The organism is Methyloprofundus sedimenti (assembly GCF_002072955.1).
In the GTDB taxonomy this organism is placed as follows: domain Bacteria; phylum Pseudomonadota; class Gammaproteobacteria; order Methylococcales; family Methylomonadaceae; genus Methyloprofundus; species Methyloprofundus sedimenti.
The window spans coordinates 1-57671 of the sequence record NZ_LPUF01000005.1 but is presented as its reverse complement, the minus strand read 5'-3'; the positions used below and the strand labels follow the sequence as shown (position 1 = coordinate 57671).

57 protein-coding genes and 5 tRNA genes (1 of these 62 running past the window's edge) are annotated in these 57671 nt (G+C 41.6%); 16 read left to right on the top strand and 46 right to left on the bottom strand.

All coding sequences use genetic code 11. The features are described from left to right. The 29 genes from rplB to AU255_RS18835 all read right to left on the bottom strand — a co-directional run. On the bottom strand, positions 1 to 645 hold the 5' portion of the coding sequence (gene rplB / locus AU255_RS18975; RefSeq protein WP_080524454.1) for a 50S ribosomal protein L2. 183 nt of this gene lie to the left of the window's left edge; only the first 645 of its 828 coding nucleotides appear in the window; its start codon is at positions 643 to 645; the stop codon falls past the left edge of the window. 33 nt (positions 646 to 678) lie between these two features. Further along, the gene (gene rplW / locus AU255_RS18970; RefSeq protein WP_080524453.1) at positions 679 to 975 is read right to left on the bottom strand and encodes a 50S ribosomal protein L23; all 297 of its coding nucleotides are present in this window, start codon (positions 973 to 975) and stop codon (positions 679 to 681) included. Next, the gene (gene rplD, locus AU255_RS18965; RefSeq protein ID WP_080524452.1) at positions 972 to 1592 is read right to left on the bottom strand and encodes a 50S ribosomal protein L4; all 621 of its coding nucleotides are present in this window, start codon (positions 1590 to 1592) and stop codon (positions 972 to 974) included. Before rplD ends, rplW begins: the two co-directional genes overlap by 4 nt. A 3-nt stretch (positions 1593 to 1595) precedes the next feature. Further along, positions 1596 to 2246 carry a 50S ribosomal protein L3 gene (gene rplC, locus AU255_RS18960; RefSeq protein ID WP_080524451.1) on the bottom strand — a complete coding sequence of 217 codons (651 nt, stop codon included), beginning with the start codon at positions 2244 to 2246 and terminating at the stop codon, positions 1596 to 1598. A gap of 25 nt (positions 2247 to 2271) precedes the next feature. Next, positions 2272 to 2583 (bottom strand): 30S ribosomal protein S10, encoded by a 312-nt coding sequence (rpsJ, locus tag AU255_RS18955; protein WP_080524450.1) that lies wholly within the window; start codon positions 2581 to 2583, stop codon positions 2272 to 2274. A 5-nt stretch (positions 2584 to 2588) separates the two neighbouring features. Continuing rightward, positions 2589 to 3812, bottom strand: a complete 1224-nt coding sequence (tuf, locus tag AU255_RS18950; protein ID WP_080524449.1) for an elongation factor Tu — start codon at positions 3810 to 3812, stop codon at positions 2589 to 2591. 28 nt (positions 3813 to 3840) lie between these two features. After that, positions 3841 to 5934 carry an elongation factor G gene (gene fusA / locus AU255_RS18945; RefSeq protein ID WP_080524448.1) on the bottom strand — a complete coding sequence of 698 codons (2094 nt, stop codon included), beginning with the start codon at positions 5932 to 5934 and terminating at the stop codon, positions 3841 to 3843. A gap of 17 nt (positions 5935 to 5951) precedes the next feature. Next, positions 5952 to 6422 carry a 30S ribosomal protein S7 gene (gene rpsG / locus AU255_RS18940; RefSeq protein ID WP_080524447.1) on the bottom strand — a complete coding sequence of 157 codons (471 nt, stop codon included), beginning with the start codon at positions 6420 to 6422 and terminating at the stop codon, positions 5952 to 5954. A 30-nt stretch (positions 6423 to 6452) separates the two neighbouring features. Beyond that, positions 6453 to 6827, bottom strand: a complete 375-nt coding sequence (gene rpsL / locus AU255_RS18935; RefSeq protein ID WP_080524446.1) for a 30S ribosomal protein S12 — start codon at positions 6825 to 6827, stop codon at positions 6453 to 6455. 127 nt (positions 6828 to 6954) lie between these two features. Further along, on the bottom strand, positions 6955 to 11169 hold the full coding sequence (rpoC, locus tag AU255_RS18930; RefSeq protein ID WP_080524445.1) for a DNA-directed RNA polymerase subunit beta': 4215 nt from the start codon (positions 11167 to 11169) through the stop codon (positions 6955 to 6957). A 75-nt stretch (positions 11170 to 11244) separates the two neighbouring features. Then, positions 11245 to 15315 (bottom strand): DNA-directed RNA polymerase subunit beta, encoded by a 4071-nt coding sequence (rpoB, locus tag AU255_RS18925; RefSeq protein WP_080524444.1) that lies wholly within the window; start codon positions 15313 to 15315, stop codon positions 11245 to 11247. 130 nt (positions 15316 to 15445) lie between these two features. Beyond that, the gene (gene rplL, locus AU255_RS18920; protein WP_080524443.1) at positions 15446 to 15817 is read right to left on the bottom strand and encodes a 50S ribosomal protein L7/L12; all 372 of its coding nucleotides are present in this window, start codon (positions 15815 to 15817) and stop codon (positions 15446 to 15448) included. 43 nt (positions 15818 to 15860) lie between these two features. After that, positions 15861 to 16394: a 50S ribosomal protein L10 gene (rplJ, locus tag AU255_RS18915; protein ID WP_080524442.1), complete on the bottom strand. Its 534-nt coding sequence runs from the start codon at positions 16392 to 16394 to the stop codon at positions 15861 to 15863. A 317-nt stretch (positions 16395 to 16711) separates the two neighbouring features. Further along, positions 16712 to 17407, bottom strand: a complete 696-nt coding sequence (rplA, locus tag AU255_RS18910; RefSeq protein WP_080524441.1) for a 50S ribosomal protein L1 — start codon at positions 17405 to 17407, stop codon at positions 16712 to 16714. Next, positions 17407 to 17838, bottom strand: a complete 432-nt coding sequence (gene rplK, locus AU255_RS18905; protein ID WP_080524440.1) for a 50S ribosomal protein L11 — start codon at positions 17836 to 17838, stop codon at positions 17407 to 17409. The genes rplA and rplK overlap by 1 nt, the downstream gene beginning before the upstream one ends. 102 nt (positions 17839 to 17940) lie before the next feature. Beyond that, positions 17941 to 18474, bottom strand: a complete 534-nt coding sequence (gene nusG, locus AU255_RS18900; RefSeq protein WP_080524439.1) for a transcription termination/antitermination protein NusG — start codon at positions 18472 to 18474, stop codon at positions 17941 to 17943. A 12-nt stretch (positions 18475 to 18486) separates the two neighbouring features. Continuing rightward, positions 18487 to 18855 carry a preprotein translocase subunit SecE gene (secE, locus tag AU255_RS18895; protein WP_080524438.1) on the bottom strand — a complete coding sequence of 123 codons (369 nt, stop codon included), beginning with the start codon at positions 18853 to 18855 and terminating at the stop codon, positions 18487 to 18489. 52 nt (positions 18856 to 18907) lie between these two features. Continuing rightward, positions 18908 to 18983 (bottom strand) — tRNA-Trp (locus tag AU255_RS18890). A gap of 49 nt (positions 18984 to 19032) precedes the next feature. Further along, entirely contained in the window at positions 19033 to 20256 is a 1224-nt protein-coding gene (gene tuf / locus AU255_RS18885) for an elongation factor Tu (protein ID WP_080524437.1), read from the bottom strand. Between the two features lie 43 nt (positions 20257 to 20299). Continuing rightward, positions 20300 to 20374, bottom strand: a tRNA-Thr gene (locus AU255_RS18880). A 9-nt stretch (positions 20375 to 20383) separates the two neighbouring features. Then, positions 20384 to 20457, bottom strand: a tRNA-Gly gene (locus AU255_RS18875). 16 nt (positions 20458 to 20473) lie between these two features. Beyond that, positions 20474 to 20558, bottom strand: a tRNA-Tyr gene (locus tag AU255_RS18870). A 58-nt stretch (positions 20559 to 20616) separates the two neighbouring features. Further along, positions 20617 to 21186 carry an aminoacyl-tRNA hydrolase gene (pth, locus tag AU255_RS18865; protein ID WP_080524436.1) on the bottom strand — a complete coding sequence of 190 codons (570 nt, stop codon included), beginning with the start codon at positions 21184 to 21186 and terminating at the stop codon, positions 20617 to 20619. Next, entirely contained in the window at positions 21186 to 21824 is a 639-nt protein-coding gene (locus tag AU255_RS18860; protein WP_080524435.1) for a 50S ribosomal protein L25/general stress protein Ctc, read from the bottom strand. Before AU255_RS18860 ends, pth begins: the two co-directional genes overlap by 1 nt. Positions 21825 to 21860: 36 nt before the next feature. Next, the gene (locus tag AU255_RS18855) at positions 21861 to 22817 is read right to left on the bottom strand and encodes a ribose-phosphate diphosphokinase (RefSeq protein ID WP_080524434.1); all 957 of its coding nucleotides are present in this window, start codon (positions 22815 to 22817) and stop codon (positions 21861 to 21863) included. A gap of 46 nt (positions 22818 to 22863) precedes the next feature. Next, a tRNA-Gln gene (locus AU255_RS18850) sits at positions 22864 to 22938 on the bottom strand. A 2-nt stretch (positions 22939 to 22940) separates the two neighbouring features. Then, positions 22941 to 23819 (bottom strand): 4-(cytidine 5'-diphospho)-2-C-methyl-D-erythritol kinase, encoded by an 879-nt coding sequence (gene ispE / locus AU255_RS18845; protein WP_080524433.1) that lies wholly within the window; start codon positions 23817 to 23819, stop codon positions 22941 to 22943. Then, positions 23816 to 24376, bottom strand: a complete 561-nt coding sequence (gene lolB, locus AU255_RS18840) for a lipoprotein insertase outer membrane protein LolB (protein ID WP_080524432.1) — start codon at positions 24374 to 24376, stop codon at positions 23816 to 23818. Before lolB ends, ispE begins: the two co-directional genes overlap by 4 nt. Next, positions 24376 to 26103 carry a tetratricopeptide repeat protein gene (locus AU255_RS18835; protein ID WP_080524431.1) on the bottom strand — a complete coding sequence of 576 codons (1728 nt, stop codon included), beginning with the start codon at positions 26101 to 26103 and terminating at the stop codon, positions 24376 to 24378. Before AU255_RS18835 ends, lolB begins: the two co-directional genes overlap by 1 nt. Before the next feature lie 471 nt (positions 26104 to 26574). On the opposite strand from AU255_RS18835, the gene hemA reads away from it, so the two are divergent. The 4 genes from hemA (at position 26575) to AU255_RS18815 (ending at position 30295) form a co-directional block, all read left to right on the top strand. Continuing rightward, positions 26575 to 27822 (top strand): glutamyl-tRNA reductase, encoded by a 1248-nt coding sequence (gene hemA, locus AU255_RS18830; RefSeq protein ID WP_080524430.1) that lies wholly within the window; start codon positions 26575 to 26577, stop codon positions 27820 to 27822. Positions 27823 to 27830: 8 nt separating this feature from the next. Continuing rightward, complete coding sequence (gene prfA / locus AU255_RS18825; RefSeq protein WP_080524429.1) at positions 27831 to 28919, top strand: peptide chain release factor 1; 1089 nt, start codon at positions 27831 to 27833, stop codon at positions 28917 to 28919. Between the two features lie 100 nt (positions 28920 to 29019). After that, entirely contained in the window at positions 29020 to 29868 is an 849-nt protein-coding gene (prmC, locus tag AU255_RS18820; protein WP_080524428.1) for a peptide chain release factor N(5)-glutamine methyltransferase, read from the top strand. A 7-nt stretch (positions 29869 to 29875) separates the two neighbouring features. Further along, positions 29876 to 30295 carry a Mov34/MPN/PAD-1 family protein gene (locus tag AU255_RS18815; RefSeq protein ID WP_080524427.1) on the top strand — a complete coding sequence of 140 codons (420 nt, stop codon included), beginning with the start codon at positions 29876 to 29878 and terminating at the stop codon, positions 30293 to 30295. 212 nt (positions 30296 to 30507) lie between these two features. Here the strand turns inward: AU255_RS18815 and groL are convergent, their stop codons facing one another. Together groL and groES are read right to left on the bottom strand one after the other, a co-directional pair. Then, the gene (groL, locus tag AU255_RS18810) at positions 30508 to 32157 is read right to left on the bottom strand and encodes a chaperonin GroEL (RefSeq protein ID WP_080524426.1); all 1650 of its coding nucleotides are present in this window, start codon (positions 32155 to 32157) and stop codon (positions 30508 to 30510) included. A 58-nt stretch (positions 32158 to 32215) separates the two neighbouring features. Continuing rightward, entirely contained in the window at positions 32216 to 32503 is a 288-nt protein-coding gene (gene groES, locus AU255_RS18805; protein ID WP_080524425.1) for a co-chaperone GroES, read from the bottom strand. Between the two features lie 143 nt (positions 32504 to 32646). On the opposite strand from groES, the gene AU255_RS18800 reads away from it, so the two are divergent. Beyond that, on the top strand, positions 32647 to 33396 hold the full coding sequence (locus AU255_RS18800) for a HesA/MoeB/ThiF family protein (RefSeq protein WP_080524424.1): 750 nt from the start codon (positions 32647 to 32649) through the stop codon (positions 33394 to 33396). Between the two features lie 60 nt (positions 33397 to 33456). On the opposite strand, the gene AU255_RS18795 is transcribed toward AU255_RS18800, so the two are convergent. Continuing rightward, complete coding sequence (locus tag AU255_RS18795) at positions 33457 to 33666, bottom strand: hypothetical protein (RefSeq protein WP_080524423.1); 210 nt, start codon at positions 33664 to 33666, stop codon at positions 33457 to 33459. Positions 33667 to 33931: 265 nt separating this feature from the next. Here AU255_RS18795 and pqqA point away from each other — a divergent pair, with 265 nt between their 5' ends. From pqqA to AU255_RS18750, 9 genes are all read left to right on the top strand, one after another. Further along, positions 33932 to 34006 carry a pyrroloquinoline quinone precursor peptide PqqA gene (gene pqqA / locus AU255_RS18790; RefSeq protein WP_080524503.1) on the top strand — a complete coding sequence of 25 codons (75 nt, stop codon included), beginning with the start codon at positions 33932 to 33934 and terminating at the stop codon, positions 34004 to 34006. Positions 34007 to 34115: 109 nt separating this feature from the next. Next, entirely contained in the window at positions 34116 to 35024 is a 909-nt protein-coding gene (gene pqqB, locus AU255_RS18785; protein ID WP_080524422.1) for a pyrroloquinoline quinone biosynthesis protein PqqB, read from the top strand. A gap of 2 nt (positions 35025 to 35026) precedes the next feature. Then, positions 35027 to 35752 (top strand): pyrroloquinoline-quinone synthase PqqC, encoded by a 726-nt coding sequence (pqqC, locus tag AU255_RS18780; protein WP_080524421.1) that lies wholly within the window; start codon positions 35027 to 35029, stop codon positions 35750 to 35752. Between the two features lie 111 nt (positions 35753 to 35863). Beyond that, positions 35864 to 36136, top strand: a complete 273-nt coding sequence (gene pqqD / locus AU255_RS18775) for a pyrroloquinoline quinone biosynthesis peptide chaperone PqqD (protein ID WP_080524420.1) — start codon at positions 35864 to 35866, stop codon at positions 36134 to 36136. Further along, positions 36114 to 37238 (top strand): pyrroloquinoline quinone biosynthesis protein PqqE, encoded by a 1125-nt coding sequence (gene pqqE / locus AU255_RS18770; RefSeq protein ID WP_080524419.1) that lies wholly within the window; start codon positions 36114 to 36116, stop codon positions 37236 to 37238. Before pqqD ends, pqqE begins: the two co-directional genes overlap by 23 nt. Positions 37239 to 37243: 5 nt before the next feature. Continuing rightward, entirely contained in the window at positions 37244 to 37672 is a 429-nt protein-coding gene (locus AU255_RS18765; RefSeq protein WP_080524418.1) for an HI0074 family nucleotidyltransferase substrate-binding subunit, read from the top strand. Then, positions 37669 to 38016, top strand: a complete 348-nt coding sequence (locus tag AU255_RS18760) for a nucleotidyltransferase domain-containing protein (RefSeq protein WP_198942702.1) — start codon at positions 37669 to 37671, stop codon at positions 38014 to 38016. Before AU255_RS18765 ends, AU255_RS18760 begins: the two co-directional genes overlap by 4 nt. A 45-nt stretch (positions 38017 to 38061) precedes the next feature. After that, the gene (locus AU255_RS18755) at positions 38062 to 39396 is read left to right on the top strand and encodes a deoxyguanosinetriphosphate triphosphohydrolase (RefSeq protein WP_080524417.1); all 1335 of its coding nucleotides are present in this window, start codon (positions 38062 to 38064) and stop codon (positions 39394 to 39396) included. 264 nt (positions 39397 to 39660) lie between these two features. Continuing rightward, positions 39661 to 40050: a TraR/DksA family transcriptional regulator gene (locus AU255_RS18750; protein WP_080524416.1), complete on the top strand. Its 390-nt coding sequence runs from the start codon at positions 39661 to 39663 to the stop codon at positions 40048 to 40050. 258 nt (positions 40051 to 40308) lie between these two features. Here AU255_RS18750 and opgC read toward each other — a convergent pair whose 3' ends face one another. The 13 genes from opgC to AU255_RS18680 all read right to left on the bottom strand — a co-directional run bounded on the left by opgC (position 40309) and on the right by AU255_RS18680 (position 54082). Next, on the bottom strand, positions 40309 to 41520 hold the full coding sequence (gene opgC / locus AU255_RS18745) for an OpgC domain-containing protein (protein WP_080524415.1): 1212 nt from the start codon (positions 41518 to 41520) through the stop codon (positions 40309 to 40311). A 14-nt stretch (positions 41521 to 41534) separates the two neighbouring features. Next, positions 41535 to 44018, bottom strand: a complete 2484-nt coding sequence (locus AU255_RS18740; protein WP_233144753.1) for a glycosyltransferase — start codon at positions 44016 to 44018, stop codon at positions 41535 to 41537. A gap of 299 nt (positions 44019 to 44317) precedes the next feature. Next, positions 44318 to 44845: a copper resistance protein NlpE gene (locus AU255_RS18735; protein WP_080524414.1), complete on the bottom strand. Its 528-nt coding sequence runs from the start codon at positions 44843 to 44845 to the stop codon at positions 44318 to 44320. 85 nt (positions 44846 to 44930) lie between these two features. After that, complete coding sequence (locus tag AU255_RS18730; protein ID WP_080524413.1) at positions 44931 to 45233, bottom strand: hypothetical protein; 303 nt, start codon at positions 45231 to 45233, stop codon at positions 44931 to 44933. 154 nt (positions 45234 to 45387) lie between these two features. Continuing rightward, positions 45388 to 45966, bottom strand: a complete 579-nt coding sequence (locus tag AU255_RS18725; RefSeq protein WP_080524412.1) for a UbiX family flavin prenyltransferase — start codon at positions 45964 to 45966, stop codon at positions 45388 to 45390. A 156-nt stretch (positions 45967 to 46122) separates the two neighbouring features. Next, a complete protein-coding gene (gene pip / locus AU255_RS18720; protein ID WP_080524411.1) occupies positions 46123 to 47067 on the bottom strand; it encodes a prolyl aminopeptidase in 945 nt (314 codons plus the stop codon). Between the two features lie 103 nt (positions 47068 to 47170). After that, positions 47171 to 47707 carry a cob(I)yrinic acid a,c-diamide adenosyltransferase gene (gene cobO, locus AU255_RS18715; protein ID WP_080524410.1) on the bottom strand — a complete coding sequence of 179 codons (537 nt, stop codon included), beginning with the start codon at positions 47705 to 47707 and terminating at the stop codon, positions 47171 to 47173. Then, entirely contained in the window at positions 47704 to 48984 is a 1281-nt protein-coding gene (locus AU255_RS18710) for a cobyrinate a,c-diamide synthase (RefSeq protein WP_080524409.1), read from the bottom strand. Before AU255_RS18710 ends, cobO begins: the two co-directional genes overlap by 4 nt. Before the next feature lie 45 nt (positions 48985 to 49029). Beyond that, positions 49030 to 49257: a hypothetical protein gene (locus AU255_RS18705; protein WP_080524408.1), complete on the bottom strand. Its 228-nt coding sequence runs from the start codon at positions 49255 to 49257 to the stop codon at positions 49030 to 49032. Between the two features lie 181 nt (positions 49258 to 49438). Next, entirely contained in the window at positions 49439 to 51487 is a 2049-nt protein-coding gene (locus tag AU255_RS18700) for a CHASE2 domain-containing protein (RefSeq protein WP_158083169.1), read from the bottom strand. 10 nt (positions 51488 to 51497) lie between these two features. Then, a complete protein-coding gene (locus AU255_RS18695) occupies positions 51498 to 52091 on the bottom strand; it encodes an OmpA family protein (protein ID WP_080524406.1) in 594 nt (197 codons plus the stop codon). A 35-nt stretch (positions 52092 to 52126) separates the two neighbouring features. Continuing rightward, the gene (locus AU255_RS18690; protein WP_080524405.1) at positions 52127 to 52594 is read right to left on the bottom strand and encodes a FecR family protein; all 468 of its coding nucleotides are present in this window, start codon (positions 52592 to 52594) and stop codon (positions 52127 to 52129) included. A gap of 516 nt (positions 52595 to 53110) precedes the next feature. Further along, positions 53111 to 54082, bottom strand: a complete 972-nt coding sequence (locus AU255_RS18680; RefSeq protein ID WP_080524403.1) for an IS1595 family transposase — start codon at positions 54080 to 54082, stop codon at positions 53111 to 53113. Positions 54083 to 54357: 275 nt separating this feature from the next. Here AU255_RS18680 and AU255_RS18675 point away from each other — a divergent pair, with 275 nt between their 5' ends. Further along, positions 54358 to 54933 (top strand): hypothetical protein, encoded by a 576-nt coding sequence (locus tag AU255_RS18675; protein WP_080524402.1) that lies wholly within the window; start codon positions 54358 to 54360, stop codon positions 54931 to 54933. Between the two features lie 99 nt (positions 54934 to 55032). After that, a complete protein-coding gene (locus tag AU255_RS18670; protein WP_158083168.1) occupies positions 55033 to 56340 on the top strand; it encodes an OmpP1/FadL family transporter in 1308 nt (435 codons plus the stop codon). A gap of 158 nt (positions 56341 to 56498) precedes the next feature. On the opposite strand, the gene ltrA is transcribed toward AU255_RS18670, so the two are convergent. Next, positions 56499 to 57671: group II intron reverse transcriptase/maturase (ltrA, locus tag AU255_RS18665; RefSeq protein WP_233144752.1), on the bottom strand; the 1173-nt coding region annotated here is incomplete at its 5' end.

Genomic DNA, 57671 nt, shown 5'->3' with positions numbered 1-57671 from the left:
TCCGCGCCATCTTGTTGCCCCAGCTTTACCAAGTGACCTTAGGTTATGCTCCGAATTTGAAACTTCACCAATAACTGCCTTACAATCGGCCAATACTTTACGCATTTCGCCCGAACGCAAACGTAAAGTAACATGCCCGCCTTCTTTAGCAATTAGCTGCGCAGATGTTCCAGCGCTACGTGCCATTTGTGCGCCTTTTCCAGGCTTAAGTTCAACACAATGAATCACAGAACCTAAAGGAATATTACGCAGAGGCATACAATTACCTGGCTTAACAGGCGCATTCTCTGAAGAAATTATTTCTTGCCCAGCTGTCACACCTTTAGGCGCAATAACATATTTACGCTCGCCGTCTTTATATAAGACGAGAGCAATATTAGCCGTTCTATTCGGATCATACTCCAGACGCTCTACAACAGCGGGAATATCCATCTTATTACGTTTAAAATCTATAATACGGTAGCTTTGCTTATGCCCGCCACCGATATGACGAGTAGTAATGCGTCCATTGTTATTACGCCCACCACTCTTACTTTTTTTGCTTAGTAAAGCCGCATGTGGTTTACCTTTATGTAAATCATCATGCTTTATTCTTACGACAAACCTAGAACCTGGCGATGTCGGTTTTGATTTTACAATAGCCATTTACCCTACCGTTTTATATTCTTTTACTTTCAGTTATGCTGCTGAGAAATCAATATCATGCCCTGGCTTAAGCTTAACATATGCTTTTTTCCAGTCCGATCTCTTGCCCATAAAGCGACCAAATCTCTTGGTTTTACCTTTAACATTTAATAGTTGTACTTTCTCAACCTCAACATTAAACATCAATTCCACAGACTTTTTCACTTGTAATTTTGTCGCCTGATTTGCTACTTTAAACACAAATCTATTGTCTTTCTCTGCTGCAACAGTGCTCTTTTCAGATACGACCGGTGCTTTTATAATATTTGAAAGATTAAACTCTACACTCATGATAACTGCGCCTCAATTACTTTCAACGCTGCAGGTGTAGCAATAACACTATCCGCAGCAATTAACATAACAGGATCAAGTTCGTTTGCAGTTGTGATTTCTAGGTTTGCAACATTCCTTGAAGATAAGTAGATATTCTCAGTTAACTCATCCGCAATAATTAAAACCCGACTCTTGCTTAAGTCTTTCAATTTTGCAACTAACTCTTTTGTTTTTGGAGTCGAAGGCATAATATCAGAACTAACTACCAAACGATTCTGGCGTAGCAATTCAGATAAAATTGAACGAATTCCTGCGCGATACATCTTTTTATTTAGCTTCTGATCAAAAGATCTTGGCTGCGCTGCGAAAGTCGTACCACCGCCTCTCCAAAGTGGACTTCGTATTGTACCAGATCTTGCACGACCCGCACCTTTTTGTTTCCAAGGCTTAGCTCCACCACCACTAACGGCAGCCCTATTTTTTTGTGCTTTTGTTCCGGAACGCTGACCAGCCATGGCCTTTGTAGCTAACTGATGAATCAGAGCTTCATTAAATTCACGTCCAAAAACATCTGCACTAACCTCTACTTCACCCGCAGAGTCTGCACTATTCAGTGCTGGTATTTTGACACTCATGTCCTATCCTTTATTTTTTTTCTTTACTGCTGGCGTTAATATTACATCACCGCCTTTAGCACCAGGAATCGCACCTTTAACCAATATAAGATTTCTTTCAGTATCAATGGAATGAATAGTCAGGTTTTGTGTAGTAACTGTTGCAGCACCCATATGACCAGACATTTTCTTTCCCTTGAATACTCTGCCTGGTGTTTGACACATACCAATAGAACCATTTGATCTATGAGATAACGAGTTACCGTGAGTTGCATCCTGCATACCAAAATTATGACGTTTTACACCACCTTGAAAACCTTTACCGATACTAGTCCCTTGCACATCAATAACTTGACCATCGACAAAAAGACCAACTGTGAGCTCAGATCCTACTTCAAGATCCTCGCCCTCACCTTCTTTTAGTCTGAATTCCCATAAACCACGACCTGCCGTCATATTTGCTGCTGCATAATGACCAGCCATCGCCTTATCAACTTTTGACGATTTTTTTTCACCTGCTGCAACTTGCACTGCACGGTAACCATCTGCTTCCAGCCCTTTAAGCTGGGAAACTCTATTTGAATCTATTTGTACAACTGAAACAGGTATTGACACACCATCTTCCGTAAAGACACGCGTCATACCACATTTACGACCAATTAGACCTAATGACATAAGTAAACCCTCAAACTTCTCAAGCTTAAATAAGCTTTATTTTAACGTCGACACCAGCCGCTAAATCTAACTTCATTAGCGTATCAACTGTCTTATCGGTCGGCTCGATAATATCGAGCAGACGCTTGTATGTTCTCAATTCATATTGATCACGTGCATCTTTGTTTACATGCGGTGAAGTTAGAATTGTAAAACGTTCATGTTTTGTTGGTAGCGGAATCGGTCCTTTTACTTGAGCACCAGTTCTTTTTGCTGTTTCAACAATTTCACCCGCTGACTGATCAATAAGTTTATGATCAAATGCTTTCAGGCTTATTCTAATTGTTTGACTTGACATATTTATTACTCAATGATTTTTGCAACAACACCCGCACCCACTGTACGACCACCTTCACGGATCGCAAAACGTAACCCTTCTTCCATCGCAATTGGTGCGATCAAGGTTACTTCTACTGATACGTTATCTCCAGGCATTACCATTTCTGTTCCTTCTGGCAATTCAACAGCGCCGGTTACATCGGTTGTTCTGAAGTAGAACTGTGGACGATATCCATTAAAAAATGGCGTATGACGACCACCTTCATCTTTCGACAATACGTATATTTCTGCCGAGAATCTTGTGTGTGGCTTAATTGAGCCTACATGTGCCAGTACCTGGCCACGCTCAACATCTTCACGCTTTGTTCCTCTTAACAGGATACCCACGTTATCGCCCGCTTCCCCACGATCTAGAAGCTTACGAAACATTTCAACACCTGTACAGGTCGTTTTTACTGTTGGCTTGATGCCTACGATTTCGATCTCTTCCCCAACCTTAACAATACCCCGCTCTACACGTCCCGTTACCACTGTTCCGCGACCTGAGATTGAAAATACATCTTCAATAGGCATTAAGAATGACCCTTCAGTTGCTCTTACGGGCTCTGGAATATAGGTATCCAGCGCTTCAACTAATTTAATGACGGAAGGCATGCCTACTTCGCTTGTATCACCTTCTAATGCTTTTAATGCTGATCCAACTATAATGGGTGTATCATCACCAGGAAATTCATATAAGTCTAATAACTCACGAAGCTCCATTTCAACTAATTCGATCATTTCGTTATATTCTTCTGTTCCTAATCCACCGCAGTCATCAGCAAGGATGTCAGCTTTGTTCAGAAATACAACGATATATGGCACACCTACTTGTCTTGATAGCAGGATATGCTCTCTTGTTTGCGGCATAGGGCCATCAGTTGCACCACACACCAGAATAGCACCATCCATTTGCGCAGCACCAGTAATCATGTTTTTTACATAATCCGCGTGACCTGGACAGTCTACATGCGCATAGTGACGCGTTTTTGATTCATATTCTACGTGTGATGTTGCAATTGTAATACCACGTTCACGCTCTTCTGGCGCATTGTCAATTTGATCAAACGCCTTGACTATACCACCACCCTGTAATTCCGCCATAACTTTCGTTAATGCAGCTGTTAGCGTCGTTTTTCCGTGATCAACGTGACCGATTGTGCCTACGTTTACATGTGGTTTATTACGTTCAAATTTTTCTTTAGCCATTAGCCCATACCTTTGTTAAATTCAATTCTTATGAAGTTTTTTGAATAATTGCAGCTGCTATTTTCGCAGGTGTCTCATTATATTTTTCAAATTGCATACTGTAAGTAGCACGCCCTTGAGTTGCTGAACGCAGGTCAGTTGCATAACCAAACATTTCAGCTAACGGCACTTCGCAGTTAATTGTCTTACCTGTTGACGTATCTTCCATCCCTAGAACTATACCTCTACGCCTATTTACATCTCCTACCACATCCCCCATATATTCCTCGGGAGTCACGATCTCTACTTTCATTACTGGTTCTAGCAATACAGGCTTAGCCTGCTTTGTACCATCTCGAAAGGCCATAGATCCCGCAATGGAAAAAGCCATTTCATTTGAGTCTACTTCATGGTAAGAACCATCGAGCAAGGTCACCTTTACGTCTACGACTGGATAACCCGCCAAGACACCGTTTTTCATTTGCTCTTGTATTCCTTTATCAATAGCAGGTATAAATTCCTTTGGAACCGTGCCACCCGTTACTGCATTGATAAAAGAATAGCCAGAACCTATTTCCACTGGTTCTAGCCTAATAATTACATGGCCATACTGTCCCTTACCACCAGACTGCCGAATAAACTTCCCTTCCTGCTCAGTCACCTGCTTAATTGCTTCACGATAAGAAACCTGTGGCGAACCAACATTCAGATCGACGGCAAACTCTCTACGCATACGATCCACTAAAATCTCAAGATGTAATTCTCCCATCCCGGAGATTATAACCTGCCCTGACTCCTCATCCGTTACCACCCGAAAAGAAGGATCTTCTTTCATTAATCGAGCCAAAGCCTCAGACATCTTGTCTTGATCAGCTTTTGTTCTAGCCTCAACAGCTACAGAAATAACCGGCTCCGGAAAATCCATTTTTTCCAGAATTATCTGCGCATTTTCTGCGCATAAAGTTTCGCCTGTCGTTACATCTTTGAAGCCTACGGCAGCGGCTATATCGCCAGCCCTAACCTCAGAGACATCCTCCCTGCTATTCGCGTGCATCTGCAACAACCGGCCAACTCGCTCGCGTTTACCTTTAAGGACATTATAGACAACGCTACCTGATGCCAGCACACCGGAATATACCCTGAAAAAAGTTAAGGAACCTACGAAAGGGTCTGTTGCAATTTTAAAAGCCAAAGCCGCAAAAGGCTCTTCATCCGACGCATGCCTTTCCGCAAGACTACCATCCTTCAACTCTCCCGAGATGGCTTTAACATCAAGCGGGGAAGGTAGAAAATCCAGTACTCCATCAAGTACAGTTTGAACACCTTTATTTTTAAAGGCTGATCCGCAGTATACCGGTGAAATCTCACTGGCAATTGTTCTTATTCTAATACCTAGCTTAACCTCGTCTATGGATAAATCACCTTCTTCAAGGTACTTCTCCATCAACTCATCATTAGCCTCGGCCGCAGCTTCGATTAATTTTTCGCGCCACTCTTCAGCCGCACCTATCAAAGCAACAGGAATAGCTTCCTCGCGAAACGTCATCCCCATATTGGCATCTTCCCAATATATGGCTTTCATTTTCAGCAAATCAACAATGCCAGTAAATTCATCCTCTGAACCCACCGGAATCTGCATAAGTACTGGATTGCCTGATAGGCGAGTAGCAATTTGCTTTATAACTCTAAAATAATCAGCCCCTGAACGATCCATCTTATTGACGAAAACTATTCTAGGAACCTTGTATTTATTAGCTTGACGCCAAACCGTTTCTGACTGTGGCTCTACGCCACCAACAGCACAAAATACCGCACAAGCTCCATCAAGAACCCTCAGTGAGCGCTCAACTTCAATTGTAAAATCTACGTGTCCTGGCGTATCAATAATATTGATACGATGCTTATCGTACTGATTTTCCATGCCAGACCAGAAACAGGTCGTTGCTGCTGAGGTGATGGTAATACCCCTTTCCTGTTCTTGCTCCATCCAGTCCATAACAGCTGAGCCATCATGAACCTCTCCCATTTTATGAGAAACGCCTGTATAGTATAAAATTCGCTCTGTCGTTGTGGTTTTACCCGCATCGATATGAGCCATAATCCCTATATTCCGATATTTTTCAATCGGTGTTACACGCGGCACCCCAAAAACCTACTATACTACCAGCGATAATGCGAGAATGCTTTATTTGCTTCTGCCATTCTATGTGTATCTTCGCGCTTTTTAGCTGCAGAACCACGTCCCTCAACTGCATCCATCATTTCGCCAGCTAATTTTAAAGGCATTGTTTTTTCGTTTCTTTTACGCGATGCCTCAATCATCCAGCGCATAGCCAATGCCACACGACGACTCGGCCTAACTTCAATAGGTACCTGGTAAGTTGCACCACCGACTCGTCTTGATTTTACTTCAACGCGAGGCTGTATATTCTCTAGTGCTTTAGTAAAAACCTCTAATGGCTCTGCATGACCTTTAGCTTCAACAGCTTCAAATGCACCATAGACGATTTTTTCTGCTACTGACTTCTTCCCGTCAACCATAACCATATTCATAAATTTGGTTAAAGTAACGCTACTATATCTTGGGTCTGGTAAAACTGTTCGTTTTATCGCCGCTCTTCTTCTTGACATTTATATCACCAACACTAGTTCTTTGAATTTTTAGCCCTTAGGCTTTTTTGTGCCATATTTAGAACGGCCACATTTACGACTCGCCACACCTGAAGTATCTAAACTTCCGCGGACTACGTGATAACGAACACCAGGTAAATCTTTTACCCTACCTCCACGAATTAGAACAACAGAATGCTCTTGCAGATTATGCCCTTCACCACCAATATAACTACTAACTTCTGAACCGCTAGTTAGTCTTACCCGCGCTACTTTACGTAGTGCTGAGTTTGGTTTTTTTGGCGTTGTTGTATAAACACGCGTACAAACACCACGTCTTTGAGGGCAAGCCTCAAGCGCTGGCACATTACTTTTTTCAATTTTTCTTGTGCGCGGCTTACGAACCAACTGGTTAATAGTAGCCATAAGTTAAATTACTCCGTCTTGCATATTTTGCTTAGTGCATCAATATAATACACTTAATTATTTCACAATAACTCTAATGAGCAGGATATTCTATTATCCTGCCCACCTAAAGTCAATATGTTTCTTTTCATTCAGCATTTAAAGCTTGCTTTAGTGCTTCCTCAGCATCAATTGCATCTAGGGATTTTACTTCCTCAGGGGTATTTATTGATTCTGACTTTGCCTCTTTACGCTTTCTTCTTGCCTCATGAAAAGCCAAACCTGTTCCTGCAGGAATTAATCGCCCTACAATTACATTTTCTTTTAACCCATATAACTGATCTTTCAAGCCACGAACAGCTGCATCAGTTAACACTCTTGTGGTTTCCTGAAAGGATGCAGCTGATACAAAAGACTCAGTTGCCAGTGAGGCTTTGGTTATACCTAATAATACAGGATCATAGCTAGCAGGAATCTTTCCTTCTGCTTCAAGTTTGTCATTAATTTCCTTAACAACTACTTTTTCAACCTGCTCGCCTTTAGTATAAGGACTATCTCCTGAAGCAGTGATTTCAACTTTACGTAACATTTGGCGAATAATTGCTTCAATATGTTTATCATTGATTTTCACACCTTGCAAACGATAAACATCCTGTATTTCTTTAACTAGGTATGTTGTTAATTCCGTCACTCCGCGTAGACGTAAAATATCGTGTGGTGTTAATTCGCCTTCGGCAATGGTTTCTCCTTTTTCAACGAACTCACCTTCAAATACCGTAATATGTCGCCATTTAGGTATCAGTGTCTCATATTGCTCACCCTCGGAATCGGTAATAATAACTCGCTGTTTACCTTTAGTTTCTTTACCGAAAGCAATTGCACCAGTCGCCTCAGCCAGAATCGCTGGGTCTTTGGTTTTTCTTGCTTCAAATAAATCAGCAACTCGCGGCAAACCTCCGGTAATATCCCGTGTTTTACTTGATTCCTGAGGAATTCTCCCTAAAACATCACCAACATGGATTTCAGCGCCATTTTTTACAGCAACAATTGATCCAGATGGTAGTACATACTGTGCAGCCAATTCAGTATTTGGCAACATAACATCTTCGCCATCTTCATTGACCAACTTAACCAAAGGGCGTAAATCCTTTCCGGCACTAACACGTTGCTTAGGATCTAATACGGTAATTGAACTCACGCCAGTTACCTCATCAGACACTTCCTGAACCGACAAACCTGGCTCAAAATCAACTAATTCAACGAAACCAGCAACTTCTGTTACTACAGGGTGTACATGTGGATCCCACGTTACAACAATATCGCCCGAATTTACTGATCCACCATCTTTACAGGTTAATTCAGCGCCATATGGAATCTTGTATTTCTCTTTTTCACGGCCATACTCATCCATCACACCAACTTCACCTGATCTTGATACAGCTACCAAATTACCGGCACGATTTTCAACCGTTTTTAAGTTATGTAGTTTTATAAGTCCTTTAGATTTAACCTGAACATTACTAATGGCAACTTGACGTGAAGCAGCTCCACCGATATGGAAAGTACGCATAGTCAACTGCGTTCCCGGCTCACCGATTGATTGCGCAGCTATAACACCAACTGCTTCGCCACTATTGACCATATGCCCACGACCCAGATCACGACCATAACATTTTGCACAAACTCCATGGCGATTATCACAAGTAATAATAGATCGCACATAAACATCATCAACACTATTTTGCTCTAGTACAGAGACATAATGCTCATCCAGCATCGTGCCATCAGCGACCAGAACTTCGCCAGTTGCCGCATTCAACACATCACCAATAACTACTCGTCCTAGAACTCGTTCGGCTAATGCCTCAACTACGTCACCTCCCTCAATAATGGGAGCCATCATCATTCCGTTGGTTGTACCACAATCTACGCCATTGATAACCAAATCCTGAGCTACATCAACTAACCGTCGTGTCAAATAACCTGAGTTAGCGGTTTTAAGAGCGGTATCGGCCAAACCTTTACGTGCACCATGCGTAGAAATAAAGTACTGCAACACATCCAGTCCTTCACGGAAGTTTGCAGTTATCGGAGTTTCGATAATAGAACCGTCCGGTTTTGCCATCAAACCACGCATACCAGCTAGCTGCCTAATCTGTGCAGCAGACCCCCGCGCGCCAGATTCAGCCATCATAAATATAGAGTTAAATGATTTTTGCTTCAAAACACTACCGTCATCATCTATGACAATATCCGTACCCAAAGCATCCATCATTACTTTGGCTACCTTTTCATTGGCATGCGACCAGATATCTACAACCTTATTGTATCGCTCACCATCAGTTACCAAGCCAGAAGAATATTGCTGCTGAATTTCAATAACTTCTCTCTCTGCTTCTGCCAATATACTTACTTTTTCTTCTGGAATTTCCATATCATTGATACCAAAAGAAATTCCTGAGCGTGTAGCATATTTAAAACCCAGATACATAATCTGATCAGCAAGAATTACAGTATCCTTATTTCCTAGGTAACGGTAACTAAAATCAAGTAAACGTGAAATGTTCTTTTTAGTCATATCACAGTTTACAATTTCAAATGGCATACCTTCAGGTACAATTTCCCATATTAAAACGCGTCCAACTGTTGTTTCGAAACGAGTTGTTTTATACTCAACTTCACCGGCTTTAGCACCTAATTTTTCGGTAATTCTTACTTGTATTTTTGATTGTAATTCAACAACTTTTGCATCTAATGCTCTTTTAACTTCATTAATATCAAAAAATGCTGAACCATCACCTTTCGCCTTAAGTTTTTCACGACTGATATAGTAAAGCCCCAACACCACATCCTGAGATGGGTTAATAATTGGCTCTCCATTCGCAGGAGATAAAATATTATTGGTTGCCATCATCAAAGTTCTTGATTCAAGCTGCGCTTCGATTGACAGTGGAATATGCACCGCCATCTGGTCACCATCAAAATCGGCATTAAATGCACTACAAACTAATGGGTGAAGATTAATTGCCTTACCTTCGATCAAGATTGGCTCAAAAGCCTGAATACCTAATCTATGCAATGTAGGTGCGCGGTTTAACAGAATAGGATGTTCATGAATAACCTCTTCCAGAATATCCCATACTTCGGCACCTTCGCTTTCCACCATTTTTTTGGCAGCTTTAATTGTTGTCGCTAAACCACGTAATTGTAATTTACTAAAAATAAATGGCTTAAATAATTCCAGGGCCATTTTTTTAGGCAATCCACATTGATGCAATTTCAGAGTAGGCCCCACTACAATAACTGATCGACCAGAATAATCGACTCGCTTACCTAATAGGTTTTGTCTGAAACGACCTTGCTTACCTTTAATCATATCGGCAAGGGACTTTAAAGGGCGTCTATTTGTTCCAGTTATAGCCCTTCCACGACGACCGTTATCTAATAATGCATCAACCGATTCTTGCAACATTCTTTTTTCATTACGAATAATGATGTCAGGTGCACTTAAGTCCAATAAACGATGCAAACGGTTATTCCTGTTAATAACTCGTCTATATAAATCATTAAGATCAGAAGTCGCAAAACGTCCGCCATCTAATGGTACTAGAGGGCGTAATTCCGGGGGTAATACGGGTAAAACATTCATGACCATCCATTCTGGACGGTTAGATGAACCTAAAAGTGATTCAAGAACCTTTAAGCGCTTAGAGAATTTTTTAATCTTGGTTTCTGAGTTTGTACTATTAATCTCTTCTCTTAATTGATCAACCTCGGCCTTAATATCAATTGTTTTTAGTAGCTCATGGATAGCCTCTGCACCCATTTTGGCCACGAAATCATCACCATACTCTTCAAACGCATCTAAATATTCATCGTCAGTTAATAGCTTTTTTCTTTCCAAAGGCGTCATACCTTCATCCAGCACTACAAATGATTCAAAATATAAAACACGCTCAATTTCGCGCAGTGTCATATCTAACAATAGCGCGATCCGTGAGGGCAACGATTTTAAAAACCAGATATGCGCAACCGGGCTTGCAAGCTCTATATGCCCCATTCGCTCGCGACGCACTTTAGATAAAGTGACTTCAACACCACACTTTTCACAAATCACACCACGGTGTTTTAAACGCTTGTATTTGCCACATAAGCATTCGTAATCACTTACCGGACCAAAAATTTTCGCACAAAAAAGACCATCCCGTTCTGGTTTAAATGTTCGATAATTTATAGTTTCCGGCTTCTTAACCTCACCATAAGACCATGATCTAATCTGATTTGGTGACGCCAAACCTATGCTAATTTCATCAAAATCAGCTGTTCTATTTTGGCGTTTCAAGAAATTTAATAAATCTTTCAAGAGCTTATCCCCTTTGTGTGTTATCTGGCTGAACCAGAACTCATTAGCTAATAACTATTTTCAATAGTGCTCTACTTATTGCACTTCGATATTAATAGCTAGTGAGCGAATTTCTTTAAGCAATACATTAAATGACTCAGGCATACCTGGCTCCATTTGATGATTTCCATCAACGATATTTTTGTACATACGAGTACGACCTGTTACATCATCAGATTTAACAGTTAACATTTCCTGTAGGGTGTAAGCAGCACCATAAGCTTCCAGTGCCCAGACCTCCATTTCTCCAAAACGCTGCCCACCAAACTGCGCTTTCCCACCTAATGGTTGCTGAGTTACCAGACTATATGGACCTGTTGAACGCGCATGCATTTTGTCATCTACCAAGTGATTCAATTTCAGCATATGCATATAACCAACAGTTATCTCGCGCTCAAACGCCTCGCCTGTCAAGCCATCATATAACGTAGTCTGTCCACTCGACGGTAGATCTGCCAAAGCGAGCATATGGCGAATTTCATCTTCACTTGCGCCGTCGAACACAGGCGATGCCATAGGTACACCAGACACTAAATTACCTGCCATTTCAATAATTTCTGCATCAGAAAATGAGCCCAGATCTTCACTTTGACCGCTGCTATTATAAATATTATCCAGATAGCTTCTTATTTCTGTCACGGCCGCTTTCGCCTCGAGCATCTTTCCTATTTTTGCGCCTAGCCCTTTTGCAGCCCAGCCCAGATGAGTTTCAAGCACCTGCCCTACATTCATACGTGATGGTACACCCAATGGGTTTAGAACAATATCAATAGGTGTTCCATCAGCTAGATATGGCATATCTTCAATAGGGTTAATTCGAGAAATAACACCTTTATTACCATGTCGGCCAGCCATTTTATCACCAGGTTGTATGCGTTTTTTAACGGCTAAATAAACTTTAACCATTTTTAATACGCCAGGGGCTAAATCATCACCCATAGTGATTTTCTTGCGCTTTATTTCAAATTTTTCATCAAATTCTTTACGCAACTTTACAATATGGGCATCTAAGCCTTCTAATTGCACATTAAGCTCTTCGCTTACCATTTTGATATTAGACCACTCTGAATGCTTAACACCCTCTAAGTAAGCCTGAGTAATCACAGTTGAGGATTTTAAGCTATTAGGACCAGAAAGTGCCTTTTCACCAATAATCACACTAGCGATACGCTGATAAATGTCTTTTTCTACAATCGCTAGCTGATCATTTAAATCTTTTCTATAGCTTTTAATTGCTGATGCTTCATTCGCCAGAGCACGCTTATCCTTTTCTACGCCGTCACGGGTAAAAATTTGTACATCAATAACTGTTGCTCGGATACTACCGGGTACTCTTAGTGAAGTATCTTTAACATCAGCTGCTTTTTCTCCAAAAATAGCTCTAAGTAATTTTTCTTCAGGCGTAAGTTGCGACTCACCTTTTGGTGTAACCTTACCAACAAGAATATCACCGCCCTTAACTTCTGCTCCTACATAGACAATACCTGATTCATCTAGTTTAGAAAGTGCTTCTTCACTTACATTTGGAATATCAGCTGTAATTTCTTCTGGGCTATGCTTGGTATCACGAGCAATACAGGTTTTTTCTTCTATATGAATTGAAGTAAACCGGTCTTCTTTAACTACGCGCTCAGAAACTAAAATAGAATCTTCAAAGTTGTATCCATTCCACGGCATAAAGGCGATTAACATATTCTGACCTAATGCTAACTCTCCCATGTCCGTTGAAGGTCCATCTGCCATAATATCACCAGCAGCAACCAGGTCTCCTGGCTTGACTAATGGCTTTTGATTAATACAGGTATTTTGATTTGAACGTACATATTTAATTAGATTATAAATATCTACCCCCGTTTCAGCGACCTCAGTTTCAGTGTCATTGACACGCACCACGATCCTACTGGCATCGACACTAGCAACAACTCCGCCTCGCTTTGCAACTACTGTTACACCTGAATCCTTGGCAACAGTGCGTTCCATACCTGTTCCCACGAGCGGTTTCTCAGCTTTAAGAACCGGTACGGCCTGACGCTGCATGTTAGAACCCATTAAGGCTCTGTTCGCATCATCATGCTCCAAGAAAGGAACAATTGAAGCCGCTACCGAAACTATCTGCTTGGCAGATACATCCATATAATCTACGTCTTTAGATGAAACTAAAGTGAATTCATCTTTATAACGACAAGATACCAGGCCTTCTACTAGTTTTCTATTTTCATCGACAGGTACACTTGCCTGTGCAATAACAAAGTTACCTTCACCTATTGCTGACAGATAATCAACCTGATCAGTAACGATGCCATTTTCAACTTTACGATAAGGTGTTTCCAGAAATCCATATTCATTGGTACGTGCATATACAGCCAACGAGTTAATCAAACCAATATTTGGACCTTCCGGTGTTTCAATAGGACAAACTCGACCGTAGTGAGTCGTATGTACATCTCGAACCTCAAAACCAGCACGCTCTCTAGCCAGTCCACCCGGGCCTAGTGCCGAAACACGCCGTTTATGCGTTACCTGGGATAATGGATTATTCTGATCCATAAATTGCGATAACTGACTAGAGCCAAAAAACTCTTTTACTGCTGCAGAGACAGGTTTCGCATTGATAATTTCCTGCGGCATCAAACCTTCAGAATCAGCAAGCGTCAAACGCTCTCTAACAGCACGCTCTACTCTGACTAAACCAACTCTGAACTGGTTTTCAATCATTTCACCTACTGATCTGACACGCCGATTACCTAAATGGTCGATATCATCGACGATACCGTTACCATTTCTTATGTTGATTAATTCTTTTAGTACATTAATGATATCTTCTTTACTTAATGTGCCATCTCCTTCAGAATCGGGTATACCAAGGCGACGATTAAACTTCATGCGCCCGACCGCAGATAAATCATACCGGTCTTCAGTAAAAAAAAGATTATTAAACAGGTTTTCTGCCGAATCTTTAGTAGGCGGCTCACCAGGGCGCATCATACGATATATTTCTATCAATGCCTCTAAACGATTTGTTGTATTATCTACACGCATCGCCGAAGATATGTAGGGACCACGATCCAGGTCATTTACATATAAGGTATTAATTTCACTGGCACCTTCAGCAATTAACTTCTCTAATAAGTCCTCAGTAACTTCATCATTAACACTGGCGATTAACTCTCCTGTGTCCTCATTAATAATATTGTGCGCTAAAATATTTCCATATAAATAACTTCTAGGAACCTCTAGCTCCTTAATTTTTTCTTTTTGCATCTGCTTAATATGTTTAGCAGTTACACGCCTTCCTTCTTCTACTAATACTTTGCCACCGGATTTAATATTGAAAGTAGCAATCTCACCTTTTAATCTTTCAGGAATTAAATCGAGTAAGATTTTGTCAGCACTAATAAAAATTTTATTTGTTTCGAAGAAGATGTTGATCATCTCTTCATTCTCATAACCCAAAGCACGCAATAGAATAGTTGCTGGTATTTTGCGACGACGATCTATTCTGACAAAAACACAGTCTTTATGGTCAAATTCAAAGTCCAGCCATGAACCACGATACGGAATAACCCGTGCATTCAATAACAATTTTCCAGATGAATGGGTTTTTCCTTTATCATGATCAAAAAACACTCCGGGACTACGGTGCAATTGAGACACAATAACTCGCTCAGTACCATTAATAACAAATGTTCCATTCTCTGTCATTAAGGGTAATTCACCCATATAGACTTCTTGCTCTCTTATATCTTTGACAACTTTGGTACTGCCTGGCGCATCTTTATCATAAATAACCAGACGCGCGATTACGCGCAATGGTGCAGCGTAAGTAGCGCCACGCTGCTGACATTCACGCACATCAAAAACAGGCTCGCCTAATCTGTATTTGACGTATTCCAAAACAGCATAGCCAGAATGACTATGAATCGGGAACACACTTGAAAATGCCGCATGTAAACCAGCATCTTTTCTTTTTGCTGGCTTTATACCAGTTTGTAAAAAACCAGCATAAGATTTGATTTGCGTTTCCAGCAAATAAGGGACGTCTAGAACTTCATTTGCTTTTCCAAAATTATTTCTGAGGCGTTTTTTTTCAGTAAAAGTGTAGGCCATATTACGTCCTTATCCTTTGTCAAGAGTAGGTTTCTGAATTCGGGGCATTAAAACAGTAAAAGGCCGGTGACCACTTAAGTGATCACCAGCCCATATTATAGGCATTGCTGCCCATGATATTTTGTCAAAATTATTTAATTTCGACAGTAGCACCAGCTTCTTCTAAAGTAGCTTTAACTGCTTCAGCGTCTGCTTTACTTACACCTTCTTTCAATGTAACTGGACAGCCTTCTACTGCTGCTTTAGCTTCTTTCAAGCCTAATCCAGTAATACCGCGTACTGCTTTAATTGCTGCAACTTTATTGGCACCAAAAGATGCCATTACAACATCAAATTCAGTTTGTTCTTCTGCTGCACCGGCATCACCACCAGCAGCAGGAGCTGCTGCTACTGCTGCTGCTGACACACCAAATTTTTCTTCCATCGCCGAAATTAAATCAACGATTTCCATAACAGTCATGTTTGATACTGCTTCCAAGATCTCTTCTTGCGAGATTGCCATTGTTTGTTCCTCTAAATAATTGGTTTTAAACTGCTTGTAAAGCTTACTCTGCTACTGCTTCTGCTGCGCTTTCTGTAATTTCTGCACCACCTTCACGCTGCTCTTTTAAAGCAACCAAAGTACGTGCAAGTTTTCCTACAGGAGCTAACATCAACGCCATAATCATGCTTATTCCTTGATCACGCGTTGGTAAGCTTGCTAATCGTGCTAATTCTGAGCCATCGTATGCTTGCCCATCGATAGACACGATTTTAGCAATAAGCTTTTTATTGGTTTTAGCAAAATCATTGATTAAACGACCTGCAGAACCCGGATCTTCCATTGAAAAAGCAAGAATCAATGGTCCAACCATCTTCTCTTGCATACATTCAAATTGAGTGCCAGCGACTGCTCGTTTAGCTAATGTATTTTTTACTACGCGCAAATAAACGCCTGTTTCTCTTGCAACTGTACGTAACTTAGTTAATTCAGCTACTGTTAGTCCGCGATACTCAGCTGCAACAGCAGAATGCGCTTTGGCTGCGTATGGAGCAACTTCATCTACGACAGCTTTTTTGCCATCTAATGCTAAGGCCACAACTTTCTCCGTTATTACTGATTTTCATCAGGTTTACACACCGCATCTCGTTTAGATGCGCCCAACGGGTCATTCACCAGTTCCCCAGTTTCAGCTCCCATCTACGTAGGCAGGTTAAATTTAAGCTAAGCACCTACGGTCTTTGATGGCTACCAATAAAACTGGCAACCAAAAATTCTTTATAATTTGTAACGAGTACTACGACTAAAGAATCTGTCGTAAACTATTTCTCAAGACTTTTTCAACAGAGTAACAAATAGAAAAATCACCATTCGCAACTTTATCGAGCCATAAATGGCTCTTGCAAAGCCTGCTTGTTAGAGTGACAAGCTAGATTGATCCAAAGTAACACCAGGTCCCATCGTGGTAGATAGACTGATTTTCTTTAAATAAACACCTTTAGCTGCACTCGGTTTTGCTTTTACTAAATCAGCAATCAATGCTTGCAGATTTTCTTGAATATCTTCTGCTGTAAATGCAATTTTACCAATTGAACAATGTACAATACCTGCTTTATCTGTACGATAACGTGCTTGACCAGCCTTTGCATTTCTTACTGCCGTAGCAACATCTGGTGTTACAGTGCCGACTTTAGGGTTAGGCATTAAACCTCTAGGGCCTAATACTTGACCTAATTGACCAACTACACGCATTGCATCAGGGGAAGCAATGACAACATCAAAATCCATTTGACCTTTTTTAACTTGATCGGCGAGATCATCCATACCAACGATATCAGCACCTGCTTCTATTGCAGCATCAGCATTTGGACCCTGAGTAAAAACAGCAACTCTCACTGTTTTACCAGATCCCTTAGGCAATAAAGTCGCGCCCCTAACATTTTGATCTGATTTTCTTGCATCTATTCCCAAGTTAACACTTACATCAACTGACTCTGAAAACTTGGATGTTGCTAATTCTTTTAATACTGCTACTGCTTCTATAAATGGATACTGGCGCTCAGAATCAATTTTTTCTTTAGCAATTTTTGCTCTTTTAGATAATTTAGCCATTACAAACCTTCCACGTCAAGACCCATGCTACGCGCACTGCCGGCAATAATTCTCACAGCAGAGTCCATATCTGTTGCATTCAAATCTTCCATTTTAGTTTTTGCAATTTCTTCTAATTGCTCTCGCGTCACCTTACCAACTTTCACTGTATTTGGGGTTTTGCTTCCACTTGTTATACCAACCGCTTTTTTTAATAAAATTGATGCAGGCGGAGTTTTTGTAATAAATGTAAAACTTCTATCACTGTAAACAGAAATTACTACTGGCGTAGGTAAACCTTTTTCTATATCTGCAGTTTTTGCATTAAATGCCTTACAAAACTCCATAATATTAACACCATGCTGACCTAATGCAGGGCCAACAGGCGGACTTGGATTTGCTTCACCTGCTTTTACTTGCAGCTTGATATATGCTGTGACTTCTTTAGCCATTTTATACTCCTGACCGGGTAATAACGCTTTTCAGCTCCCCATAGATAAAAAATCCCCATCGACTGATGAGGACCGTTATAAAAATCTTTTTTGTTGTGCTATTTAAATTTTCTCTACTTCATTAAACGCAAGCTCTACTGAAGTTGACCTTCCAAAAATTAACACTGAAATTCGCAATTTATTTTTTTCGTAATTAATTTCTTCGATTTCACCATTAAAATCTTTAAATGGCCCATCATTAACACGCACTACTTCACCAACCTCAAATAAAACCTTTGGCCTAGGCTTATTAACACCCTCTTCAACTCTATTTAGAATTCTATCTGCTTCTTTGTCAGAAATAGGTGCCGGACGATCTGAAGTGCCACCAATAAAACCTAAAACTCTTGGCTCATCCTTCACTAGATGCCATGTTTCATCAGTTAATTCCATTTGCACTAAGACATAGCCAGGAAAGAATTTTCTTTCGCTCTTTCTTTGTTGCCCCATTCGCATCTCTACCACTTCCTCTGTTGGTACAAGAATTTTTCCAAAGTATTTGCCTAAACCCTCTCTTTCAATTTTTTCTTCCAGAGATTGCTTTACTTTCTTTTCATAATTTGAATATGCATGAACAACATACCAACGAATTGCCATCCTTAAACCTCTTTAAGCTGTTAGGGATGTAATCGCCCAGAACAAGAAAGTATCTAGAAGCCAAATAATAAATCCGACGATTATAACCATAGCAAATACCATTAGCGTAGTTTGCATAGTTTCATTGCGTGTAGGCCAGACTACCTTCCTTACTTCCTGTCTTGCTTCCTGCGCAAAAGACCACGAGTGATGACCAGCTTGCGTAGTCATCATAATCGTTAACGCAACAACAACGATTGCAACCATACCCAGCACCCTATACAATTGAGAGTAATCTGAGAACATGTAAAAAGCAACCACACCTGCACTAATCAGCACAAGAGACAAAATATATTTTAGTACATCGAAATTATATGTAACTTCCTTTGCCTGACTATTCATTTGATGAATTTATTTGAGAACTTCTTGAAATTAAATAATATTTAATGCGAGTTGGCAGGCCAGGAGGGACTCGAACCCCCAACCTGCGGTTTTGGAGACCGCTGCTCTACCAATTGAGCCACTGACCTACACGCATAAACCTTCTAACAACGAATAATTGTACTTTACTTAAAGCTATTATTCAATGATTTTTGCAACAACACCCGCACCCACTGTACGACCACCTTCACGGATCGCAAAACGTAACCCTTCTTCCATCGCAATTGGCGCGATCAAGGTCACTTCTACTGATACGTTATCTCCAGGCATTACCATTTCTGTTCCTGCTGGCAATTCAACAGCGCCGGTTACATCGGTTGTTCTGAAGTAGAACTGTGGACGATATCCATTAAAAAATGGCGTATGACGACCACCTTCATCTTTCGACAGTACGTATATTTCTGCCGAGAATCTTGTGTGTGGCTTAATTGAACCTACATGCGCCAGTACCTGCCCACGCTCAACATCTTCGCGTTTTGTTCCTCTTAACAGGATACCCACGTTATCGCCCGCTTCCCCACGATCTAGAAGCTTACGAAACATTTCAACACCTGTACAGGTCGTTTTTACTGTTGGCTTGATGCCTACGATTTCGATCTCTTCCCCAACCTTAACAATACCACGCTCTACACGTCCCGTTACCACTGTTCCGCGACCTGAGATTGAAAATACATCTTCAATCGGTAATAAGAATGATCCTTCAGTTGCTCTTACTGGCTCTGGAATATAAGTATCCAGCGCTTCAACTAATTTAATGACGGAAGGCATGCCTACTTCGCTTGTATCACCTTCTAATGCTTTTAATGCTGATCCAACTATAATGGGTGTATCATCACCAGGAAATTCATATAAGTCTAATAACTCACGAAGCTCCATTTCAACTAATTCGATCATTTCGTTATATTCTTCTGTTCCTAATCCACCGCAGTCATCAGCAAGGATGTCAGCTTTGTTCAGAAATACAACGATATATGGCACACCTACTTGTCTTGATAGCAGGATATGCTCTCTTGTTTGCGGCATAGGGCCATCAGTTGCACCACACACCAGAATAGCACCATCCATTTGCGCAGCACCAGTAATCATGTTTTTTACATAATCCGCGTGACCCGGACAGTCTACGTGAGCGTAGTGGCGAGTCTCAGACTCATACTCTACGTGTGATGTTGCAATTGTAATACCACGTTCACGCTCTTCTGGCGCATTATCAATTTGATCAAACGCCTTGACTATACCACCACCCTGCAGTTCCGCCATAACTTTCGTTAATGCAGCTGTTAGCGTCGTTTTTCCGTGATCAACGTGACCGATTGTGCCTACGTTTACATGTGGTTTATTACGTTCAAATTTTTCTTTAGCCATCTTTCAAAGACCTTAATTAAATGTTTGCAACAATCAGTATAAATGGAGCCCATAACTGGACTTGAACCGGTGACCTCTTCCTTACCAAGGAAGTGCTCTACCGCTGAGCTATATGGGCTTAATTTTTTGGAGCGGGTGATGGGAATCGAACCCACGTGATCAGCTTGGAAGGCTGGAGTTCTACCATTGAACTACACCCGCATAATTCATTTCTGAATGGTGGAGGGGGGAGGATTCGAACCTCCGAAGGCAGAGCCGTCAGATTTACAGTCTGATCCCTTTGGCCGCTCGGGAACCCCTCCGTTCAGAACAGGCATTATGATTGGTTTTTTTTATTATGTCAATTTTTTTAATAATTTTTTATGTAGAATGCAGTTTCTGCATAACCAAGCCAAAATCACCATTCTGTATCAAAGGCAAATAATTAAAAAAATCACTATATATTTCTTTGATATACTGTAGATCATTTTTGGAAAAATCCGATAAAACATAGTCGACTACTTGCATCCCTGGCTTTGGCCGACCAATTCCAACGCGCAACCTTTTGAAGTCCCTCACACCTACAGCAGCAATAATATCTCGAAGCCCATTATGACCTCCATGCCCGCCACCGAATTTCAACTTCAGCACCCCAACCTCAAAATCCAGCTCATCATGAATAACTAGAATTTCTTCCGGTTTAATTTTGTAATATTTCATTACTGAAGAAACCGACTGACCACTACGATTCATAAATGTAACTGGCTTTAATAAGTACAGCTTACCCAGCCCCATATTTATTTCCGCAAGATCACCAAAAAACCGCACCTGCCGAGAAAAGGCAGCCCCCTTCTCTTTTACTAGTTCATCCAAAAACAAAAACCCGGCATTATGCCGGGTTTTGGTGTATTTTTGACCCGGATTACCGAGACCTACAAGAAGCTTAACCATTAGTCAGCGACAGACTCATCCTCTCCATCACTCGCCTCTTCATCCTCATCACCTCCAGGCCCTCTCGTCTTCATAATCTGGGCAACTGGCAAGTTATGATCTTCGCCATGCGATAGCGCTATCACTTCAACACCATCAGGCACTACAATATCCGATAAATGCACAGAATCACCTATTTCAACATCCGTCAAATCCACTTCTATATATTCAGGCAAATTACCAGGCAGACACAAAACCTCCAATTCAACCATTGAATGCGTCACAACTCCGCCCGCCTTAACACCCTTCGAGACCTCCTCGTTAATAAAGTGCAATGGAACATGAACCTTAATTTTCTCGCCCATAGAAATGCGCATGAAATCCATATGAATCACAGTATCTTTTGCAGGATGTCTTTGCATATCTTTTAAGATTGCATTTTGCACCTTACCACCAACATTCAATTGCAACACATGCGAATAAACTGCTTCATTCGCCAGTCTTTTCATAACTTCATTATGGCTTAATTCTATTAACTCAGGTTCTGACGAACCACCATAGATTACAGCCGGCACATTACCTTTACGACGAATCGCTTTAGCATTACCCGTACCTGCATTCTCTCTACTTACAGCAACAAATTCAAAAACGCTAGACATCTAAATCTCCACAACCAACACAATAACTTAAAATCATCAATCAACATATAGCGAGCTAACTGACTCACCCATAGCAATCCTTCTAATTGTTTCGGCTAACATATCCGCAACACTTAACTGCCGTATTTTTCCTAAATTTGCCGCCTCCACACCTAACGGAATAGTATCTGTTACTATCAACTCATCCAGAACCGAGTTCCGCAAATTTTCAATTGCACGACCCGACAACACAGGGTGAGTACAATAAGCAACCACCTTAACGGCACCCTGCTTTTTTAATGCAACTGCCGCGCTACATAGCGTACCAGCTGTATCAACTAAATCGTCTATCATGACGCAAGTCTTGCCACTTACATCACCTATTATATGCATCACCTCTGCCACATTGGCCATTGGTCGACGCTTGTCTATAATTGCTAAATCCGCATCATCCAGCCGCTTCGCCAAAGCTCTAGCCCTGACAACACCACCAACATCCGGAGAAACAACTATTAAATTCTGATAATCCTGACGCCATACATCACCCAGCAACAATGGAGACGCGTACACATTATCCACAGGTATATCAAAAAAACCCTGTATCTGATCAGCATGCAAATCAACGGTTAGCACCCTATCCGCCCCTGCAACACCCACCATCTTAGCCACCAACTTGGCACTAATTGCCACTCGCGCCGAACGCGATCGTCTATCTTGCCTTGAATATCCATAGTAAGGCATTACCGCTGTTATTCTTGATGCAGACGCTCTTTTCAAAGCATCGATCATCACTAATAACTCCATCAAATTTTCATTTGTTGGCTGACATGTTGGCTGAATAACAAAAACATCCTTATCCCTGACATTTTCTTCAATCTCTACGGTCACTTCACCATCACTGAAGCGCCCCACCGAAGCCATTCCAAGGCGCATGCTCAATCGACGAACTATGCCTTCCGACAGCTCTCTATTGGCATTGCCAGAAAAAACCATCATTGAAGTATCACTACTCATTTAGAGCACCCTCTATAGTACCGATCTGATTTCATGGAAGAATAAATGGCTGGGCTGCCAGGATTCGAACCTGGGTATGCGGAGATCAAAACCCCGTGCCTTACCGCTTGGCGACAGCCCAATTTAGATATTAAAGAGTTCACACATCTGCTTATGCAGTGGTGAAATAGCCAATCCTTGTGCAATATACACTTCATTACTTGAAGCTAACTTAGTATACACATCCCGTGCAGACTGCTGATCACCAAACTGAACAAAAACGCATGCTCCCGTCCCCGTCAATCTAGCTTGTCCATATTCACCAAGCTTATCCAAAGCTTGCTCTACTTCAATGTAGCGTTCCTTAACAACAGTTGAACAATCATTTTGATTCTCCCCTGAGTTAAAGTCGGCTATTTTGATTGATTTACTGTCTCGTGTCAAATCATTTGCAGAAAATATTTTTCCAGTATCTACATGGCATTGAGGTTTAAGCACTACAAACCAGGCATTCGGCAAGTCAATCGTGGTTAGTTTTTCACCTACACCTTCAGCCCAAGTGCTTGTTCCTTTGATAAAAACTGGCACATCAGCACCCAATGCCAACCCTAACTCCATTAAGCGCTGCTCAGAAATTCCCAAATGCCACAACCGGTTTAAAACCACCAAAACAGTTGCAGCATCAGAACTTCCACCGCCTAGCCCACCACCCATTGGAAGGTTTTTTTCTATGTCTATACAAACGCCACCCTGATATCCGGCTTCTTGCTTCAACAACAGAGCAGCCCGCACCGTCAAGTCATCTTCCTCCCTTACCCCGGGGATAGCATTTTTTAATCGAACACAACCATCCTCTGCCTTACAGAAGGTTAAATTATCTGTTAGATCAATTATTTGAAATACTGTTTGCAATAGATGATAGCCATCTTCTCGCCGCCCTATTATCCTCAACATTAAATTTAATTTTGCTGGTGCTGGCCAGCGTATTCCCCAGCCTAACTCGGAATCTTTTTGCTCAGTCATTGTATTTCCCACTGATCAACTATCAGCTTTAATTTTATATTTTCTTTTGTCACTTTAATTCTGCGCGGCAAAACACCAACTGAGGTAGTCATATATTCATCGTAAGCAATACGCCACCCCAATTGTTGAAAGCCATTTCCCAACTGCTCCACCGGCACACCCTGCAAATATGCACCCAACACCCAACACCGCAAAGCCGTTATTGGCACAATAAAACCTATTTGCCGAGCAATAAATGCATCTATATCCTGTGAAACTTGCTTATCTCCATGTGCATCATACAATACAATCTCATGCTCTCTTAGCTCTATTAATATGGCCCCCAAACCCAAGGCACCCGATAACTTCAATACATCTCTTTGCTTATTATGCTGCCATTGAATATTAGCCGTCAGAACTTCATTACTCTTAATCAACAATCGACCCTGCATATTCCACTGCCGAATGTCTAGCCTCTGCTGCTGGCTCATTTGCTGACCTTGCTCTGCATCAAAGGTTTTTATCGAGCCACAACCCGCTAAAGCCAACAAAATCATGCATAATACACTTGCGCGCATTAATTACCGCTCAATAAGCGCGCCTCAAGTTCTATTAATAATGCATTATCAGGATTTTTTGCTATAGCCTTGCTTAGTAGTGCTTTCGCCTCTCTGTTGTGTTGCAAAGCCCACAAGACTTCAACTAAATGCGCAGCTATTTCAGCCTGAGGCTCCAGATTATATGCACGTTGAAGGTATTCTCTAGCCTCATCAAACCGCCCCAGTTTAAACAATAACCAGCCATAACTATCCATAATAATAGGCTCATGAGGCTTAATTGCTATCGCTTTATCCAGATAGGTTTGCGCTTCTTCATAACGAGTAGTTTTATCCACCAGGGTATACCCTAAAGCGTTTAAAATATCAGCATCATTAGGATGCTTTTGCAGAATATATTTGAGATCATCTTCTAATATTTGTAGCTCGCCTAACTTCTCAGCAATTAATGCTCGCGCATAAAGTATCTTTTTATTATCCGGCTCAGTTAGTAGTGCATCAGTCAACACATCAAAACCTTGCTGATATAAATGTTGCTGGGTATATATTTCCGCTTCGACCAAGACTAAGTCCATCGTTTTTTCTGGAAACTCTTTTTTTAAACTTATCAATCTTGCGCCAGCTTCCTGAAAGCGATTATCATCCATTAAAATCAAAATTGAACTAATTCTTGCTTCATATTTATACGGCCCGATACCAATTGAGTCAAACCATACCAAAGCCTCATCATTGCGTTTAGCCTTGCCATCCATGCTGCCTAGATAAAATGAAGCCTTATCTTTATAGTCTTTTTCATTGACCAGATCCTGCAAAATATTACGTGCAGATTCTTCCTGCTCAGTTTGCAGGTAAACTAATGCGAGCTTAAACCGTAACTCATTATTTTCAGGGTATTTATCAATCAAATCCTGCAAAATAGTTTCTGCTTCAGAAAATCGTCCTTGCTGTATCAATAACTGCGCTATTTGCTCTTGCATTTGCACATTTTCTTCAAGCTTATTTATCTGCTGTAAAACATCTGTCGCTTCAGCAAACTTTCCTTGCGTAATATAGAGTTGAGCTTGCAACAATAAAGCTTTCTGCCATTGTGGCTCAAGCTCCAAAGCTTGAGAGATATTAATTTGCGCAGATCTTATTTTATGAGACTGCACATCCATCAACGCCAGAATAAAATACAGCTTGGCATTGTCTTGATATTTACCGCTTAACTCAGAAAATACCTGATATGCTAAAGTCATGCTCTGCTGATCAGATAAATTCTTAATCATAGAAATAGCATGGTCATCAAAATTACTTGCGTCATTAAGCAGAATAAATTCAATATTATTAAATGCTTCTTGCTGATCTCCCGATTTTAATGCTGCAACAGCCACCAGATACCGAGCCTCCAGACTATTCGGATCTTCTTCTAGCCATAAATCCACAGCTTGCTTTAATTTCACATCATCCTGTAAATACAATGCAATTTTTGCCGCCCGCTGAATAACATTTATATCCTTAACGCGTTCAGATGCCCGTAAATAACCATCCAATGCCAGATCATATTGCCCACGTTGCCCTGCAATTTCAGCAGTCATTAATAAAAACAAAACATCAGGAGATATTTCTGTCTTTCTTTCCTGCTGCTCCACACTAACTAGCTTTGGCTCATTTTCCTTTGCAGGCGGGTTACTTAAACTTTGGGAATTTTTCGTTACACACGCTGACAATATAAAAAAACTTAGCAGCATCATTACTTTTAAAACCATCGATGAAATTTCCTTAAAATTTAACCTAAATCCATTGTAAAAAAATATTGGCTTAGGCTTGAGTTGCTATCGGCACCAGAATATTTGCGCAGACCCAGGTAATACAACTTTGAACTGGCCTTGTATGCACAAAGTAAATTATACGCATTAAATATAAATATTGATACGGCCTCCTTTTCGCGCCTACATGACTACCGTCAATGAAAAAATCAGCCCCATATTAATATATAGCCTACACACAAGCACCGCATGTTAATAACTGCCACATTACCCGCATATATTCATGCAAACTCAGTTTCAAACAACAATAAACAGAACAATTTCGACTTTCCCGGGGCTTAGATTTTTTTTACAAACAGCACCGAAACACATTGATTTTTTATTCCATTTGGCTTACCAGCAAAAATTCCTTAGAATAAACGATTTCCAATGATATAAGCACCTTCGCTAACCTTAAACTATCCAGCATAAATGACACTCCTTGCTCTAGGCATCAATTATACTACTGCGCCCGTTTCAATCAGGGAGCGCCTAGCATTTCCGACAGAGATATTGTACGATGCGGTCACAGACCTATGCCAGCAACAACACATATCCGAAGCAGCCATTCTATCAACTTGCAATCGCACTGAAATATACTGCGCCACTCAGGATAATAATATTGAGGCCGTGATCGACTGGATTTCTCGTAACCGCCAACTAAAGCAGACTGAATTCCAGCCATTTCTCTATGCACATACTGATAACGCATTAATCCGGCATATTTTTCGTGTCGCCAGTGGACTGGAATCCATGATCCTTGGAGAACCGCAGATTTTAGGGCAAATGAAAACCGCCTATCAGACGGCAAATCAAGCGGGCACATTAGGCAAAAACCTCGGAAAACTTTTCCAGCACACTTTTTCCACTGCAAAAAAAGTACGCACTGACACAGCTATCGGCTCCAGCTCTGTCTCCGTTGCCTTCGCTGCAGTCCAGCTTAGTAAACAAATTTTTGATAATTTAAGCGAACAAACCGCTGTGCTGATCGGTGCAGGTGAAACAATAGAGCTTACCGCCCGCCACCTGCACCAGAATGGTATTGGTCGAATTATTATTGCCAACCGCACCTATGATAAAGCCCATAACCTTGCCAGCCAGTTTAATGGCTATGCAATAGCGCTTTCTGAGCTCCCTCTCCATATTGCAGAAGCAGATATTATCGTCTCATCAACAGCCAGCCAACTACCTATCCTAGGCAAAGGTCTGGTCGAGAGTGCGATAAAAAAGCGTAAACATAAGCCCATTTTTATGGTTGATCTGGCTGTACCGCGCGATATTGAGCCAGAAGTTGAAACGCTTAATGATGTCTTTTTGTATACTGTTGATGACTTGCAAAATATAATTAATGACAATTTAAACTCCCGCCGTCAGGCTGCTGAACAAGCAGAAGAAATTATCGATACTAATGTCGAGCATTTTCTGGCATGGATGAAAGCCCAAAAAGTACAGTCAACTATAGTTGATTATCGTCAACAAGCGTCTCAACTACAACAAGAAAGCCTGCATAAAGCACTAGCTTCGCTGCAAAACGGAGGCCCTCCCGAACAGATTATGCGTCAACTTGCTCATACGCTAACTAACAAGCTAATCCACACACCCTGCACCCAGCTTAGAAAAGCAAGCGAAAATGAACGTCACGACCTCATTGCAGCGGCCCGTGAAATTTTCAAACTATAAAACATGAAATGAAAGCCTCAATAAAAACAAAATTAGAAAACCTGAGCGAACGTTTTGATGAAATTGCCGCTCTGCTGTCACAACCAGAAGTACAAAGTGACCAAAATAAGTTTCGCACCCTAAGCCAGGAATATGCACAAATCACACCTTTAGTTGACTGTTATAAAAAATTCATCGACACAGAAGAGAACATCAGTAGTGCTCGGGAAATGCTCAATGAAGAAGATATTGAAATCCGTGACATGGCAAAAGAAGAAATAACCGAAGCAAAGAAGCAACAGGAGCAACTTGAACACGAATTACAAGTTCTATTATTACCTCAGGACCCTAACGATAATCGTAATATTTACCTGGAAATCCGCGCCGGCACAGGAGGCGATGAAGCAGCGCTTTTCTCTGGAGATTTAACTCGTATGTATATGCGCTATGCAGAAAATAAGGGATGGAATATAGAAACAACCAGTGAAACTCGTGGCGAACACGGAGGTTATAAAGAAATCATCCTGCGTATCGCCGGTCAAGATGTTTATTCACAGCTTAAATTTGAAGCAGGTACGCACCGAGTACAAAGAGTACCGGAAACTGAATCTCAAGGTCGAGTACACACCTCTGCCTGTACCGTTGCTGTTATGCCAGAAGCTCTGGAAATTGATAATATTGACATTAACCCAAGTGACTTACGTATTGATACCTTCCGTTCCTCAGGCGCAGGTGGACAGCATGTCAATAAAACTGACTCGGCCATTCGTTTGACTCACCTTCCTACAGGCACCGTAGTCGAGTGCCAGGATCAACGCTCACAGCACAAAAATAAGGCCCGCGCGATGGCCGTCTTACAATCACGCCTGCTATCGGCTGAACAGGAAAAACAACATGCTGAAAACTCACAAAACAGAAAACTACAAGTCGGTAGCGGTGACCGCTCCGAGCGCATTCGCACTTATAACTACCCGCAGGGACGCATAACCGACCACCGAATCAACCTGACCTTATACAAACTTGATGAAATTATGCAAGGCAGTCTAGAGCATGTCATTCAACCACTGATCAATGAGCACCAGGCAGAATTACTAACCCAGTTAGGTGAAGAAGGCTAACGGGAGCCGACTAAAGCTGCGAATACTTAATTATTCCTTCACCGCTTAAGTCCGCGCGCCTAACTAAAAGAGTCAACTGCAATAGGAAGAAATCCGTAAAATGGAAGACATTCAATCAATACTTACAAGTTCAGCACTGTCCTTGCAAAACATTTCAGACTCAGCTGACTTAGATGTAGAAGTTCTACTTTGCCATGTATTAGAAAAAAATCGCAGTTATTTACGCACCTGGCCTGAAAAGCAACTAAGCAGGACGCAGTTAGAGCAGTTTAAGCAGTTACTTAAACAACGCCAGCAAGGTCAGCCCATTGCCTACATCATTGGTAAACGGGAATTTTGGTCGCGATATTTTTATGTAGATTCTAATGTCCTAATTCCCCGCCCTGATACCGAAACATTGATCGAACTCTGCCTGCAGCTTATTCAGCATAAACCTAACGCCAAACTGATTGATTTAGGTACAGGCTCAGGGGCTATCGCCATTACTCTGGCGGCAGAATATCCAAAACTTAAAGTAACAGCAGTAGATAATAGCACGGCAGCTCTGAAAATTGCCCAGCACAATGCCCTGCTCAACCACACCTCAGGCATTCGTTTTCTGCAAAGCAACTGGTTTGATCAAATCGCAGATGAATCGTTTGATTTTATTGTCAGCAACCCCCCGTATATAGCACCAGATGATCCACATTTAAATTTGGGAGACGTTTGCCATGAGCCAAAATGTGCTCTAATAGCTGAACAACATGGCCTGCAAGATATTATGCTTATCAGTAAACAAAGCCAGCGCTATCTAAATAATAACGGATATCTGATACTTGAACATGGCTACGATCAAAAACAGAGCGTACATAATATATTACAAAAACATCAATACCAGAACATTCAATGCCTGCATGATTTATCAAATCAACCGCGCATAAGCTACGCGCAATGGCAAACATTAAAGTAACAATATCATGTCAAAAAAAGCCCAAGAAATTGCAATTCCGAGAAAGATTGTACAAAACCTGTTACACCATGCCCAGCAAACATCTAAGCAGGAAGTCTGCGGACTGATCAGTAGTCAAAATAATACGCCTTACCGCGTTTACCCTATTAAAAATACGGCAGACCAGCCGGAACGTTTTTTTAACCTTGACGCACAGCAACAAATTCAAGCAATGGCACAAATGCGTGATAATCATGAGCAGCTATTTGCTATCTATCATTCTCACCCTACAGCCCCGGCCATACCATCTGACACTGATATAGAACTAAGTACTTATCCCGAGGCACTGACCATTATCATCTCACTAAAGACCAAGGGCGTCCTGGAATTACGTGCTTATCAAATGCATGGAACACAGCCTGTTGAGATACCGTTACGTTTAACATAACCCTTCGCAGTCGGCGTAAGGCATAAACCGAGTATCTCGTTGTACAGAAAAGCGCGTAAAATCACGCGGCTATTGACAGCCCATAAATTTAACTCTTATTCCTATCTGACAGAATGTAATGCCACAACTTAATTCAAGACATTAAAAAGCCCCTCTACCTTTCGATAGAGGGGCTTTTTAATAAAGCAAAAGGGACAAATAAGCGTGTAAGCTTACATCATACCGCCCATTCCACCCATGCCGCCCATGCCCCCCATATCAGGCATTGCATGACCTTTATCATCAGATGGCTCATCAGCAACCATCACTTCTGTAGTAATCATTAAGCCCGCAACAGAAGCTGCATTTTGTAATGCAGTACGTGTTACTTTGGCCGGATCCAGGATACCCATTTCTAACATATCGCCGTAGACACCCGTCGCAGCGTTGTAACCAAAATTACCTGTACCGTTAGCTACTTCGTTGTATACAACAGACGCTTCATCGCCTGCATTAGTTACAATTTGACGTAACGGCATAGACATAGCACGACGTAAAATATCAACACCGACTTTTTGATCATGATTAATACCTTCAAGGCCATCAAGTGCTGATATAGCACGTACAAGTGCAGTACCACCACCCGCAACAACACCCTCTTCTACTGCAGCGCGAGTTGAATGCAAAGCATCTTCTACGCGTGCTTTTTTCTCTTTCATTTCAACTTCAGTGGCTGCACCAACTTTGATAACCGCAACACCACCTGCTAATTTAGCAAGACGTTCTTGTAATTTTTCTTTGTCGTAATCAGAAGTCGCTTCGTCAGCTTGAGCACGAATTTGTGCAACACGGCCTTTAATGTTTTCTTCAGAACCTGCGCCATCAACAATTACAGTATTGTCTTTAGTGATCTGAATTTTCTTGGCAGTTCCTAATTGATCCATTTCAACTTTCTCTAAAGATAATCCAATTTCTTCAGAAATGACGGTTGCATTGGTTAATATCGCAATATCTTCTAACATCGCTTTACGACGATCACCAAAACCTGGTGCTTTAACTGCCGCAACTTTAACGATACCACGCAGGTTATTAACAACTAATGTTGCCAATGCTTCGCCATCAACATCTTCAGCTACGATAACTAAAGGGCGACCCGCTTTCGCAACGCCTTCTAATGTAGGTAGCAAGTCGCGGATATTAGAGATTTTTTTATCGTACAACAAGATGAATGGATCATCTAGTTCGATACTCATGCTTTCCTGGTTATTGATAAAGTAAGGAGATAAGTAGCCACGATCAAATTGCATACCTTCAACAACATCTAATTCGTTGTTCAAGCCAGTACCTTCTTCAACCGTAATAACGCCTTCTTTGCCTACTTTTTCCATCGCTTCAGCAATGATCTGCCCTACAGACTCATCAGAGTTTGCAGAAATTGTACCTACCTGAGCAATCGCCTTGTTATCAATACAAGGTGTTGCTGAAGCAATAATAGCTTCAACAGCTTTAGTAACTGCCAAATCAATACCGCGCTTTAAATCCATTGGATTCATGCCTGCAGCCACTGATTTTAAACCTTCATTTACAATCGCCTGCGCTAATACAGTCGCAGTTGTTGTTCCGTCACCCGCTACATCAGAAGTCTGTGAAGCAACTTCTTTAACCATTTGCGCACCCATGTTTTCGAATTTATTTTCTAATTCGATTTCTTTCGCGACAGATACACCGTCTTTAGTGATTGTTGGTGCGCCAAAGCTTTTATCTAAAACTGCATTACGACCTTTAGGACCTAAGGTTGCTTTTACTGCGTTTGCTAAAATGTTAACACCATTGGCCATTAACGAACGTGCGTCATCACCGAATTTTACTTCTTTTGCTGCCATGTCTTTATTACCTAATTATTTGTTAAATGTTAGTATGAATTTTATAGATTATTCAGGCTTAACCTAAAACACCCATAATATCGTCTTCACGCATAACGATCAGTTCTTCACCATCGATTTTAACTTCGCTACCCGAGTACTTACCGAATAGCACTCTATCACCGACTTTAACGTGCAACTCATGCACTTGACCGTTATCTAATACTTTACCAGTACCGACGGCTAATACTTCACCTTCGCTAGGTTTTTCAGCTGCTGATCCAGGTAAAACAATTCCACCTGCTGTTGTTGTTTCTTCTGCAACACGTTTAACAATCACACGGTCGTGTAAAGGACGTATATTCATAACATCTCCTGAAAATAATAAAAAATATCAAAATAAAAAAATTATTAGCACTCACTAAGTTCGAGTGCTAATAATAAACAGCTTTTGCAGTCTGTCAAGTTTGTGGCATCATCTGCAGTCTACTCATTTAAGATCACAGCAATATGAACGACCAACAACTGTTACGCTATAGCCGCCAAATCATGCTTCCTCAAATAGATATAGAGGGACAAGAAAAATTACTTAATGCTCAGGTACTGATCATTGGAGCAGGCGGTCTCGGCTCTCCTGCATCACTTTACCTTGCTGCAGCAGGCGTTGGCACACTCACCATCTATGATGATGATCAAGTAGATTTATCCAATTTACAAAGACAGATCACTCATTACACATCGGATATTGGGACGGATAAAGTCATTTCAACCCGGCAAACATTAAATAAAATTAATCCCGATACGAAGGTTATTGCTGTTAAGCAACGTTTACTAGGAATTCAATTAGCAAAGGAAGTATCTAAAGCAGACGTAGTGCTGGATTGCTCTGATAATTTCAGCACTCGGTTCGCAATTAATCGTGCGTGTGTAAAACATAAAACGCCACTTGTCTCAGGTGCAGCGATTCGTTTCGAAGGACAGGTAAGCGTTTTCGCAGCAGGCGATGACAGCCCTTGCTATAATTGTTTATATGCAGAAAGTGGTGAAGAGTTACAGAATTGTGCGACAAATGGCGTTATTTCTCCGATAACAGGGATTATCGGCAGTATACAAGCGATGGAGGCTATGAAATTAATAATGAATATTGGTGAATCTCTAAAGGGCAGATTGTTGTTACTGGATGGTTTATCGATGCAATGGAATGAAATGAAGTTGCGTAAAAATAATCAATGCCCCACATGCAAAGATCAATCTAACTAGAGCATTTTTATTTTTAGTTATTTGCAAGGCAGGCACTTTGCCTCCCTTGCATGTATACGTTTACTTTTTAGCTATTAAGCCTTTTATTTTATGAATTAGCGTTTCAGCCAAATCAAGAACTTTGGACTCACTATCACCGTGAGGTTCAATATCGCCAAATGGTTCGCCGCTTTTCATGGTATACATGTAAATAAAATAACCTAATGGAGCAAATGCAAAGATTGCAATAACCCACATAAAGAAAACCAGCTCAAAGATTTCTCCGACCATAACTACTCCCCTTATCTCTTTTTATTATTTTAATCAAGTCCTTAATATAACGCTCTATTTATCTATACACAAGTATTAATCAGCTAAATCATCAAAGCACTTAACGATAACCCCACAAAGTTTACAGGCTATAATCTTATATCTATGCTCTTGATAACTGTTTTAATTAAGTTGCGTAAAAAAACAGATCATCGTATACTTCGACCTAGCTTTCTTGATCAAGCTAGCATAAAAAAGAATTAAATATAACTTCGGAGGATATTTTATGAAATGGGAAACACCAGCTTATACAGACCTACGTTTTGGTTTTGAAGTAACAATGTACATCTATAACCGTTAATACTTAAGGTTTATGATCAAAAAAGGGGGCTTATTAAGCCTCCTTTTTTTTGCCTGATTTTTTATCCCGTATCATTCACTCCTTCAATAATCAGATACCTTAGACTAATATGAAAATTAAAGTTCTCGGTTCAGGTGCAGGCGGCGGCTTTCCTCAATGGAACTGTAGTTGCCCAAATTGTAAAGCCGTAAGAGCTGGTACCATCAAAGCCAGCACACGCAACCAATCTTCTATTGCCGTTTCATCAGATGGTGAACACTGGGTATTGTTTAATGCCTCACCCGATGTACGTGCGCAATTAGAAAATTTTCCAGAAATTCATCCCAAAAACAAAGTACGCGGTACGGGTATAGAAGCGATTGTCATCATTGACTCTCAAATCGATCATGCAACGGGGCTGCTCATACTGCGCGAAGGCGATCCGCTGAATATTTATTGTACTGAGATGGTGAAGCAAGATCTCACCACCGGCTTTCCAATTTTTAATATCCTGGATCACTTTTGTGGTGTTAATGATCACTCTATTCCGTTAAATGGGGATGCCTTTACCATACCTAATATTGACGACCTGGAGTTCACCGCCTTAGCACTTAAAAGTAAAGCACCTCCTTATTCACCGCACAGAGAAGACCCTCATGAAGGTGACAATATCGGCATGGTTATTCGCCAACAATCAACGGGTAAAACAACTTTTTATGCACCCGGTTTAGGCGCGATAGAATCCCATGTAGAAAAAGCAATGTCTGAAGCTGATTGCGTAATGGTAGACGGCACATTTTGGACGGACGATGAACTCGCATCTGTTGGCCGCCCATTATTAGCAAGGAAAATTGGTCATTTACCTCAATCAGGTAAAGATGGCATGATCGAATTTTTGGATACCTTAGAAAAGCCACGTAAAATTCTAATCCATATTAATAATACTAATCCGATTCTAAATGAAGAATCTGAAGAACGCGCTATACTGAACCAACACGGTATAGAGGTATCATTCGACAATATGAATATCGAGCTATAATTATGACAGAGCAAACACCCTGGACACGTGAAGAATTTGAAGCCAAATTACGTGACATGGAAAAGTTTTATCACATTCACCATCCTATGCACACCTTGATGAATGAAGGCAAACTAACAAAAAAACAATTACAAGGCTGGGTTGCGAATCGGTTTTATTATCAAATCATGATTCCAATTAAAGATGCCAATATCCTGGCTAACTGCCCTGATCGCGAAACACGCGCTCTGTGGACCCAGCGTATTTTGGATCACGACGGTCACCCTGGCGACCCCGGTGGCATAGAAGCATGGATACAGTTAGGAATTGCGGTCGGCATGACCCGAGAAGAAGTCACCTCATTAAAGCATGTATTACCGGGTGTTAAATTTGCAGTTGAAGCCTATGTTAATTTTGCACGCAATTCAGAATGGCATGAAGCGGCTAGTTCATCTTTAACTGAATTATTTGCGCCAAAGATTCATCAGCAACGCCTCAGTAATTGGCCTGAACTTTATCCATGGGTTGAGGAAAAAGGCTATATTTACTTCCGCAAGCGTTTAAGCGAAGCGCGTCGTGATGTCGAGCATGGTTTAGAAATTACCCTGGATTACTATAAAACCCGTGCCCAACAAGAACGCATGCTGGAGATTTTGAAATTCAAATTAAATGTTCTATGGTGCATGGCTGATGCCATGTACATGGCCTATATCAATGATATGCCTCCATATTATAATGTTGAAGATTAATTAAATTATAGGGTGGGCTTGTAGTCCTTAAGACACGCTAATATTTTCATTAGCCAACTAAAGTCCGTCCTGCTTTTAAACAAGCTTAAAATAACATCAAAGCAAAATAACATGAGCCTTAACCCAGAACAAACTATCCAATTCTCCCCTATGCACCGCCTACAGTGGGAAGAAGCGCAGCAAAAAGATGTTATACTCTATCCTGAAGGCATGGTGGAATTAAACCAAAGTTCCGCAGAAATATTAAAACTCTGCGATGGCACACGTAACCTAGATCAACTCGTTGCCGACTTGGAAGAAAAATTTGCCACCACGGGCTTAAGAAACGATATTTCAGGCTTTTTAGAGGTAGCACTAAGCAATGGCTGGATCCAACAAAACTAACATCACCCCTCCCCGCTGGTTATTAGCAGAACTTACTTATAAATGTCCACTGCAATGCCCGTACTGCTCCAATCCGCTTGATTACGCAAAATATAGCGATGAAATCAGCACCGAAGACTGGAAACGCGTGCTGTCCGAAGCTCGCAAAATGGGCGCAGTACAGCTCGGTTTTTCTGGCGGAGAGCCTTTAACACGCCAGGATTTACCTGAATTAGTCCAACATGCACGTGACCTCGGCTATTACTCGAACCTAATCACTTCTGGTTACGGTCTAACTGAAGCAAAAATCATCCAGCTAAAAGAAGCTGGCCTGGATCATATCCAGGTCAGCATTCAAGCCAGCACCCAAGACTTAAACGACCATATCGCGGGTACCGAATCTTTTCACAGCAAACAAGAAGTCGCGCGTTTAGTAAAAAAACACGGCTACCCAATGGTCTTATGCGTCGTTATTCATCGTGAAAACATTCACCAAATGGCGGATATTCTTGCCATGGCTGAAAAACTCGGCGCAGACTATGTTGAATTAGCCAATACCCAATATTATGGCTGGGCACATGCCAACCGCGACCTATTAATGCCCACCCAAGAACAATACCAAGCCGCAGAGGCAATCGCCCAGGCCTTTAAAGAAAAAGTCGCCGGCAAAATGAAAATTTATTATGTGATCCCTGATTTTCATGAAGACCGCCCTAAAGCCTGCATGAATGGCTGGGGTACGACATTTTTAACCATTGCACCCGACGGCGTTGCCCTACCCTGTCATTCCGCACGAGAATTACCCGGTTTAGATTGCCCCAATGTCAACGACTACAGTATTGCTGAAATCTGGTATGAATCTAAAGCGTTTAACTTTTTCCGTGGTACAGAATGGATGCAAGAGCCGTGCAAAAGCTGCGATGAAAAAGATAAAGACTTCGGCGGTTGTCGCTGCCAAGCCTATTTACTCACCGGCGATATGTATAAAACCGATCCTGTGTGTAGCAAATCACCTGATAAGCATATTGTCGATGAGGCCATTGAATCAGCGAGGCAATCGGCTTTAGCCTGCGATGAAAAACCGTTGATTTTCCGTAATAGCAAGAACTCGAAAGCTTATTAAATCGTATGAGCCTGGATTTTTCACCTCTAGCCAACGCAATTAATCAGCTAGAAAAAAGCTTAGACTATGCGACCTCGCCATTAGCCATAAATGATCCAGGCTTATTTGAACAGTTACGTAATTCGGTCATTCAATGCTTTAAGTTTACTTATGAACTCAGCCATAAAATGCTAAAACGCTTTCTGGAAGAAACGGCCGCAAGTACCGAGGACATTAACACCCGTTCTTTTCAAGAACTGATTCGTACTGGCAACGAAAAAGGCTTACTACGCTCTGATTGGCTCGTATGGCGTACTTATCGCCAAGCGAGAAATAATAGCAGTCATACTTATGATGCAGATAAAGCCGAACAAGTATATCAAATAGCCCCAGATTTTTTGCTCGAAGCCAAACACCTCTACCAGCAACTTATAGCAAGAAGCAATAAAGAATGACCGATAGCATGGCTTTAGCAAAACTTGATGTGAAGCCAGAGGAATGGAAAGCAATAAGCCAGATTCTTAAAACTTATGCCCCCCTATATGAAGTATGGGCATTTGGCTCTCGCGTTAGAGGGAAAGCCAAACAATTTTCCGATCTGGATTTAGTTATTATCACCCATCAAGCACTTTCCTTAAGTGAATATGCCATTCTAAAGGAAGCCTTTGATGAATCAGACTTACCCTTTAAAGTAGATATAGTAGTAGATTGGGCGGCGACGTCAGTTGCCTCTCGAGAAATCATTAAAGCTAACAAAATGATCGTACAATCCGCGCAAAACAAAATAGGCAAGAACTGAGGAACTCATTCTTTATTTTAATTTTTTACTATAAAAAGAAATACTATGATTGAAGAATTATTGTCTAAGAAAAGATTTTATAACTTTGAGAAAATAGATAAAGATAATAATGAAGCTGATTACAGAAGTAGTTTTCAAAAAGATTATGATAGATTGATTTTCTCCAATTCTTTTAGACGCTTGTCAAGAAAAACGCAAGTCCATCCTTTATCAGCAAATGATCATGTCCATAATAGACTGACTCATAGTTTAGAAGTTGCCAGTGTCGGGAGATCTTTAGGGCTTCAGTGTGGAAAAATGCTAAAAGCACTATATCCTACTGAAGAAATTGAGCCTTATGATGTTGCCTATATTATTCAGACGGCATGTTTAGCACATGATATTGGCAACCCACCTTTTGGTCATGCAGGAGAGGAAGTCATTAAAGAGTGGTTTAACACACATGCTGATACTGAATTTTTAAAGTCATTAAAAGCTGAAGAAATAAGTGATTTTCAACATTTTGATGGTAATGCACAGAGCTTTAGAATTGTGAGTAAAATTGAAAATAATATATCTCTTGGCGGTATGCGACTTACGTTTGCAACACTAGGTGCATTGGTAAAGTATCCTTATTCTTCAAATAAGTGCGAGGAAAACGGTAAATCAAAATTCAATTATTTTCACAGCGAAAAAAAGTTTTTTGATATTTTGTTTACGGAGCTTGAACTAAAGAAGGAGGATGGTTCTTATAAGAGGCATATTTTTTCTTATCTCATGGAAGCATCTGATGACATTTGTTACGGATTACTGGATTTACAAGATGCTATTGAGCTTGAAATTATAACTATTGAGGATGTCAAAGCTATTTTTAGTCTTCTTTGTGATTGCACCGAAGTAGAGGAAATTTACAGCAATGATGCGCTTTCTGATATTAAAAAAGTGTCCAAGCTGGTCGCAAAAGCAATTGATAGTTTAGCTGTACATACAATGGAAGTATTTAAGGAAAACTACGAAGCATTGATGAGTGATAAGCAGCCAAAAGATTTAATCTCTTTATTCTCAGATGCAGCTCTTAAAAAAGGGATAGAGGATGCAAAAAGATTAGGGCACGAGAAAATATTTAATGAACATAGAAAGATTGAACTTGAGTTGGGGGCCTATAATATTATAGAGACCATACTCGACAATCTGATCAAAGCTACATTTGAGCTGTATCAAAAAGATGAAAATTCACTTTCGTTCAGAAACAAGAGAGCATTAGCTTTAATGGGGAGTGATAAGCCAGAAAAATCTACCGATTTATTTCCTATGTACCAAAGAGTAATTGATTACCTTGTAGGCATGACAGATAACCATGCAAAGTATGTTGCAAGCCAATTAAATGGCATGGGAATTTAATACCTTTTTTAGCTGAGCATTGACCCTAAATCACACAATGGGACGTTAAAATACGCTATGCTATTTCTTCGCCCCACAAGTTCGCGCCAAGGAACAAAGGCTCTCAAAAATAACGCCAACTATCTAAATAAACTAAAACAGGTTGAGTAATGTGAATTTTACGAGCACTATAATCGGCCACTTTAGTATAAAAATAAGTAGCCCCCATAACGCTCTCTTTTGATCCAGATTAATCCGTTTTCCATAAAAACAAAAAGAATATCTATGTTATCAAAAAAACAAACCACGGAACTAAAAGCACAATTAGATAAACGTTTTCTGGAATTGCGGGATGAAATTAAACAGGAATTACTGACGTTCGATAATGAGGAATATAGCCAAACTGCCAGTCAAGTCCACGATATAGGTGATGACTCTTTGGCTGATTTTCTGGTTGATATTAACCTCGCGGTGATTAGCCATCATATTCAGGAAGTTAAAGATATTGAAGCTGCCCTGCTGAGAATGAGCGAGGATAAATATGGACGATGCAGAGACTGTGACACTCCCATAAAATATCAGCGCCTTGAAGTACAGCCTACAGCGGCGCGATGTATAAAATGCCAGGCAGAGCATGAGAGATCCCTGCACGAGAGGGAGGATAAATATAGCTAATCTATCACCAAGATTAAGAATTACTGTTACTTCGCTTCCATGACATTTACCCAGGAACCAATTCATTACCCAAAAACCGTTTTATCCGATCTTCAGGATGCCTGGATTGTACTGAGTTGATAATTTTGATTTCAAAAACTCAGCTAAACTTTTGTTGCCTATTGATGCGGCGATTAAGTTATTCAAGGTAGAGCGTGGCAGAGCCTACATGAAGGCGAAATACTTGAATACAAGCTAGTGGAGCATTTCAAGATCAATTTATCTGGGAATAAGGTTAAATAAAACTCGATATTTCACCATTGCCCAAATAATAAGAATCGTCGCCAAATGTATTCCGGTATTGATGAAAAAATTATTGTATCCGGGCAGTGATGTATTGCTAAACAGTATTATAAAATAAACGTGCAGGATAAAAACATATAAAGAAGCCTGCCCTAACGGTACCAGTAGCCAGCCTAGCGTTTTATTGATGGGCATCCAGTAGTGGCTCAGAGCATAATAAAAAACAATAAATAAGACTATATTGTTTAATACTCGGCCCAGCCCCAAAGTGTTTTTTTGAAACCAGGTCATATAGATTTCATGGTGATAAGCCGGATCAATTAGGGAGAAAGTTCGCCAAGGCCAGAATATTGGATTGGGGTTATTTAAGGCAAGAAACATAAAGGCCAGACAAACAAGTCCGGCAATAAATATCACGAATTTATTTTTATGATCAATCAGGAATCCCAGCACCTTTTCGTGATGATAGCCAATAACCATTCCATTGACAAACAGGAGCTGCCAGGTGAGCGTGGGGAAACCTCTTTCAAAACCAGCGCCGGTTATTCTCAGATTTAGCTTGTGATTGATCCAATATAGCAAGCAACTAGCAACAATTAGCAGCAGCGTTTTCTGGTGATGCAAACAAAAAAGAACCAGCGGTGCTAGAGCAATCAGTACTACATATAAGCCAATGACTTGAAATTGGTGCGGGCCAATTCTGAGTAACAAAGCTTGTTGCAGAATCGTTTGCCAGGAGGCTGTCGCAGGCGGATAGAGAGAATAGATTTTATCCGGCGCTGCGGGAGATGCCCAATGACTTACCTCAAAAATATTAATACTGGGTATTGTGCCTAAGACAGCGATACTTAAAATGATAAAAAGATTAATTCTGTATAGCTGAAATGAGCGTTGCCATAATTTTATAGCGCAATTTTTAAAGCCTTCTCGATGTAAACGGCGTCTATAAACGATCCCTAAAACAATACCGGATAAAGCGACAAAACCTTCAGCGCTGGACACATGGCCAATCCGCCCCCACGCAAACATGCTAAATAGCGAGAAATATTCCATATGTACGCTTATGACAACCAGCATAATCAGGCCGCGAAGAAAATCCAGCCGTAGATCCCGGCCGACATGGGTATGCAAATAAGCAAACCTGGATGACAGGGGTTCGTTTGGAATCACAGTTAAAGAAGTCTTCATAGGTATTTTTAGTACTAACTTAACTTCTTTGATTGTTTAAAAGATAAATTCGGCGCGATATTAACCAGAAGCATAAGAAAAGAAGCCGCATAGGGTGTTGATTGCACCAGCAAAACTGCGACCCATAATTGTCCAGTAACATTATCGAAATGCTCTAGCGACATCATATAACCGGCTGCATACCAGAGTAAAATCAATAAACACAACTCCTCTTTAATAGTGACCAAGCCAGCTAAAAAAGGTCTGGATTTTTCAAATTTAGGGGTACGCATAAAAGGACGACCTGAGGTAAATAATCCCTGCCAAACTCCTTTCGCTACGGTATGAGTCAACGCGAGGCCGGCAAGTGCAGCGCCTAATGTTTGCAGTGTTGAGCAGCCTACACGCGCATGATACAGCCAGATAGTTCGAAAAACTTTAAAGCCAAATAAACCAATGGTCGGTAATATAAAGGCATTTACTGGAAGTTCGCTGTGTACAGGATCCAACATTATGTTGATGGTCAACAATAAACTGGCAAAAGTAAATAATAACGCTAAAGCATCAGAAAACCAGGGCAACCATCCGGCAAGAAAATAATATCGCTGTGCGGGAGTTAAACATGACTGCTTGCTCCTTAACAAGGCACGCCAATGATGTTTGAGGATTTGCATTGCACCATAAACCCAACGATGACGCTGAATCATATAACCAGACAGGGTATCCGGCGTTACCCCGCGACCCAATGAATCTTTCACATAAACAGAATCATAACCAGCGCGATATAAACGCAATCCGAGTTCACTATCTTCACAGATACACCATTCACCCCAGCTACCAACCGACTCTAAAGCCGATTTGCGCACTAAAGTCATAGTGCCATGCTGGATAATCGCATTAGATTCGTTACGTTGCACCATACCAATCTGAAAAAATCCCGCATATTCCCAGTGACACAAGGCTTTAAAGCTATTTTCTCTCCAATCGCGGTAATCTTGAGGTGCTTGTACAAAACCCACGTCTTGTTTGGAAAAATAAGGCACCAAACCTTTTAGCCAGTTTGGATCGACAATATAATCACTATCAATTACAGCAATGATTTCCGCATCTTTCGCTGTTTGTGTCAGTGCATAGTTTATAGCTCCGGCTTTATAGCCTGGCCAGTTATCCAGATGAAAAAAACGAAAAACTGATCCAAGTCGTTTGCATTCAGCTTCAACAGGCTGCCATACGCCAGGATCTTTGGTATTATTATCAATAATTAATACCTCTAAATTTGGATAATCCAGCTTAGCCAATGCCGCTAAAGTCTGTTTGACCATCTCAGGCGGTTCGTTATAAATAGGGACATGCAATGAGACTTTTGGGTAAACAAAATCACTGGGCGCTGATAATGGCTTAAAGCTGCGTTGTCCTCCTGAGCTCCAGAGCACTTCGGAAATTTCCAGCGTCTCCACCAGTAAAACAAGAATCGCCATCGCCTGCATGAGCAGCAATATAATCCACAGGGCCAGACTCAGTGTCGTTTGATATTGGCTTACACCTATGGATGTTGTCCATGCTATTGTTGAGGCAGAAAGATTGGCGATAATGCCAAAAAAAATCTTTCCAGATAGCTTCATATTGACCCGGGTAAACAAAAACAGAGTCATGAGCAGCATACTTAAAATAGCCGCTATTAACGCCCAGTCTCGCCAGTCAGGCATATTAAACACATCGCCTTGCATTTGAAATTTAGCTTCCCGATCTGCAGTAAATATACCCCAGTAAGCACCTGAAGAGCCCTCGATGTCTTGCTTCCATGGCTGATCAAACGCCTCTACTACATAGTAAGTTAATCCTTGTTGTTTTGCACGATTCAGGAAATCACGGAGAAACCTAACCTGGTTGACTTTGCTGGCCGTTGCACCACGTATTGGCTGGCCATCTGAAGGCCAGCCAACTTCGGTTAAGACAATAGGTTTATCAGGAAAAGCATCACGCAGGGCTTGATAACGGTTGAATACATAGTCAACTGCTTCTTCAGCTGGAATGCCTTCCCAGTAGGGCAAAATATGGGCCGCAATAAAATCGACTTCATTGGCTAGTTCGGGATGGGCTAACCATATATCCCAGGTTTCTGATGTACTGACCGGACGCCATGTTCGTTTACGAACCTGCTTAAGATAAGCAATGAGTTCATCTACGGTCACTTCTTTACGCAGAAGAGACTCATTGCCGACCAGCGTACGCACAATATTATCAGCATGCTTATTACGACTAATACTGATTAAAGCATCTATTTCTTTTTGACTTTCTACAGGGTTGCTGCTGATCCAAGCGCCGACGGTGACATTTAGTTTATGCTGTGCCGCAAGTTCAGGAACGCGTTCAAGACCGTTCTGAACACTATAGGTGCGCACAGCATGGACGCGTCCAACCAGTAAAGACAAGTCGTCATTAATTTCCGCTTCACTTGGATAAATACCTTTTGTGGGATTATTATCCGCACGCATGGGGTTGAAGGATACACCCATCATTGGCCCCACCCATGACTGCACTTTATCAGGACGGTTTATGTAAGCCCAGAAAAAAAAATTGGCCGTCACAAGGAGAGCGAGCGTTATAAGCGAAAAGCTGGTCTTTTTTATCAATGTTATACCTATAACTTAAATCTATTAATAGTAATTAAGGCAGCAGCAAAACATTAATAATCTCTCAATAATTGCCAGCAAATGCACCATTTGTGTAATTGCCTGCAGAAAGCAGCTGTTATAGATACCTTCTGTATTACAAGTTTAAATTTCGTTTTGTACGTTGCTACCGATTAAAACCTATATCAATGAATATGCACTTCACGGGATTCTACAGTATCGCTTCTGCGTAGAGCATATTCATCCTGATCAACGACCCTGGGTGTTCCATCAACAGTAAACGGAACAAGTGTTCCTTCATCTATAATACTGTATTTACTTATGCTTGAATTCTTGCGCGATACCAAGGTAACAGTACGCGTTTTGTCATCCCAGGTATATTTACCTTTATCGTAATACTCCCTGGATGAGGCTTTTGCATACTGAGTCACCAGCAAGTAATTATTTTTATTTTTTAATGACAGCGTCATTTTAGTACCAGCACAGTCTTTGCATGGGAGGTAACCATAATACACTCCCCGAAATTTTTGACTCTCGTCAACGGGTGTCAGATGTGCTGAATGATCGTCTTGCCGAGTCATTTGACGGGCTTTTTGAACAGCTTCCATGGCTTGCTTGTCAGAATTAGCTATCGCCGGACTTATAGACACCGTAAAGATACTGAGTAATATAAAATTCAGGCTTTGTTTTAAAGGTATTGTTAATATTTTCAATGATCACCTCTTGATAAAATAATGTGTTATCGCATTTTTATGCGTAAACCTATGTCTTGATTTCAGCGTTGGTTAAACTTATAACTTATCTTCTTATAATCAGCAGCAAACCCGCAAGTAAAGCCAGAATCGGCATTACCAGGTGACTCGACGGAATAGTAAACTTAAACAGCACTATAGCAGCCCCTATAATCAACCATATTCCAAGCAGTAGTATACCTATACTTTCCAGTTTTTCTTTAAGTTCATGGGTTGATAAAAATACACCAGCAGCGATAGCGATGCAGGCAAGTACAATCTTGTCATAAGAAAAATGAACATTCAACAGCTCCAGTAAACTGCGTGTAATTAGCCAGATTCCCAGCAATAATAAACCGTAATATTTCACAAATTAATCCTGATTTCCTCAAAACTATTATCTAAAATTCTTTAACCATTACCCAACCAAGGGGCATCAAGCACTATCGAGTATTGCTTTAGTATTTGCATAAAACCCTCTGTTATTCGGTTAACGCCCCAGCATAGAATTCAGTTGTAGTTAATTACAAGCCTTCCCACTGCGCAAACATACCCTCAACATTTACCCCAAATAGATTCAGGACCCGCCCGACGCCTTCATCTACCATTGCTGCTATTGAATTAGACTTATTATAAAACGCTGGCATCGGTGGAAAAATAATACCACCCATTTCAGTTACACTTGCCATATTACGAATATGCGCCAGATTTAACGGTGTTTCTCGCGGCATAATCACCACACGACGACGCTCTTTTAAAGCCACATCTGCCGACCTCGAGATTAGATTATCCCCAAAACCATGCGCAATCGCCGCTAAAGTTTTCATCGAACAAGGTGCAACAATTACGCCTTCTGTTTTAAAAGATCCACTGGCAATAGACGCTGCAATATCATCAACACCATGCGTGATATCCGCTAAGGCATATAGCTCTTTACGCGGCATATCCAGTTCATATTTTAAATTTACCAAACCCGCATTTGAAATCACCAGATGCGATTCCCAGTTATTCTGTTGCTGTAGCACTTGCAACATTCTGACGCCATAAATTGCACCAGTCGCACCTGTCATGGCGATAACCAGGCGTTTTTTTTGCTCACTCATAATCTTAGAAACCGCAGTAGAAAATGGATTTCGTGCTCAGATTTATTCACAAAACCGTGAAGTGGAGTATCTACACCCAACAGGTGACAAGTATTAACGATCATTATATTCAATATTCAGATGCTTATAGTGTTTTAAAACGGTCAACAGCGGTTTTTAGGATAAAGCTAATCTCGTGGCCATTTGATCACTTGCATCGACAAGGGCATCGATCATTTCATCACCTTGTGCAATATGCCCGGCGTGTTCCAATATTCTGTACTCAGCTTTCGGCAACGCCCTGGATAAGCTCAATCCGGCAGCCATGGGGCAAACAAAATCATACCGCCCGTGAATGATAATACAGGGGATATTTTGTAAACTGGTGCAATTTTCCAGTATTTGATTTTCTGTAATGAAATATTGATTCCGGGCATAATTCAATTCCATTTTAACTTGATCGACCATTTTTTGCGTCACGTGCTCGGGCTGATCAACTTTTTGATAATCCTCACCTACTGCAACCTTGCTGCTCCACTGTATCCACGCCTGGGCGACACGCCGCACAGCGAGCTCATCATCGGACCATAAAGTGGTATATAACAAGTCAATATTATGCCCCGGCGTACTGTCTAGCAAGCACTGATATTGCTCAGGATAAATCCGGCTGGCACCGTCTCTAACAAACCAATCCAGGTCTTGCTGCCGCGCTAAAAATACTCCACGGATAATCATTCCTGAAACATATTCAGTATATTGCTGTGCATATAGCAAGGCTAGAGCACTCCCCCAGGAACCGCTAAATAATAGCCATTGTTTAATATTTAACTGCTGACGAATGCGCTCCATATCCGCGATTAAATCCTGTGTCGTATTATTCTCCAGCTCGCCAAAAGGCAAGGATAAACCACAGCCACGCTGGTCAAATAAAATAATATGATACACATCGGGATCAAAAAAACAGCGCTGTCCTGGTCGTGTACCTGAACAGGGGCCGCCATGTAAAAAAACAACTGGAATTCCCTCTGGATTACCGGATTGCTCCACATATATCCTATGCAGGCTTCCTGTTTCAAGAAAAAAAGTATTAAACGGTTCAATTTCTGGATAAAGTGCTTTCATTATTATTTAAAAATAGATTAATTCAGATTTCAATATAGCTGGAAACACCTGGTTTCTGACTTTTCAGCAAGCCGCGCCCCGCAAATATAGTTGCTAGGTTCATTTAAAACTCCACGCCCTGTGCCGCCTTAATATCTTGTGCATAGGCATGCTTAATCTTGGTCATTTCTGTTACCGTATGCGCCACTTCAATCACTTCAGGTGCAGCATTACGTCCGGTTAATACCAGGTGCATCCAGGGTGGCTTTTCATGTGCGATAAAATCCGCAATTTCCTGCCCTGAAATCCAGTGATAGCCACAACAATAATTAATTTCATCTAATAAAACAAAATCATACTCTTCAGATAATATTTTTTGCTTACTAAACTCCCAGATTTCACGACTGGTTTTAATATCCTGTTCCGGATTTTTAGTATCCCAGGTAAAGCCGTCCCCCAGCACATGCCATTCGATATTATCAAAACGTTCTGATGCTTTTTGTTCGCCAGTCTGCCATTTGCCCTTAATATACTGAATCACACACACTTTCATGCCCCAGCCGGCAGCACGAAATACCATGCCGAAAGCACTTGAAGATTTCCCTTTGCCCTCTCCGGTATTGACTACAACGATGCCTTGACGACGCTCTCTCTCTTTCATTGACTACCACCCAACCACTTTGTTATAACTTCTGGTGCACTGGCAAAATACCAGTGCACATAAGAAGCGCGTAAATTCTTATAGCGTACGCCTGTGTCTCCCCGCTCAACTTGAAAACAAGGCTCTAAAGATTGCTCTGCTTTGCGTACTGAATGATGAAATTCATGTCCCTTAACCCCTGCCGCTTCTTCCCGATAGCCTAAAGATGCCAGTTTTGTTTGCATTTTCGAACGAAAAGGTAAAATATTCGCCATCGACCACGAACGCCCATCAAGATCAATTAAAGACTCACCCAGTAACATTGCACCGCCACATTCGGCTAATACAGGTTTGTCTGCCTCGATAAAATCACGCAAGGAAAGCCAGGTATTTGATACCGACAGAGCTTGCGCAAATAACTCCGGATACCCGCCCGGCAGCCATAGTGTATCAGCACAATAAGGAATCGCCTCACCTGCAAGCGGTGAAAAAAATAAAATCTCTGCGCTTTGCTCACGTAAAAAATCCAGATTAGCCGGATAAATAAAACAACAGGCCGCATCTTTAGCCACAGCAATTTTCTTGTTTTTTAACAGGCCTTGCTGCTTTACAGGCTCAGGCGGCACAAATAACGTTTCAGTCAAAAAATCCACAAAATTATCAACTTCAATATGCAGAAAAGGTAAAAAATCCGGTAGTTGAACTTCTGACGGCTGCACTAATCCCAAATGTCGCTCAGGTAACACAGGTGCGCTTTTTTCCATCCAGGCGACCAGGGGAGGCTGCTGATAATCAGATAAAGCCTCGCTTAATAAGCCTGCATGATGCTTACTGCCAACACGGTTAGCTATAATTCCGGCAATAGTTACGCCCATTTTTTGTGCGTATGTAACATAACCACTGACCATAGCCACAATTGACCCGCTCATACCCCCGGCATCCACCACCAGAAAAACGGGTACCTGCAAAGCTTGCGCCAGTTCAGCACTGGAACCACTACCACCAACGCCCGAGCGTCCATCAAACAAACCCATCACGCCTTCTATCAACCCACAGTCAGCAACCGCAGCTTGCTGGGCAATGAGCTGTGCAGAGTGTTGCACACCAATCATACGGGTATCAACATTATAAGACTGCCTGCCTGTTACCACCTGATGCCACAAAGGATCTAAAAAGTCAGGCCCGGATTTAAAAGAAACAACACTGTGCTGCCGAGCTTTTAAATATTGTAATAATGTCAGCATCAGGGTGGTTTTTCCGCAACCGGAATGTGTACCCGCCAGTAGTCCCAGTTTCATATAATCCTATCTACTCATCAATCCGGTAAAAGAATATATTATACGCTACAGATCCTGCGATTTAAGTATAAACACTCCGGGTTTTACAAGCCTGCTTCGCGCAACCATGCCAATAACGGATAAAGCCTGTAAAGCCTGTGATAACTGTATCGAATAATTCAGCGCAAAATACCCTGAAGCCATCAGTTGTCTGGAAAAAGATAAGGTTGAAATGCTGGTTATTTTATGATGATCCAGCCGAAAACTGGCTGCATATAAGGGTGTTGCATGCATTTTTACAGCGTTGCGATTACGGACAAATAAAATGAAAAACAGCGAATGTCATAACCGACGTTTTGTTATCGATGGAATTAAACCAACGGGCTATGCAAAAAATCACACAATTAAGCCACACATAGGTGCAGGCCGTGATTCGCGACCGGCCCCTAGCGTATACTTAATTGTGTAGTAGAGCTTATACTTCGGAGAGCAAGGTCTGTCGCTGATCGTCGCTGTCGAGAAATTGGAGAGCAATTTCCAAAAACTGATTTTCAGTGGCTAGAAAAGCGTCTACGACCAGAGGGTCAAAATGCTTATTTTTGCCCTCGAGAATAATCGATTTAGCTTTATTATGCGAGTACGCTGGTTTGTAAACTCGTTTGCTGATTAAGGCATCATAGACGTCAGCAAGCATCATTAATCTGGCGGACAGAGGAATTTCTTCGCCAACTAATCCCTTGGGGTAGCCGCTGCCATCCCATTTTTCATGGTGCGATAAACAAATTTCCTGGGCAATCCGCATAAAAGGATTCCAGCCGCTTTGAGCCGCAACAGCATCGACGATGTCGGCCCCAATTTGTGGATGAGATTTCATGATTTCAAATTCGTCACTTTCAAGATAACCGGGTTTAAGCAGAATGTTATCGCGAATACCGACTTTACCAATATCATGGAGAGGAGCAGCTTTAAAGAATAACTCAATGATGTCGTCTGTCAGCTCCGTTTGGAATTTTGGATGTTGCTGTAGATGAGTCGCCAGCACTTTGACATAATGTTGAGTGCGCCGAATATGAGCGCCAGTTTCGGGGTCTCGAAACTCTGACATAGAACTGAAGCTTTGAATAATGCCCTCTTGAGTCCTGGCAACCATTAAGTTCATTCGTTTGGTATGAAGACTTTCTTGTGCGTATTTGATTAATGACAGTGATAAAAAGGTTACCAAGGCCATGATAACGGGTAGCGCGGGTGAGACGACCATTCCGGACAAAGCTAAAAGAGATTGCGATCCGGCGAAAAGCAAGAAAATTATCAGGCAATGGACAATCGTAAGTGTGATTGGCCCTGCACTGGCTAAAGTGATAAAGAGTACAAGTCCAAGCATTGTGGCTAAAAACAATTCCAATCCGTTAGCATAGTCGGGCCGATGCAAGAAATTATGCCGGGATAAGTTGTCGATGATTGATGCATGCACTTCAACACCCAAAAACTGCGGCGCATAAGGGGTAGGACGAACCTCATGTAAACCCGTAGCTGAAAAACCGACAATGACGATTTTATCTTTCAAGCGGCTTGTTCCGATTTTATTGGAAAGAACATCGGATGCAGATATTTTTTCGAAGGTTTGTTCGGATTTCGGAAATCTAACCAGTAAATTGCCTGCATGATCGAGCGGGATCTGGATTTTTCCCGCCTGTAAAGTCAAACCGCTTTCCTTTGCTGAAACTAAAAAGTGGTCGATTTTTTTTGCTGATAAATAAGCCTGTAAGGCCAGGCTCGGATAAAGCTGACCATTGTATTCGATGATCAATGGCGACTCGCGATAAAGTCCGTCGGCATCGACCTTGGAGTTGATAAACCCGCTATATTTGGCCGCCAGCTGCAGTACTTCTATATTGCAAAAAACATTCTGAGGCGCTGGCACATGCAACGACTGCTTTTCCCCGCCGGCTGAAAACCAGGCACCGCCAGCCGATTTCGGTTGACAGGACTTTTGGTAAGGTTTGTCATTGGAAAAAAAATAACTGAGTATAAAAGGCCCGGACTTTAATGTTTCCCCCAAAGCATAGTCGTAGTCCCAGAGCGCTTTATCGATCCCTTTTAACGAAAAAAATTGCCCAAAATCTCTTTCGGCAACGCGCTGAATCTCCAGCGGAGAAGTTCTATCTCTTTCAACAAACACGGCGTCAATCGCAACACTAAGAGCACCGGCTCGTTGAATAGCTTCAAGCAATTGCGCCACTTGATAGCGAGGCCATGGCCATTGGCCATACTCAACAAGGCTTTTTTCATCCACTTCCACGATGACGGGTAATCGGGACAAGGGTGTTTCCGGTAATAATCTGATCTGGACCGCAGTGACTTCATTATTGATTTTTTCGACGATGTTTGGAAATTTTACGCCGAGTATCAATAGTAAGAGTGTTAATGCCGTTCCAAATAGAATTGTATTGATTTTTTCTTCTGATTTAGAGAATTGCGGAGTCAGACCGTCCAACTGTGTTTTTTGAAGAATCTGTGGAGGCATTACAAAGCGCTTATCGGATCTCAACTTCAACGCGTCGGTTACGTTCTTCCGCGACATTGTCGGCGGTAGGAACAGCAGGATCGTTTTCACCATAATAGCGAATATCCATACATTTTCTGTCCACACCGTTATCTGTTAAAGCCTTGGCGACATTTTCGGCCCTCACTAAGGAAATACCTTTGTTGCTTTTATTATCGCCGACCCGATCACTATGCCCGATGACACTTAGATCACAGGATTTTCGATCTTGGATAGACACTATGATTTTGGTGATTTCCGCTCTGGTTTCAGCTGTCAATGAAGCGCTTCCTGTCGAAAAATACAAACGGTAACGTTTGGGAGGCGTCGGTTCATTAGCCAAGATTTCGGAAAACATATCATTGATTTTCTTTGCGCTTAATACAGCTGCTTGAGTGGGCGCCTGGCCGGCTTCTGGCGCCTGCGCACTTTCATTTGCTTTAGACAGCAGAGTCGTTCCTCCTTCTGTAGCAAGAGAGACTTCACCGACTTTACCGTCAGGATCGGGGACTAAAACAACTGTTGTTCCGCTACATCCGATCAAGAAAGAGGCTATCAACAGGTTAAAGATTATTTTCATATTCATAAATTAAACTCGATAAATCGATTTGGATAAAAACGCTACTTCACTTCAATTAAAATTTTGGTTCCGCGTAAACCGAGTGTTGCGGTTGGGGTTTGAAATTGAACGGAATCAGGGGAAATTCTGCCAATGGCGCCTGACACAAACGCAACCGTACCCCTTATTATCCGCGAAACGAAAGAAACTTTCTTTTCGCTGGGATTAAAAAGAAAATTATCGATACTTAGTTTACAGTTCGGTCCTAGCGTTAATACGGCACCATCCTTAAAAATGATACCAATAGCACCCTCCGATCCTGTTTCAAGCGTGTCGCCCTGAAAAATATCCGAGCCGGTTTGCAAAGCTGTTTCAACTCCTTGCCGTACGACAAAACCATCAGGCGTATAGGTTTTAACCAAACCGATACGCTCATTGGCAAACGGTGCTGTACAAAATAGCAAAAGTATCGCTGATAAAATATAGCTGGCTTTACTGTTCGAAAGAGAAATTTTGTTCGCAAGCATCATATAAAACCTTTAATTAAGTATTATCTTTTTAGAAGTAAACTAGTTCAGTATAACAATGTTTACTAGTTTTTTTATATCAAAGTAGTCAATATATAATGATCAAGTTAAATAACTGGCAAATAACTGACATAATCAGGGCCAGAGTAAACTTAAATTATTTATTTACTTTTTCATTCCGCCAGCCAACAGGTCTCCCCATTTTTTGTTGTCATCCTCCGCCCTGTTAATTTCTCAATTTCCGCTGTAAACCTTTCATTACCGATTATCATGCCTTGGTTTGTCGCAATTCGAATACCTCCAAATAATTGACCTTCGATTGGATATTTAAAAAATTCACGGTAATTTGCCCGCCACTTTTCTGGTTCACTTGCTAACGCTAAATACAAAGGATGAGGAGCACATAAATTCGATTCTTTTCCTCAAGAAAGGAAAACCGTGGGCAGGTTCCGAATTTCGAGTTTATTGACAAATAAGTAAGAACTTTTAGAAACTTTAGGGCCAGGTCTTTGATCTAGGCTATGTCACCGTTAAGTATTGAAAATCACCCAGAGCAGAATGTAACAATTGCTCAGGGGTTAGATTGAGGTTCCGATCCATAATTCTGCACCAAGCCAAATAATTAGGTAAATACTTGGTGGCTACACCATGAAAGCGGTCTAGCCATGATTTAAAACGGTGGTGGTATGCATTGACATTTTGTATATGATAGGCCCCTTTAGTCACCCGCTGCCCTTGACTCATGTTAACGATTTCATGAGATACTTTTTCAGCTTTACAAAATGCACCATAAGTTGGATTGCCATCACTCACAAGGAGGGCATCCTGGTCTAGTATTGGCTTTAAATGCGTATCAAGAACAATTTTGCTTATTGGGCCATTACCTGTCACAAAATCTACGGTTTGTTTTGAGCGATCACGAGCAATTAAAATGCACATTTGCTCATCAGAAATCCCTCGCTTAGTCGCACAGCCCCCTCGTTTCCTTGGTTGACGATTGAGATGGCGTTCTCCTTTATGTGACTCAAGTAAGTAGGTTTCATCAGCTTCTGTAATGCCATGAAGAGCACTGGGACGATCCTGCTGAATCCAGCTTAAAAAACGGTGCCGCCATCGAAAGGTTGTATTTCGATGCACATTAATTTCTTTAGCTGCCTGCCGGACAGTCAATGATTCTGCGATAGCTCCTAAGTAATCAAGCCACTTTGACTTGAGGCGTAGATGAGCAAGAGGCGTTCCTGTCAAAGCATTAAATGTCTTTTTGCAGGCTTTACAGCGGTAGCGCTGAAGGCCATCTTTTATTCCATGCCTGTGGCTTTCGGTATGGGAGCAATGAGGGCATTTACCTTTGCTATCAAATATTGTTTCAATTAAATCAAAAACCTTAGGTTCGTCCTCTAGTTGATCCAGTGCTTTCGTTAGAACAGTGCGTTGATGGTGGTCAAGTTGATTTATTTCGGAAATGAACTCTAAAAACTCTGGGGCGTTCATAGCTATCTCCTTAATTTACATGGGCTTTATTTACTTATACGCTCTTGTTATATGAAATTCCATACTTTACGGTGACATAGCCTTGATCTATGATTTTATAGCGAGTTGATTTTAGTCGAAAGCACGGCGAATAAACAGGCGCATAGCAAGCTACGCAAATGTTTAAGCAACGCAGCTATAGGCAAAAATCGGCCGCCAGAAAATAACAAAAATTCAATAAAAATATCTATATAATAACTCATTGACATATAAATTTTTTAATATGGAAAATCGCCATGAACCCACTAACTAAACGTGTATTTATTAAATATGCAGCACTTACTGGCTTAGTTGCCATTACCTCAATTTCATCAGTTATGGCTGTCGCGCTTCTGAGTGACACCACCGTAGCAGAATCAGAACAAGCACAGAGCAAAGCCAAATCTGTGCAATATTTGTTTGTACAAACAGCTCACGCCATTACTTCAAAGGATAATCAGTTGACTCTGCACGGTATTGGGCCAGCAACATTATTTTTTTCTGACCGGCCAGAGCGTATTACAGGGCATGTTGATACAGAGGGATGGGTAAAATCATGGTCAGTAGGTAAAGACAGTTTTGCTGCTAACCCACCCAATGCAACAATATCGATTTTAGGTAACGATAGTGTCGATGATGTTGTCGTGGAATTAACAAACCCTCAGCTGGTAGGGAGCAAACTGACTTACACAGTTAAAGTATTAGAAGGTAATTTACCAGCATCAGGAGGGATTGCGTCTTTATTTATAGATATTATTGGCATGCCGATGACTCCTTTGTCGTACAGAGGGGTTGAGCGAAGAGCTGTATATCGTCGTGCGGTATGGCGCTAAGAGTAATAAGCATGCCCTGATCTATCGAGAAGCGATACATGTCAGATTCTGGTAGTCCGACTTAAACTTTTGGAGTTCACTTTGATAATGGACTATGCTATGGACACTATATGTTGCAACAAGTCACTGAATATCAGACCCAACGACAAACCTGTATTTTTGGTTGGTGTACTTATTTTCGCAGTACTACCGCAATCGGCACATTCCGGTGGCATTAGTCTTTACGAAATCGGTACACCTGATGTTGGACTGGCTTCGGCCGGTTATTCTGCCAGAGCGCAGGATGCGTCTACACTATTCAAGAATCCTGCGGGCATGAGTCGTCTGCACGGCTCGCAGATCCAGGCCGGCGGACAGTTCCTGTATGGCGATGTTGAATTCTCCCCAGATGGGAATACTTCACCCAAGCTCGGCAGCGATGGGGGCGGCAATGCAATCGGCGCGTTGCCGGGCTTGAGTCTTTTCTATGTCCATGATTTTTCTGATAAATGGAAATTCGGCCTGGGCGCATTTTCTAATTTCGGTCTGGTTGAAGAATATAACGAAAACTGGGTGGGCCGCTATTATGTGCAAAAGAGTGCTCTGGTTGGGGTTTCCATAATGCCTTCCGTGAGTTACAAGGCGACTGACTGGCTCTCAATTGGTATTGGGATGAATGCTATGTTTGGCTACTTGAAAGACGAGGTGGCGATCAACAATCTTGACCCCAGAGTCGGTGATGGACAGATGACACTCAAAGACAATACCTGGGGATTTGGTGCCAACGTCGGTATTTTAATTGAACCACGTAAAGGAACGCGATTTGGCATCACCTATCAATCTCAGATAAACCTCGACTTCGCGGCCACCCCTAGTTATAGCAACCTGGGGCCCGGACTGAGTAAAGTACTTGCTAATCCGTCGAGTGTAAATCTCGGCATGAACGTGCCGCAATCTGTAATGTTTGGTTTTTATCAACAAATCGATGATGAATGGGCGATCATGGGAGATGTCGGATGGCAGGACTGGAGTCAGTTTGGCAAAGTCGATATCGGGCTGCAATCTTCTGATTCCAGTACCCTGACGGCAAACCTCAATTATCAGGATACCTGGCACGGGGCTATTGGTGTCCAGTACAAAGCATTTCCCGATTGGGTGTTTACCAGTGGCTTCGCCTACGACAGTTCGGCAGTGAGCAACAAAGACCGTACTGTAGTTCTGCCAATGGGTGAGGCCTGGCGTTTCGGTCTTGGAGCACTATGGCAAGTAACTCAGAAGTTAGATGTCAACGCATCCTACGAATTTATGTGGAATGGTGATATGTCGGTGACTCAGGGAGCAGATAATATTTTGCGGGGGCAGGTCTCTGGATCCTATGCTAATGCCTGGTTCTCGTTCTTCGCTCTGAATTTCACTTATCGGCTTTAAGTAAGTAGTCAGTGCTTAGGCAAGCGGTAATATTTTGTAGGCTGGGTTAGATTATCTACGCTTCGTTAGATAATCTAACCCAGAATTTTATCGGGTCAGAGGGAGCCGCAGCTCCCGTCTGCCCACAGAACCGTGCGTACGGGTCCGTACACGGCTCCTCACGCAAGACGTATCCATTGAGAAACTTCAAACCAATGCTCTAACTTTCGGTCGGATCGTATTTCCTGCCCTTTCAGATTTATAAACCAACTGTTCGGATAAGCCCTCGTCACTGCTCGCGCATTGGAGAGTTGCCACCGTTTGTTGTTTGAAAAGACGGCTTTTGATGCTTGTTTTCGTGGTACGCCCCGTTTGGCCAGTTTTCGATATAGATGCTGTTTTCTCTTTTGTTGATCGACTATTCGTGATCGTAGTCGTCGCCTGATATGGGCTTCGATTTTATTCAATTGTGAGGGGTAGTAAGTCAAACTGTAGTAATTTGACCAGCCCACATACCATTGATTGATCTCGTCCAGTGATGTATCCAGAGTCTGATGTGTACCTCGCGGTGTCAGTTCTTCGATTTTACTCATGGCTGTTTGCAGGGCTTTATGCGCAATGGCAATTGTCCCCTTAACCACGGTAAAACCTAAAAACTTTACCGCATCGGATTTAGCCACCTGGCTTTTCTCCTGATTCACTTTCAGTTTCAGCTTCTTTTCGATGAATTGGCTGACTTTTTCCATCACTCGATCTGCCGCTTTTTGCGATTTTACGAAGATATTACAGTCGTCCGCGTACCTGCAAAATTCCAGTCCACGTTTTTCCAATTCCTGATCCAGTTCATCCAGAACGATATTGCTCAGCAAGGGACTGAGTGAGCCCCCTTGCATTGCGCCTTCCTTGCTGGGGTTGACGATGCCATTGATCATGACGCCGCTACGCAACATGTTTCCGACTAGGCGAAGTATCCGTTTGTCGGATATTTTCTCGCCCATTCGGGCTATCAGCCTGTCGTGATGGATTCTATCAAAAAACTTGGATAGATCTATATCCACCACGTAGGGCTTGCCACTGTTCACTATCTGTTGTGCCGCTTGTACCGCTTCGTGCTGGCTTCGCCCTGGGCGAAATCCATAGCTGTGCGGTGAAAAATGCGGATCAAAGACCGGTTCCAGCAGTAGCTTTAATGTTGTTTGTACCACTCGATCCCGTACCGTCGGTATGCCGAGTAGTCGTACACCTTTGCCTCCCGGCTTGGCTATTTCTACTCGACGGACTGGCGAGGGTTGATAAGTCCAGTTTGCGAGTTCCTCTTGCAACTGACTTAGCTCTTCGTCTAAACGAGTTTC

Bases quoted from the DNA above. Each gene is read 5' to 3' on its own strand.
- AU255_RS18675 (WP_080524402.1), top strand. From the start codon at position 54,358: ATGAACCCACTAACTAAACGTGTATTTATTAAATATGCAGCACTTACT.
- pip (WP_080524411.1), bottom strand. From the start codon at position 47,067: ATGAAAGCACTTTATCCAGAAATTGAACCGTTTAATACTTTTTTTCTT.
- rpsJ (WP_080524450.1), bottom strand. From the start codon at position 2,583: ATGTCAAGTCAAACAATTAGAATAAGCCTGAAAGCATTTGATCATAAA.
- rplA (WP_080524441.1), bottom strand. From the start codon at position 17,407: ATGGCTAAATTATCTAAAAGAGCAAAAATTGCTAAAGAAAAAATTGAT.
- groL (WP_080524426.1), bottom strand. From the start codon at position 32,157: ATGGCAGCAAAAGAAGTAAAATTCGGTGATGACGCACGTTCGTTAATG.
- AU255_RS18740 (WP_233144753.1), bottom strand. From the start codon at position 44,018: ATGATGGGTGTATCCTTCAACCCCATGCGTGCGGATAATAATCCCACA.
- AU255_RS18690 (WP_080524405.1), bottom strand. From the start codon at position 52,594: ATGATGCTTGCGAACAAAATTTCTCTTTCGAACAGTAAAGCCAGCTAT.
- AU255_RS18705 (WP_080524408.1), bottom strand. From the start codon at position 49,257: ATGCATGCAACACCCTTATATGCAGCCAGTTTTCGGCTGGATCATCAT.
- AU255_RS18680 (WP_080524403.1), bottom strand. From the start codon at position 54,082: ATGAACGCCCCAGAGTTTTTAGAGTTCATTTCCGAAATAAATCAACTT.
- AU255_RS18855 (WP_080524434.1), bottom strand. From the start codon at position 22,817: ATGAGTAGTGATACTTCAATGATGGTTTTTTCTGGCAATGCCAATAGA.
- nusG (WP_080524439.1), bottom strand. From the start codon at position 18,474: ATGGCAATTCGTTGGTATGTTGTTCATGCATATTCAAATTATGAAAAG.
- lolB (WP_080524432.1), bottom strand. From the start codon at position 24,376: ATGCGCGCAAGTGTATTATGCATGATTTTGTTGGCTTTAGCGGGTTGT.
- hemA (WP_080524430.1), top strand. From the start codon at position 26,575: ATGACACTCCTTGCTCTAGGCATCAATTATACTACTGCGCCCGTTTCA.
- AU255_RS18795 (WP_080524423.1), bottom strand. From the start codon at position 33,666: ATGGTCGGAGAAATCTTTGAGCTGGTTTTCTTTATGTGGGTTATTGCA.
- ispE (WP_080524433.1), bottom strand. From the start codon at position 23,819: ATGACTGAGCAAAAAGATTCCGAGTTAGGCTGGGGAATACGCTGGCCA.
- rplC (WP_080524451.1), bottom strand. From the start codon at position 2,246: ATGTCATTAGGTCTAATTGGTCGTAAATGTGGTATGACGCGTGTCTTT.
- rplL (WP_080524443.1), bottom strand. From the start codon at position 15,817: ATGGCAATCTCGCAAGAAGAGATCTTGGAAGCAGTATCAAACATGACT.
- pqqC (WP_080524421.1), top strand. From the start codon at position 35,027: ATGACAGAGCAAACACCCTGGACACGTGAAGAATTTGAAGCCAAATTA.
- rplK (WP_080524440.1), bottom strand. From the start codon at position 17,838: ATGGCTAAAGAAGTCACAGCATATATCAAGCTGCAAGTAAAAGCAGGT.
- AU255_RS18815 (WP_080524427.1), top strand. From the start codon at position 29,876: ATGTCAAAAAAAGCCCAAGAAATTGCAATTCCGAGAAAGATTGTACAA.
- tuf (WP_080524449.1), bottom strand. From the start codon at position 3,812: ATGGCTAAAGAAAAATTTGAACGTAATAAACCACATGTAAACGTAGGC.
- rpsL (WP_080524446.1), bottom strand. From the start codon at position 6,827: ATGGCTACTATTAACCAGTTGGTTCGTAAGCCGCGCACAAGAAAAATT.
- pqqE (WP_080524419.1), top strand. From the start codon at position 36,114: ATGGCTGGATCCAACAAAACTAACATCACCCCTCCCCGCTGGTTATTA.
- AU255_RS18860 (WP_080524435.1), bottom strand. From the start codon at position 21,824: ATGTCTAGCGTTTTTGAATTTGTTGCTGTAAGTAGAGAGAATGCAGGT.
- pth (WP_080524436.1), bottom strand. From the start codon at position 21,186: ATGGTTAAGCTTCTTGTAGGTCTCGGTAATCCGGGTCAAAAATACACC.
- cobO (WP_080524410.1), bottom strand. From the start codon at position 47,707: ATGAAAGAGAGAGAGCGTCGTCAAGGCATCGTTGTAGTCAATACCGGA.
- tuf (WP_080524437.1), bottom strand. From the start codon at position 20,256: ATGGCTAAAGAAAAATTTGAACGTAATAAACCACATGTAAACGTAGGC.
- rpsG (WP_080524447.1), bottom strand. From the start codon at position 6,422: ATGTCAAGAAGAAGAGCGGCGATAAAACGAACAGTTTTACCAGACCCA.
- rplD (WP_080524452.1), bottom strand. From the start codon at position 1,592: ATGAGTGTCAAAATACCAGCACTGAATAGTGCAGACTCTGCGGGTGAA.
- AU255_RS18765 (WP_080524418.1), top strand. From the start codon at position 37,244: ATGAGCCTGGATTTTTCACCTCTAGCCAACGCAATTAATCAGCTAGAA.
- rplW (WP_080524453.1), bottom strand. From the start codon at position 975: ATGAGTGTAGAGTTTAATCTTTCAAATATTATAAAAGCACCGGTCGTA.
- AU255_RS18710 (WP_080524409.1), bottom strand. From the start codon at position 48,984: ATGAAACTGGGACTACTGGCGGGTACACATTCCGGTTGCGGAAAAACC.
- AU255_RS18755 (WP_080524417.1), top strand. From the start codon at position 38,062: ATGATTGAAGAATTATTGTCTAAGAAAAGATTTTATAACTTTGAGAAA.
- pqqB (WP_080524422.1), top strand. From the start codon at position 34,116: ATGAAAATTAAAGTTCTCGGTTCAGGTGCAGGCGGCGGCTTTCCTCAA.
- pqqD (WP_080524420.1), top strand. From the start codon at position 35,864: ATGAGCCTTAACCCAGAACAAACTATCCAATTCTCCCCTATGCACCGC.
- prfA (WP_080524429.1), top strand. From the start codon at position 27,831: ATGAAAGCCTCAATAAAAACAAAATTAGAAAACCTGAGCGAACGTTTT.
- opgC (WP_080524415.1), bottom strand. From the start codon at position 41,520: ATGAAGACTTCTTTAACTGTGATTCCAAACGAACCCCTGTCATCCAGG.
- AU255_RS18700 (WP_158083169.1), bottom strand. From the start codon at position 51,487: ATGCCTCCACAGATTCTTCAAAAAACACAGTTGGACGGTCTGACTCCG.
- AU255_RS18695 (WP_080524406.1), bottom strand. From the start codon at position 52,091: ATGAATATGAAAATAATCTTTAACCTGTTGATAGCCTCTTTCTTGATC.
- AU255_RS18750 (WP_080524416.1), top strand. From the start codon at position 39,661: ATGTTATCAAAAAAACAAACCACGGAACTAAAAGCACAATTAGATAAA.
- AU255_RS18725 (WP_080524412.1), bottom strand. From the start codon at position 45,966: ATGAGTGAGCAAAAAAAACGCCTGGTTATCGCCATGACAGGTGCGACT.
- prmC (WP_080524428.1), top strand. From the start codon at position 29,020: ATGGAAGACATTCAATCAATACTTACAAGTTCAGCACTGTCCTTGCAA.
- AU255_RS18835 (WP_080524431.1), bottom strand. From the start codon at position 26,103: ATGGTTTTAAAAGTAATGATGCTGCTAAGTTTTTTTATATTGTCAGCG.
- AU255_RS18670 (WP_158083168.1), top strand. From the start codon at position 55,033: ATGGACACTATATGTTGCAACAAGTCACTGAATATCAGACCCAACGAC.
- secE (WP_080524438.1), bottom strand. From the start codon at position 18,855: ATGAATAGTCAGGCAAAGGAAGTTACATATAATTTCGATGTACTAAAA.
- rpoB (WP_080524444.1), bottom strand. From the start codon at position 15,315: ATGGCCTACACTTTTACTGAAAAAAAACGCCTCAGAAATAATTTTGGA.
- AU255_RS18800 (WP_080524424.1), top strand. From the start codon at position 32,647: ATGAACGACCAACAACTGTTACGCTATAGCCGCCAAATCATGCTTCCT.
- AU255_RS18760 (WP_198942702.1), top strand. From the start codon at position 37,669: ATGACCGATAGCATGGCTTTAGCAAAACTTGATGTGAAGCCAGAGGAA.
- groES (WP_080524425.1), bottom strand. From the start codon at position 32,503: ATGAATATACGTCCTTTACACGACCGTGTGATTGTTAAACGTGTTGCA.